The following is a 55,307-nucleotide window of genomic DNA, read 5'->3' as shown; positions in this document are numbered from 1 at the left end:
GCGCCAAGGTGTGGAGATGCCCTACAGCTGCCGCGTCGGCGGCTGCGCCAGCTGCAAGTGCAAGCTAACCAGCGGGCAGGTCAAACAACTAACCGAGACCAGCTATCTGCTCAGCGACGAAGACCTGGATGCCGGCATGATCCTGGCCTGCCAAAGCGTCCCTTTGTCCGATGTACGCATCGAGCTCGCACCCCTTGCCCAAGCGCAGCGCCAGCGTGTGGCCGGGCATGTCATCGCGCAAGAGCGCCTGACTCAGGACATCACCCGCCTGCGTATCCAACTGGCGCAGCGCTTGAGCTTCCAGGCCGGGCAGTTTGCAGAGCTCGAACTCGCCACCTTGCCGGGTGTGCAGCGCAGCTACTCTTTTGCCGCGCCCTGCAGCGCGGATGCACAGGTGGAGTTCTTTGTGCGGCAGGTGCCGGGCGGCGCCTTCTCCACCCTGGTCAATCAACAAGAGCTGCTGGGCCAGTCGGTGCAAATTGAAGGCCCGCTAGGCCAGTTCACCCTGCGGCCGGCCGATGCGCCTCTGCTGATGGTGGCTGGCGGCAGCGGCCTAGCGCCGGTGCTGGCGATCTTGCAAGAGGCCCTGGCCACCGGCGTGACGCGCCCAGTGAGCCTGCTGTTTGGCGCCCGCAAGGCCAAGGACTTGTATGCGCTGGACGAGATCGCCGAGCTCGCCGCGCTGTGGCCCGCAGCCTTCAACTTCGTGCCGGTGCTGTCCGAGCCCGAGTCCGAGGCCAATGACGCCTGGAGCGGCGCTCGGGGCTTGATCACCGAACACCTGCTCGCCGCCCTGCTGCCCGGCGCCCACGCCTATCTGTGCGGGCCGCCAGCCATGATTGATGCGGCAGCGGCCCTGCTGCAGCGACACGGCGTGGCGGCCGAACACATCCATGCCGACCGCTTCACCACCCAGCACGATGCCGCCGCTGGCCTCACTACTGCTGCGGCAGCGGCTGCGGCTGCGCCCGCATCTCAGAGCGAGGCGACGACGCAGCGCGCCAGCATCCCTGCACCTGCCGCGCCAACGCCGGCGGGTGTGCTGGATTATCTGAAGTACGCCTTGTTTCACGCCGTGGGCCTGAGTGCAGCGGCAGCGCTGCTGGCCGGCGGCAGCTGGATCACGCTCTGCCTGCTGACGGTACTCGGCTTCTACATCGTGGGCGACGCTGTTCTGGGCGAGGACAGCCGCACACCGCAGTTCAAGTATCCGGGCCTGCTGACCGCGCAGCTCTGGCTCGCCTTGCCGCTCTTGCTGCTGATCTGCTTCGCCGCCGTGTGGGGTGTATCGGAGGGCGACCCGCTGGGCTTTGGCGCCTGGCTCAGTGGCTGGAGTGGCTACGACTTACTGGCCGCGCGCGCGGCCACGGACTGGCCTCACCATGTGTCGGCCGCCATCCTCACCGGCCTGATGATTGGCATGGTGGGCACCATCACCGCCCATGAGCTGACACACCGCACCTGGGACCCGGTCTCGATGGGGGTGGGCCGCTGGTTGCTGGCCTTCAGCTTCGACACCATCTTTGCCATCGAGCATGTCTACGGCCACCACCGCTATGTCTCGACCATTGACGACCCGGCCACCGCGCCGCGTGGCCGCAATGTCTATGCGCATGTGCTGATCTCGACCGTGCGGGGCAATGTCAGCGCCTGGCAGATCGAAACCCGCAGCCTGCGCCGCCGCGGCCTGCCGCGCTTCGGGCTGCACAACGCGGTGATCCGCGGCCACCTGATGAGCTTGGGGCTGGTGGCGCTGGCCTGGGCCATGGGCGGCGCAGCGGCGGCGGGCTTCTTCGTGCTGTGCGCGCTGTGGGGCAAGGCTCTGCTGGAGATCGTGAACTATATGGAGCACTACGGCATGGTGCGCGACCCGGCCACGCCGGTGCAGCCGCGCCACTCCTGGAACACCACCAAGCGCATCAGCTCCTGGTCCATGTTCAATCTGACCCGCCACTCGCATCACCACGCGCAGGGCGAAGTGCCCTTCCACGAGTTGCAGCCCTTGCCCGACTCACCCCAGATGATCAGCGGCTACCTCACCACCATCGTCGTGGCCCTGATCCCGCCGCTGTGGCATGCGCTGATGGCGCCCAAGCTGCGGGAGTGGGACAGCCGCTTTGCCTCGGAGGACGAGCGCGACTTGGCCCGCCGCGCCAATGCGCGCATGGGCTTGGCACCGTTTGCCTGAGCAGTTAGTGCCAGGCAACGCAGTGATCTGCCGGCCATTCATGAGAAATAGTGCCGGATTAGTGATTACCCTAGGTTTTGTCATAGGGTTTTCACCAAGTTTGTCGACACTTCTTCCATCGACAAGCCATTCGCGCTGTCATTGAAGAGGCAAAGCACATCATGAGCAGCATCCCCAACTTCCTGAGCCAATCAGAGCAATACTTGATCCAGATGGGCCTGCCCCAAATCGGCGAGACCAGCGGCAAGACACGTGGCCTGGGCGAAATGACCGAAAGCCTGGGCTTGGCGGCCCTGTGCGTGGGTTTCAGCCTGACCAGCTTGGTGGCGGTGCTGAGTCTGTAACTCTCTCGGGGCGCGCATATACAAACCCGAGCCTGGAGCAGGCTCCGGGTTGAGAAATTGACTGAGCGGCAGCAAGCCCGCTTTCAGGTCCATCAGTCGGCATTACGGTCGCAGGGAGCGACACCACCAGCGGCCATTGCAGCCAAGCCAAACAGACCCCTGATGGCGGGCACGAGACAATCGCCAAACGCCTGACGAAAAAGAGTCCGGCCCGCAAGGTGGAGCACCACCTCATCGCTGCCAGCGACCCATGCTGGCGACGCTCAAGGACTGATATGCCGGACCACTTTCCCAAATTCGTCGCCATCGGCGAGGCGCTGACCGATTTGATTCGGGTGGAGGGCGAGCAATGGCTGGCCAAGACCGGCGGCTCCACCTGGAATGTCGCTCGCGCCGCAGCCGCGCTCGGCCTGCCCAGCGCCTTTGCCGGCGCGATCAGCCAATGCCATTTTGGCGATGCGCTTTGGCAAGCCAGCCAGGCCGCCGGCCTAGACCTGCGCTTTTTGCAGCGGCTTGACCGCGCGCCCCTGCTGGCCGTGGTGCCGCAGAGCGCGCCGCCCAGCTATTTCTTCATCGGCGAGAACAGCGCCGACTTGCATTTCGACCCGGCCGCGCTGCCCCCGGGCTGGCAGGCCGAGTGCCAATGGGCGCACTTCGGCGGCATCAGCCTGGCGCGCGATCCGCTGGCGCCGCGCCTGCTTGATTTGGCCGAGGCATTGCACGCGGCTCAAGTCCCCATCAGCTATGACCCCAACTTCCGCAACGCGATGGGCCCGGGCTATTTGGCGACCTTTGAGCGCATGTGTCGCTTGGCCCAAGTCATCAAGCTGTCCGATGAAGACTTAGGCGGCCTGCTGCCCGACGTAGCGCCAGAGCAGGCCTTGGCTCAGGCGCGCGCCTGGAACCCTGCCGCGTGGTGGCTCTACACCTTGGGCTCAAAAGGCGCGGAGTTGTTGACGCCTCAAGGCTGCTGGCGCGCAGTGCCCCCGCCCATTGACGTTGTGGACACCGTCGGTGCGGGTGACGCCAGCATTGCTGGCTTGGTCGCCAGCCTGCTGCGCCAGCCTTCAGACTTGCCACCCAGCCATCTGGCCTACGCCGTGGCTGCCGGTACAGCAGCGTGCACGCAAACGGGAGCCACACCACCGTCACTCGATGTCGTGCTGACGCTGAAGTCTCAGGTCAGCATTTCGGCGTGCAGCCCGCCCACAACGGTGCGATGAGCGAGGTGAAGGCTTAGACCCGAACAGCCACGGTGCGAAGCGCCTCTGCAAACCAAGGCTCACGCGACGGTTCGCATTGCGCAAGTGAGCGCCTTGGTCTGCAAGCCCTTACGCTTGAGCTGAAACCGTGGCCCCACACCAGGCCGCATCAGGCCGCCACGTGGCCACCCACGCGGGCATCTGCTCCGCGGGCATGGGCCGGGCAATGCCGTAGCCCTGCGCTAACTCACAACCCAGTTGCAGCAGCGCCGCGCCATGCGCCACGGTCTCTACGCCCTCGGCAATGACCTGGCGCCGAAAGGCCACGGCCAGCCCGATCACGCCTTGCAGAATGGCCAGGTCATCGGGGTCGTCCAACATGTCCCGCACAAAGCTCTGATCGATCTTGAGCAAGGCCACGCGCAAGCGTTTCAAGTAGGTGAGTGAGGAGTAGCCGGTGCCAAAGTCGTCCAGCGCGCACTTCACGCCGAAGGCGGCGCAATCCTCAATCACACTGGACACTAATGCGATGTCTTCCAACGCGCTGGTCTCCAGCACTTCCAGCTCCAGGTCGCTCGCACGCACCTGGGGATGCTTCGCCAGAATCGCTTTCAGCCGATCCACAAAATTCATTTGCTGCAACTGGCGTGCGCCGATATTGACGCTCACCGGCAGATGCAAACCGCTGGCCTGCCACACGCCCATTTGGTGCAAGGCGGCGTCAATCACCCACTCGCCCACGGCGACGGCCAGCGGATGGTCTTCAATCAGCGGCAGAAAGGTGGCGGGGGCCAACAAACCTTTTTCCGGGTGCTGCCAGCGAATCAAGGCCTCGGCACCCACGACCTGGCCACTGCGCATATTGACCTTGGGTTGGTAGTGCAGCACAAACTCGCCTTGCGCCAACGCCAGGCGGATGCGCTCCAGGCTTTCATGGTGGCCGCGCAGATTGCTGTCTTTTGCGGCATCGAAGACGTGGTAACGACTCTTGCCTGCCACTTTGGCCTGGTACATGGCCTGGTCGGCCTGACGCAAGAGTTGATCGGCATCGATGTCCTCGGCCTGCGGGTAGAAGGTCACGCCCAGACTGGCCGAAACCTGCAGCAGCAAGTCGCCCACCTGCACAGGCGATGCGGCGGCCGTCAGCAAGCGATTCAACAAGGGCTCACCGATGGCGGGTTCGGCCAAATCAACCAGCACCGCCACGAACTCGTCCCCACCGATGCGTGCCAGCGTATCGCCATCACGCAGCGCGTCTTTCATGCGGGTGGCCAGATCAATCAACAAGCGGTCGCCGACGTTGTGTCCGTGACGGTCGTTCACGGCCTTGAAGCCATCCAGATCCAGGTAGACCACCGCCAGCTGTTGGCCGCGCCGGTGTTCTTGCGCCATGGCCAGCTGCAGTCGATCGGCTAGCAAGGATCGGTTGGGCAGATTGGTGAGCGCATCAAAGTGGGCGATGTGCTCAAGCTGGTTTTGCTGCTCTTTGCGCTCGATGGCGATGCTGGCCAGGTTCGCGACTTGTTCAATCAGGTTGATATCGGCCTGCTCAGGCGTGTTTGGCCCGCGGTGGTAAATGGCAAAGGTACCGAGCACCTTGCCCACCGAGCTGTGGATAGGCTGCGACCAGCAAGCACCCAAGCCCGCACTGCTCGCAAGCCCCTTGTACAGAGCCCAATAGGGGTGCGTGGCAATGTCGTCCACGACAACGCGCTTGCCGGTAAAAGCCGCGGTTCCGCAAGAGCCCACGCCTAGGCCGATGGTCACACCGTCGAGTGCCGCGTTGTAGAAATCAGGCAGGCTAGGCGCCACGCCTTTGCCGAGATGGAGGCCGTCAGCGTCGAGCAGCAAGATGCTGCACAGCATGCCTGGGTGGAGTTGCTCAACCCCCCGCACAATGGTTTCAAGCAAGGTGGCCAGAGGCTTGTTTGCGGCAAGCAACTCCAGGGTTTTGCTGCGGAAGCGTTCGTAGTGCTCGGCTAATTTTCGCTCGGTGATGTCTTGCACCAGCCCGGCCAAACGAACGACCCGGCCGCTTTCATCGCGCTCCGGAAACCCCCTGACCAGGCAGGGGCGCTGCTCTCCGTTGGGCTGCACGGACATCAACTCCATCTCGTACGGTGTGCCGTCCAACAAGAGTTTGTCAACGGCGGCATACAGCAGCTGCACGGACTGCGGCGTGTACAGCTCGACCTGCTCCTCCAGGTTCGGCGTCCCCAGGGCGGGGTCGCGCCCGTAGATGCGGAACATTTCCGGCGACCAGGTCGTGATGTTGCTGCCGACCTCCCACTCAAAACTGCCGATACGCGCCAGCTTTTCGGTGCGCTCCAGCATGGCCTTGCTGCGCTGCAAGGCCTCTTCCTTGCGCTTACGCTCGGCGAGTTCTACGCACGAGTTGGCAACACCCTCAAGCGCCTTGTCTGGCGCGCGGGAGGTGGCATCGAGGGAGACAGCGTCGGCGGGCGATTTATCCATGCTGGACGAGCTATTTGGGGCCGCGCCGATAGAGCCAAAAGCGCGGTACAGGGGTGGCAAAGTGCCCTCGATTCATCTCGCGGGCACTTTGCGATGGTAGCCGCCTAGGGTTTGGACGGTTAGGAAATTCAACTGTTCCGTTGAAAGTATCTCCGCACGGGAACCGCCGCCCCGTCGAGCAATCTCCTTGGAAAGGCCGGCTGGCCACGGCTAAGCCGGCTAGCGGTGAGGCAAGAGCTAGCAACTGAAAATCAGCTTTGCCGACATGGCAGCAGCGCTCAGCCTGCTGCCCGATAACTGCAACAGCAGTTTCAGCCTCAAGCGACTATTTAATCCTTGTGAGCAGCATTTCAGCAGCCGCTTCGGCCCCAGGCCAAAAGGCGGCAGTATTTGGCAAATGAGGATCTGCACCCCTCTACTGCAGGGATAGACCGCTGACAAGGGCCCCAGACAATGGCTCTGCGTGGGACGGTAAGCAAGACCCAGCAACCCCTTGGGCTCTTGTGGCCTTGCTTGTCAACTAACCTGAATGGAATTTATCCATGTTGAAGAAATTTGCCGTGATTGGCACGGCATCCCTGCTGGCGCTCAGCCCTTTGGCCGCTCAAGCCGGCCTGACCTTGAGTAGCAGCTATGCGCTGGCGGCTGGCTTGGGCGCATCGAGTAGCAACTTCAATCCTCAAGGCATGGGCTTTGATGCCTCGGCCAATGAATTGCTCTTCGTGCAGCAATCAACGAACAGCATTGTGCGCACAGACTTGAGCGGCAACATCGTCGGCAACCGCACCATCGGAGCGATCCAGTATTCCGGCAGCGGCACGACGAATACAGCCAACCATGTGGTCTCGGTGGCGGCCGACGCGGACTACTACTATTTCAGTGACTACACCGCCAACAGCAACGGCAAGGACATCTACCGAATCGGCAAGACCACCGGGGCCGCGAGCGTCATCTCGGCCGAAACGGCGGCCTTTGGCGGCGACCCGATCGACGTTCGCGGCGGCATGCTCTATCGCACCAATTCATCCTCAACTTACGGTTTCAGCAATCTGCATCAGATTCGCACGTCATCGATCGCCGCCCCCGACACCACCCTGGCCACTTTGACCCTGGGCGGCGCTGGCATTGCCGACTTTGCGGTGGACACCCTGCACTCGTCGATCTGGGTGCTTGACTACCTTGCCAGCGCGTCCATCCGGCGCTTTGACATCAGCACCGGCGCTTTGCTTGACACTTATGCGCTGGGCGTGGATGGCCTCACTGCCGGCCTGACTTATGCCAATAACAAGCTCTATTATTACGACTGGAACCAGGGCAACGGCAGCGTTTTGAAGACCTACGCGACTGGCCTCGCAGATGCCCCTTCTGCTGTGCCTGAGCCTAGCTCGCTATTGCTGCTAGGTGCGGCCATGGGTGCGCTCTTCTTCGTCCGCCGCCGCAAACAAGCCTGAAATCCCGCCAATGCCTCGCCACTCGATGCGAAGCAACGCGACTCAGACGAGGGCTGCTGCGGCAGCCCTTTTTTCATTGAATGCCCGCCGCTGCAGTTGGGCCTTGGCGGCGGGCATTCAGGCCAAGCTCGGCTGCAATCACACAGACGCCGACAGGGAGCCAGTCGAGGAGCCTATAGAGCGGGTCAGGTCTTGAACTTGACGCCCCCTCGCGTGCCGCCAGTTGGCGGCGAGGATCAGGCGATGACCCTCGCGCTTGCAGGGGGGCTGCTACTCGCGCATGATGCCAAGGGCTAGCCGGCCCCCGGTCCGCCCTCGACCACTCGACATCGGAGACTCATGATGAGCAAGACTTCGCACCGCCCTCGCTTCACCGCCTCGCTCGCCGCACTCGTCATCACCCTCGCATCCGGGGCTGCGCTTGCAGCCGACTTGGTGCTGACCGGTGCCAATGAAGTCCCGCCGGTGACGACGACCGCGAGCGGTACGGGCAGCATCAACATCGCGGCCGATGGCACGGTCAGCGGCAGCGTCAAAACCACTGGCGTCAAAGGCACGATGGCGCACATCCACCGAGGCGCCGCCGGCAAAAACGGCCCGGTCCTCATCCCGCTGACGGCGGGCTCGGAAGGTGAATGGCTCGTGCCCGCAGGCGCCAAGCTCGACGCCGAAGGCATGAAGGCCTACCAGGCCGGCGAGCTCTACATCAACGTCCACAGCGAGGCCAACAAGGGCGGTGAGCTCCGCGTGCAGCTGAAGCCTTAAGGCTCGTCGCCCTGTCGGCGCGCGCGTCAGCTCAAACGCCGATCGCGACGCACCGTCACTCGAAAAGAAGAAAAGGCGCCGCGGCGCCTTTTCCTATTTGTCGACTACGTCGAGTCAGCACGGGTGCGCTGAGCCCTCATCCCAATGCTGCATCTCAGGGCACTGACATTTCGTCATTTGCCCTCCTGCCCAGTGGCTGTTTTGCCGCGAAGCGACTATGTTTCTTGGGAGCAGATTTGGCTCTTTTTGGCACGACTCTATTTCACAAGAACATGCCAAAAAATGCGCCCCTAACGCTTATTCCACAGTGACACTTTTTGCGAGGTTTCTGGGCTTGTCGACATCGGTACCGCGCGCGCAGGCGGTGTGATACGCCAGCAACTGCAGCGGCACGGTGTGCAGGATGGGGCTCAGGGCACCGTAGTGTTCGGGCATGCGGATCACATGCAAACCGGCTTCGCTTTCAATCTGCGTGTCGCCGTCGGCGAACACGTACAGCTGGCCGCCGCGGGCGCGGACTTCTTGCATATTGCTTTTCAGCTTTTCCAGCAAGGTGTCGTTGGGGGCCACTGTCACCACAGGCATCTCGGCCGTCACCAAGGCCAGCGGGCCGTGCTTGAGCTCACCCGCGGGGTAGGCCTCGGCGTGGATGTAGCTGATTTCCTTGAGCTTGAGCGCGCCTTCCAGGGCGATGGGGTAGTGCAGGCCACGACCCAAGAACAAGGCGTTTTCCTTGCGGGCGAATTCTTCGCTCCAGGCGATGACTTGCGGCTCCAGCGCCAGCACGGCTTGCACGGCCACGGGCAGATGGCGCAGTGCCTTCAGGTGCTCGGCTTCTTGTTCTTCGGTCAAGAAGCCGCGGGTTTGCGCCAGCGCCAGCGTCAGCATGAACAGGCCCACCAACTGGGTGGTGAAGGCCTTGGTGGAGGCCACGCCGATCTCGGCGCCGGCGCGGGTGATGTAGGCCAGTTCGCACTCGCGCACCATGGCGCTGGTGGCCACATTGCAAACCGTCAGCGTGTGCTTCATGCCCAGGCTGCGGGCATGTTTGAGGGCGGCCAGCGTGTCGGCCGTCTCGCCGCTTTGGCTGATGGTGACAACCAGGGTACGCGGGTTGGGCACGCTGTCGCGGTAGCGGTACTCGCTGGCGATCTCCACGCTGGTGGGGATTTTGGCGATCGATTCCAGCCAGTACTTGGCGGTGGAGCCGGAGTAGAAGCTGGTGCCGCAAGCCAAGATCAACACCGAGTCGATTTCTTTGAAGATGCTGTAGGCGCCGTCACCAAACAACTCAGGGCTGATGCCCACCACGCCTTCCAGGGTGTTGGCGATGGCCTCGGGCTGCTCGAAGATTTCCTTCTGCATATAGTGGCGATAGGGGCCCAGCTCGGCCGCGCCGCTGTGGGCGTGCACCGTGCGCACGGGGCGCTCGGCGGGCTCATAACGGCCTGTCTCAGCGTTCAGCGTGCTGATCCAGTAGCGGCCCAGCTGCAGGTCCACCACATCGCCCTCTTCCAGGTAGACGATCTGGTCGGTCACACCGGCCAGGGCCATGGCGTCGGAGGCAACAAAGTTCTCGGCGTGCGCGGCGTCCATGCCAAGGCCCAGCACCAGGGGCGAGCCCTCGCGGGCGGCAATCACGCGGTGCGGTTCATCGCGGCAGAACACGGCCACGGCATAAGCGCCCTTCAGGCGCGGCAAGGCTTGCTGAACGGCTTCGAGCAGGTCGCCGTTGTAGAGGTGGTCCACCAGATGGGCGATCACCTCGGTGTCGGTCTGGCTGCTGAACTGGTAGCCCTTGAGCTTGAGTTCGGCGCGCAGCTCATCATGGTTCTCGATGATGCCGTTGTGGACCAGGGCGATGCGACCGACGCTGTCGGCGCTGGCGCCCGGGCCTTGCGAGAAATGTGGGTGGGCGTTGTGCACGGCCGGCGCGCCATGAGTGGCCCAGCGGGTGTGGGCGATGCCGGTGCCGGAGACGATGCCGTCCTCGGCCGCCAAGCCCATCAACTCGGCCACGCGGGAGGTGCTGCGGGCGCGCTTCAGGCTGCCGTCTTGATGCACGGCCACACCGCAGGAGTCATAGCCGCGGTATTCCAGGCGCTTGAGGCCTTCGATCAAGATGGGGACGATATTGCGCTGGCTGACCGATCCGACGATTCCACACATGATTTGCTGCTCTCGCGTTGACTTGAATGGCTTGCATCGTAGGCAGTCAGGCGAAATCTTTGCTTTCAAAATATATGCATTTTTGAAACAATCATTCAGCAGTCAATTTTCAAGAACAATAATTTCACGAATGACAAAAATATGAATGAATTATTGAATCTCGACGCCGCGGACTTGCGCATCCTTGATCTGCTGCAGCGCGATGCGGCGCAGTCCAACCAGGACTTGGCGGCCGCCGCCCATGTGTCGCCCGCCACCTGTTTGCGGCGCGTCAAGCGCTTGGTGGATGCCGGCATCATCACCCGGCGCATTGCCTTGCTCGCGCCCGAAAAGCTGGGGCCTAGCCTGAGCGCCATCGTCGAAATCACCCTGGACCGCCAAGGCGCCGAGCATCTGGCCGCCTTCGAAGCCAAGGTGCAGCAAGACGCGGCGGTGCAGCAGTGCTACCGCGTCTCGCCGGGGCCGGACTTTGTGCTGATCTTGCAAGTGGCCGATATGCCGGCCTATCACGCCCTGGTACAGCGCCTATTCACACAAGACGCCAATGTGCGCAATGTGAAGGCGTTTTTCAGCGTGTTCCGCGCCAAGTTCGAGCCCAGCGTGGCGCTGCCTCAGGGCTGATCGGGCTGATCGGGCCAGCAGGCCAGCGCCGGCCAAAACGGCCCTGCTGCGGCCCAGCAGCCACCGAGCCAACTCAGGTTCAGGCGGCCTTCAGCACCAGCAAGCCCTTGAGGTACTCGCCCTCGGGGAAGTTGATGGTTTGCGGGTGATCGGGCGTAGCGCCAACGCGGTCGAGGATGTAGCCGTCAGCCTGCGCATCCAGGCCCGCGCCTGCAACGATCTTGTGGAACAGATCGGGACTGATGCCGCCCGAGCATGAGAAAGTAAACAGCAGGCCGCCCGGCGCCAGCAGGCGCAGACCCAGGCGGTTGATGTCTTTGTAGGCGCGCGCGGCGCGCTCGGCGTGCGCCACGGTGGGCGCGAACTTGGGCGGGTCGAGCACGATGGCGTCGAAGGTCCGCCCTTCCTTGAGGAAGTTGCGCAAGGTGGCGTTGACATCAGCATCCAGGCTGCGGTGGTGGCCGGGCTCAAAGCCGTTCAGGCGCACATGCGCATCGGCTCGCGCCAGGGCCGGCGCAGAGGAGTCCACGCTGATCACCTCGGTGGCACCGCCCGCCAAGGCCGCCACCGAGAAACCGCCGGTGTAGCTGAAGCAGTTCAGCACCGACTTGCAGCCGTACTGGCGCACGCTGTCGGCAAACTTCTTGCGGTTATCGCGCTGGTCGAGGTAGTAGCCGGTTTTGTGGCCCTCGGCCACATCCAGGCTCAGGCGCCACTGATGCTCTTGGATGATGATTTCGGTCTCGCCCTCGCCACGCAGCCAGCCGGTTTGCTGGGGCAGGCCTTCCAGTTCCCGCACCTGCGCGTCGGAGCGCTCGTACAAGCGGATCAAACCCGTCGCAGCCATCAAGGCGTCGATGATGACGGCCTTCCAGCGCTCCACCCCGGCGGACAGGAACTGCGCCACCAAGGTGTCGCCGTAGCGGTCCACGATCAAGCCCGGCAGGCCATCGGCCTCGCCGTGGATCAGGCGCACGGCGTCGGAGGCAATCGGCAAGCGGGTGCGCATGGCCAGGGCCTTGGCAATGCGTTGCTGGAAGAAGGCGGCGTCAATGCGCTGAGCCTCGTCAAAGCTCCAGGCCCGCACGCGGATATTGGACTTGGGGCTGAAAGCGCCCCAGCACAGGAACAGGCCTTCGGCCGACTCCACCCGCACCGTCTCGCCTGCATCGGCACCGCCGCGCGCGACCGAGCCTTCAAACACCCAGGGGTGGCGGCGCTGCAGTGAACGCTCTTTACCGGCGCGTATGACAACTTTTTTCATGGCAATACTTTCTAAGACTCGGCTTGAACGCCGTGGCGCTGCTCTTGAGCGTCAGCGCCTTTCAAATAATCAACGGGCCAGCGTGCCGTAGGCATAGCCCACCGAAACGCTGAACAAAGGTGAGGACTGCTCGGTATGCCGCAAGCTGCGCCATTGGCCCAGGCCGGCGCGCAGCCGCAGGCGCTCGCCTTCCCACTGCGCCCACAACTCGCCCTGCCCCACTGCGCCGCCGCCCACGGCCACACCGCCGCCGCCGGCCGCGCCCACCAGGGCTTCAGCGCCCAGGCGCCACGCACCCCAAGCCTCACTTTGCACGCCCAGCCCAAACAGGCCGATGGAATAGGCCCCAGCTCGGCCCACCGCCGCGCTGCCCGCCTGGGCAACGCCGTAGACATGGGGCGACAAGTCGCGGGTCAGAATCATGTTGTACTGGCTGATCGCCTCGCGCGTGCCGTCTTTGAACAGCACATCGGGCAAGTGCACGACGCTGGCAAAGATCTGGCTGGTGCGCACCACGCCTTGATCCACATCGCCGCGGCCCCAGGCGGGGGAACTCGAGGGTGTAATGTCCAGCGGCATGCCCAGGCCTAAGCGCACAAAGCTGCCCGAGAAATGCCCCGTCAGCGCCTGCGTCCACCCCGCCTCCAGGCGCAGGCTCGGCCCCCAGGGCGTGACCCAACGCAGGCTGGGGCCGGCGCGCAAGAGCCAGCCGTTGCCGGTGTCCACATTGCCGCCGCCGCCCAAGCCCAGACCCAGCTGCCCACCCAGGCGCAGCTTGGGCGAGCCGATGGCCCAGTCCTGGCCGGCATTGGCAAGAATTTCCATATAGCCGTCGGCGCCACCCTGGGCCGCGCCGGCCGCTTCCACACCCCACCAGCTGCCGTCGGCAATGTATTGGCGCAGGTCGGCACCGGCCTTGCCCATGCGCCCGGTGCTGGGTACGCCGCTGCGGTTTTGGGTTCGACTGCTTGGTTTATCCACGCCACCGTAAAGCATCACCTCATCAAAGCCCAAGCCGGTGCGCGCGCCGGCGCGGCCGCGGCGGCCCGAATCGCTGGGCAAGAAGCTGGCGAAGTTATTGGCCTTGCCCAGCACCACGGTGTAGCTGGTATCGCTGACCGTGCCGCTGGGGAAGCGGATCATCGCCACGCCCACGCCCGCGTACCAGTCGCCCATCTCGGTACGAATGGACAGCTCCGGGCGCAGCATCAGGCCGCCGCCAAAGCGCAGCTTTTCCGAACTCAGGCCACCACCGGCGCCGACATAAAGGCCGGCCGCGAAATGGGTGCTGCTGCCGATATTCCAGCGCCGCTGAGCCGTCAGGCCGAGGGTAAAGATGCCGCCGTAATTGCCCTTGGCCGTACCGTAGGCGCTGGGGCCAAAGCCCCAGCTATCGTCCACCGCCATCAAGTAGCTGCCGCCCAGCATGGCGGTCTTGCCGCCATCGGGCAGAGAGATCGGTGTCCAGTTCATCTCCACGGCGGCGGGGCGGCTCGCGCCCAGGCGGGCCGGCGTGCTGTCGGCCGGCTTGGCTGCGCTGCTGCCGGGCTCGATGGCATCGGGTGCCACTGGCCCTTTGGCGGCCCAGGCGCACGTCGGCACCAGCAGGGCCAGGCTCAAAGCGCTCAACTTCATGACTACTCGAACAGGCATATCAACTCGTCTACTTTTTTTTGCTCGTCAACTTCGCGCGGGGATGCGCGGCGTCGTAAATCTTGGCCAGGTGCTGGTAGTCCAGCTGGGTATAGACCTGGGTGGTGGTGATGTTGGCGTGGCCCAGCAATTCCTGCACCGCGCGCAAATCACCACTGGACTGCAGCAGATGCGAAGCAAATGAATGCCGCAGCATATGCGGATGCACATGGCTGGGGCTGCCCGCCGCCAGCGCGCGCGCCTTCAGCCGTGCGCGAATCTGCGATGCACCTAAGCGCCCGCCGCGTGCCCCCACCAGCAAGGCGGGCTCATCCGGCCGGGCCGATTGTCCACGCAGCGCCAGCCAGGCCTGCAGAGCCTGCAAGGCCGCTCGCCCCACCGGCACGCTGCGGCGCTTGCTGCCCTTGCCCAGCACATGCACTTCGCCCGCTTGCACATCCACCCAGCCGCGCGCCGTACCACTGGCAGCCACGTCCAGCCCCTCCAGCTCGGACACACGCAGGCCGCAGCCGTAAAGCAACTCAACAATGCAGCGGTCCAGCGCCTCGCCCGCAGGCTCCGCGTCGGGATCGGCATGCTCGGCCAACTGCACCGCGTCATCCACCGCCAGCGCCTTGGGCAAAGGCTTGGCAGCCTTGGGCGCACGCAGACCGTCGAAGGGGTTGAGATCCACCAAACGCAAGCCACCGAGGTAGCGGTACAAGCCCCGCCACACCGACAGTTGCAAAGCCATGCTGCGCGGCCCCAGGTCTTGCTCGCCATGCATGCGCATCAGCAAGCCCCGCGCCTGATTGGGCCGCAAACGCAGCAAATCCAGGCCCTTGCCCTCCAGACTGAAGGCATGCAGCCGACGCAGGGCCTGCGTGTAAATCACCAAGCTGCGCGGTGCCAGGCCACGCTCAACCCGGGCGTGGCGCAGATAGTCCTGCAATAAGGCGGGCAGCGCCTCAAGCTCAGGGCCAAGCTCGGCGACATGCTCAGACTTGGCCGAGTCGGCCTCAGTCCGGGCGGCCACTCTCGGGCGCCAGCAAGCGGGCCAGCGCCGCGCTGGCAATCTCGCCCACGCGTTGCAGGAACTCGGTGCCCATTTCGGCGGTGTAGCGGGTCGGGTCGGGCGAGCCCAGCACCAGCAGGCCAAAGCTCTTGCCCGGCTTGGCGGCGTCGCCACTCTCGGCCAGCGTCAAAGGGATCAGCGCCAGCGAGGTGACCGTACCCGCAGCTTGGCCGGCCTCATCGGCCTGCTGCAACCAGCGCGCCGCTTCGAAGCCGGAATTGACGCCGCAGTAAGGCTGCGACAGGCTGTTGGCAAAGCTCTTCACATCGCTGCTGACGGGCTGGGCATAGCTGGCATCGGCATACGCAGCATCCACGCCCCACAAGCGCAGGCCGGCTTGCGGAATCATGAACTGGTGGCGCAACTCCTGCACCAGCACCTCGGGCAGGCTGGCCGCATCGGCCGTCAACATCAGGCCACGGGTCCAGCGGTGCAGGCGATCGGACAAGGCCAGGTTCTCTTGGCCGTTGCGGATCATCTCGATGATCTTCTGCTCCAGGCCCTTGATCTTGTCGCGCAGCATTTCGGCTTGGCGCTCTTGAAGCGAAACCGTGCGCTGGCCCAGCGGGTGGCTCAGTTGCACGGTGGCCAGCAGTTCAGCATGACGCTGAAAAAAGCTCGGGGTGGCGAGCAGGAAATCGGCGATGTCCTGTTCGGTAATGGCTGGCGTGGTGTTGCTGTTCACAGCGAAATCTCTCCTTCAAACACGGTTTGCGCCGGCCCGGTCATGCGCACCGGCGCGTGCAGGCCGGCGCTCTGGCCGGCCCATTCAATTCTCAAATCTCCGCCGCGCGCATGCACTTCCACGGCCTCGTCCAGCAGGCCTAAGCGGATGCCTGCCACCACCGCCGCGCAAGCGCCGGTGCCACAAGCCAGGGTCTCACCGGCATCGCGCTCGAACACCCGCAGCTTCACCTCGCTGCGCGAGATGATTTGCATAAAGCCCGCATTGACCTTGCGTGCAAAGCGCGGGTGCGCCTCCACCAGCGGGCCACGCGTCAGCACCGGGGCGCTTTCAACATCGTCCACCAACTGCACCGCATGCGGGTTGCCCATCGACAGCACGGCCACTTCGCAATCGGCCTCAGTCAAGGGCCACAGCGCGAAGCCATTGCGCTCGTGCGGGCTCAGGCCTTGCGCGTCAAAAGGCACACGGCTCAAATCGAACACCGGTGCGCCCATGTCCACGGTGACGCGGCCATCTTCGCGCAGCTGCAACTCAAGCACGGCATTGACGGTCTCGACCCGCACGGTCGTTTTGTCGGTCAGGCCCTTGTCCACCACATAGCGCACAAAGCAGCGCGAGCCATTGCCGCAATGCTCCACCTCGGCGCCGGAGCTGCCGTTGAAGATGCGGTAGCGGAAATCCACGCCGGGGTTGCTGCTGCGCTCGATCACCAGGATCTGATCGCAACCCACGCCAAAGCGGCGGTCGCCCAGCACGCGGATTTGCGCGGCGCTGAGTTGCAGGGGTTCGCGGGTGGCGTCAATGACCACGAAGTCATTGCCGGCGCCCTGCATTTTGGTGAATGAAAGCTTCATTGGCAGATTATGGCCTTGGGTGTCTGGCGCTCCTGGCGCGGCAAAACTCGGCGATGCGGCACTCAATACACCGAGGGCTCGCCCTGCGGCCGCGTCTTGAAGCGCCTGTGCACCCACAGATACTGAGCCGGGTTGCGGCGGATGCGCGCTTCCAGCCAGGCGTTCATGGTGTGGGCATCGGCCAGCGGGTCCTCGCTGGGGTAGCCGGCAGGCGGCTCACAGGCCTCAACTTCATAGCCTTGGCCGCCCGGCAACATGGTCACCACCAGCGGCTGCACCGGCATCTTCATGCTGCGCGCCACCTTGGACGGCGCCAGCAAGGTGCAGGCCGAGACGCCAAAGAAAGGCACGAAGGCAGAGTCTTTGATGCCGAAGTCTTGGTCCGGCGCATTCAAAAAGGAATAGCCCTGCTTGATCAAACGCATCACCGGGCGAAAGCCTTCGCTGCGGTCAACAAACGCGGTTTTGCCGAAGCGCTGGCGGCCGATCAACAGGTATTTGTCGAACACCGGATTGCTCTGGCTTTGGTAGATGTCCACGCCCGGCGCTTTTTGATTCAGCATGATGGCCGGGCCCACCCACTCCAGGCCCACGAAGTGCGGCAGGTACCACATCACCGAGCCGCGCTCGGACAAGGTGATGTCGCCCTTCACATGCAAGATGCGGCGCAGGCGAGCAGGCGAGGCAAACCAGATCAGGCCGCGCTCCAGCAGGCTGCGCCCCATCCAGCCGAAGTGCTCACGCGCCAGGCGCTCGCGCTCGGCGGCGTCTTTTTCCGGGAAGCAGAGTTCCAGATTGCGCAGCGCGATGCGCCGCCGCCGCCCCGCCAGCGCCCACAGCAAAGCCCCCAAGCCACGGCCAAAGGCAGCCAGGATTCCCAAAGGCAAAAAGTGCAAGAGCCACAGCAGGCCGATCAGCAGATAGGCACCCAATTTCGACAACATGCGCTTAGCTTTCCTTGTTCTTATTTGAGGCTGCGGCGGGTGCGGCGGCTGCCACTGGCGCCGCAGCGATATCGAGTTCGCGCGGCTGTTTGTAGCGGTGATAGCCCCACAAGTACTGCGCGGGCGCCAGGCGAATCAATTCTTCCATGGCTTGGTTGATCGCCGTCGCGGCAGCCTCCGGAGAGGCCTCCGCCGCAATCACCGGGCCGGGCCGCACATGCACCACAAAGCCGCGGCCCTTGGGCAGGCGCTCGCCCCACATCAGCAAAGCGGCCGCGCCGGTTTGCTGCAGCAGCTTGCCGGCCATGGTCATGGTGTAAGCCGGCTCGCCGAAGAAGGGCGCCCAGACGCCGAGGCCCTGAGGCGGCACCTGGTCGGGCAGCAGGCCGATGGTGTGGCCTTGGCGCAGGGCACGCAGCATCTGCCGCACCCCGGCCAGATTGGCAGGCGCCGTATTCAAGCAGGGCCGCTCACGCGAGGCATCCACCACCTCGCGCAGCCAGGCCTGGCGGGCCGGGCGAAACAGCACAGTCAGGGGCGCCACGGCGCCAAAGCGCTCGGCCACCGCCTGCGCGCAGATTTCAAAGCAGCCCAGATGGGGCGTGAGCAGCATCAGCCCCTTGCCCTGAGCCATGGCAGCCTCGACCAGCTCCGCGCCCTGCCACTGCACCGCATCGCCCAGGGGTTGACCCGGTGGGCGCATCCACAGCCAGGGGGTCTCCACAATCATGCGCCCGGCATGGGCGATGCCGCCGCGCGCCGCCGCCCAGCTCAGGCCGGCCACGCGCACATTGGCCTGGAAGCGGCGCCGGTAAGTGGGTGAAGCCCAATAGGTCAGCCAGCCGGCAATCGCACCGACGGCATGCAACCAACGCAGGGGTAATTTGGACAGTAGACGAAACAGCTGCAACATATTTCTATAATTGTCCCATCGCCGAGTTATTGGACTACTTGCGGGGCGATGCGGTTGTTTTTTCCTGGGCTTATTCCAAGATCAGATTTCCGCCGGGCAGCGATGCTGCTCAACAAATGCTGCTAAAGCGTTCGCCGCGTCTCCCGACAGCACGGCAACGCCGATGAACTGTTGAAATATTAGGAGTGTAAAAGTGGCGAACAACGATTTTCTTTTTACGTCTGAATCGGTTTCCGAAGGTCACCCCGACAAAGTCGCGGATCAGATCTCCGACGCGATTCTCGACGCAATCTTCACCCAAGACCCGCTTTCCCGCGTCGCGGCTGAAACCCTGTGCAACACCGGCCTGGTGGTGCTGGCGGGTGAAATCACCACCAACGCCCATGTGGACTACATCCAGGTGGCGCGCGACACCATCAAGCGCATCGGTTACGACAACACCGAGTACGGCATCGACTACAAGGGCTGCGCCGTGCTGGTGGCCTATGACAAGCAGAGCAATGACATCGCCCAAGGCGTTGACCATGCCTCCGACGACCACCTCAACACCGGCGCCGGCGACCAAGGCCTGATGTTCGGCTACGCCTGCGATGAAACGCCCGAGCTGATGCCCGCGCCGATCTACTACGCCCACCGTCTGGTGGAGCGCCAGGCCCAGCTGCGCAAGGACGGCCGCCTGCCCTTCCTGCGCCCCGACGCCAAGAGCCAGGTCACGCTGCGCTACGTCAACGGCAAGCCGCACAGCATCGACACGGTGGTCTTGTCCACCCAGCATGCACCCGAGATGAGCCTGGGCGACAAGATGACGCCCGAGTTCTACGAGGCCATCCGCGAAGAGATCATCAAACCGGTGCTGCCCAAGGAATGGCTGACCGAGGACACCAAATACCTGATCAACCCCACCGGCCGCTTCGTCATCGGCGGCCCGCAGGGTGATTGCGGCCTGACCGGCCGCAAGATCATCGTCGACACCTACGGCGGCGCCTGCCCGCACGGCGGCGGCGCCTTCAGCGGCAAGGACCCAACAAAGGTGGACCGCTCGGCCGCATACGCCGCCCGCTATGTGGCCAAGAACATCGTCGCCGCCGGCCTGGCGCGCCAGTGCCAGATCCAGGTGGCCTACGCCATCGGCGTGGCCCGCCCGATGAATGTGACCGTCTACACCGAAGGCACCGGCGTCATCAGCGACGACAAGATCGCCGCCCTGGTGAACGAGCATTTCGACCTGCGCCCCAAGGGCATCATCCAGATGCTGGACCTGCTGCGCCCGATCTACAGCAAGACAGCGGCCTACGGCCACTTCGGCCGCGAAGAACCTGAGTTCACTTGGGAAAAGACTGACAAGGCTGCGGCGCTGCGCGCAGCCGCTGGCCTGTAAGGCCACCGCGAAGCGGCTTGAACGTTCGCGGGCGCCGCTCATATCCGCGTAGCGGATGTGAGCGGAGACCAAAAGACTGACATAGCGCGGTGTCACCCATAAAGCCAACAAGGCGACCCTCCAAAGGGTCGCCTTTTTTCATGGCCGAACGGCAAACACCACCCCGCCACACATCCAGGGTCACTACGTAGATCCAGCCGCGCCACGCGGCACATAATCGTCAAGCACCCTCCCCGTGCGCCAATACCAACGCCCGCCCGCTTACCGCCGGATCGTCATGCAGCTGCCCTTGATGCCCACCGCCCTGCCGCCGCTGAAGATCTTGGTCGTCGATGACCAAGCGACCACGCGCTTCGTGCTGAGCCAGCAGCTGCAAGAAGTGGGTCACATCGTCGTACAGGCAGACTCCGCGGAAACCGCCCTGGCTCGATTCCAACAACACCAGCCCGACCTGGTGCTGCTGGATGTGGAAATGCCCGGCCACGACGGCTATTGGGTCGCCAGCCAGATGCGCGCGGCCGAAGCTGGCGGCTGGACGCCGATCATCTTTTTGTCCTCGGTGACGCAAGACCACAGCATTTGGCAGGCGATTGAGTCGGGCGGCGACGACTATCTCGTCAAGCCCGTCTCCAGCACCGTGCTGCAGGCCAAGTTGAGAGCCATGCAGCGACTGCGGCGCATGCAGGGCCGCTTGATCGAACTCTCCGAAGAATTGCGCATTGCCAATGAGCAACTGACCCGCATCAGCGTGGAAGACGCCCTCACCGGCCTACCCAACCGGCGCGGCTTTGACAGCCGCTTGCAGCACGAGATCGTTGCCGCCCAGCGCGAGCAGCAGCCTCTGACCCTGGTGTTGTGCGATATCGACTTCTTCAAGGGCTATAACGACAGCCTGGGGCATGTCGAGGGCGATGCCTGCCTGCAGCGGGCCGGCGCCTTGCTGCAAGGCATGTGCCGGCGGCCACGCGACTACCCGGCGCGCTACGGCGGCGAAGAATTTGCCCTGATCCTGCCCTGCACGCCGCGCTCCGGCGCCATGACGTTTGCGCGCGCGCTGATGCGCACGCTGGAAGTGACCGCCCTGCCGCACCCGCGCTCCGCTGTCGCCTCCCACCTGACCATGTCGGGCGGCATCACCACCTGCATCCCCGACGCCAGCACCTCGGTCGAAGGCCTGGTGCGGCGCGCTGACGAGGCCTTGTATGCCGCCAAATCACGCGGGCGCAACTGTTTTTTCAGCTTCGAAATGCAGATGGACACGCGCGAACAGCGCTCTGCCGGCCGCACCGCGCCTGGCTCCGCAGCGGAATCGGGCCCACAACCGCCCACACCCCGCGATCAATGAGCCCCAAGCCAACCGGCCCCAGCCTAGAAGATTTGCGCCGCTACGCCATCGCGCGCAGCTTGTTCAAACCCACCACCTTGCCCGCCGCAATCAAGCGCCTGGGCTTTGTGCAGGCCGATCCGATCCGCGCCCCGGCGCGTGCGCAAGACCTGACCCTGAGGCTGCGCGTCAAGGACTACCGCGCCGGCGAACTGGAACAGCGCTACGCCCGCTTGGGCGTGGAGGAAGACTGCTTCGTCAACTATGGCTTTGTGCCACACGAGCATCTGGCCCTGCTGCATCCCCGTGTGGCGCGGCGCAGCTGGGATGCCAAGACCCAGGCGCAGGCGCAAGCGGTGCAGGCCTTTGTGCGCGGCCGGGGCGCCACCCACCCGCGGGAGGTGCAAGCCCAGTTCCAACTCGGCCAGACCCGCAATGCCTGGGGCGGCAGCAGCAATGCCATCACCCATTTGCTGGACGCCATGCATTACCGCGGCCTGCTGCGCGTCAAGCGGCGCGAGCAAGGCCAACGCATTTACGAGGCAGTGCAACACGCGCCCGACGAGACCAGCAGCCCGCAGCAAAAGGCCGAAGCCCTGGTGCGGCTGGTGCTACAAAAATACGCCCCACTGCCGGCACGCAGCCTGGGTCAGCTGTGCAGCATGAGCCGCTACGGCGCACCGCAGCTGCAAGCCGAAGTCAAGCGCGTACAAGCCCAGGCCAAGCACCTCTTCGCCCACACGCAGGCGGCGGGCCACACCTGGTTCTGGCCGGACGATGAAGACCCGTGCAGCCGGCGTTGGCGGCTGGATGAAGAGCTGCGCCTGCTGGCGCCCTTCGACCCCATCGTCTGGGATCGCCTGCGCTTCGAGTTGTTCTGGGGCTGGGCCTATCGCTTCGAGGCCTACACGCCCGCGCCCAAACGCAAGCTGGGCTATTACGCCCTGCCCATGCTGTGGCGCGGCGAGGTGCTGGGCTGGGCCAATGCCAGCGTGGTGGCGGGTGAATTACAGCTGCAATGCGGCTACCTGAGCGGCAGTGCACCGAGCGATCCGGCCTTTGAGGCCGCTTTGCAAAGCGAGATCGAGCGCCTGCGCTTATTTCTCGGCGTGGACCTCGCATAGCTTGCGGAAGGGCCCCAGCACGGCATCGCCGCGGAAAGGCTTGACGATCCAGCCGGTCACGCCAATGGCCTTGCCGCGCGCGCGCATGGCGGGGTTGTCTTCGGTGGTCAGCATGACGATGTGAACCACCCGGCCGGTGACGTCCTGACGGATCTTTTCTGCCATCGCCAGGCCATCCATATTGGGCATATTGACGTCGCTGATCACCAGCCGGATGGCGGGGTCGCTCTGCAGTTTGAAAAGCCCGTCGCGGCCATCGGTGGCCACGGCCACTTCAAAGCCGTTCTTGCTCAGAAAGCTGGCAACGATTTCCCGCATCGTGCTGGAGTCGTCAACCACAAGAACATTTGCCATTTCAAAAACTCCTCGCGTCACCACCACTGCGGTGACCTCATTGCTTAGATCGTAATCACGTTCTTGCTGCTCAAAACAATTCCAGCTCGCCGGTGGGCCCAACTTCTGGCGGATTGCTGTCAAATTCGGCGAATTCGTCGGGTGACCAGTGCAGATTGAAGATGAAGCGCTGCACGATCATCAAGGGCGGCAAGCCCGGTCGCGCCGGGTCCGAAAGCTGGTAGCGGATGCACAGCTGCGGGTCTTGCGAGCCAAACGAGATGTATTTGTGCTCATGGTTGATGACGATGGGCACCTGGGTCTGCTGATTGGTGAAGGCCTTGGGCGGGATGTAGCGATTCTTGAACGCGCCCCAGATCAGATTGGTGGTCTCGCCCAGCATATTGTTGAGCTCGCGGAAGTTCAGGTCACCGCCAATGCCTTCGTAGCTGAAGCCCTGGATCAGCCCTTGCCGTAAGGCGCGCTCCTCCGTCTGCAGCATCATGTAGCCGCGGCACCAGGTGCTTTCAATCGCAATCAAGGTGGACACCTCGCCGTGAATGATGCGGTCGTGCACCACATAGGGCGACTCGGCCTCCACGCGGGCAAAGGGGAACATCGCCCCCAGCGCCTGGCTGGTCAGATTGACCACGCCCTGCACCAGCCGCGTGGGGTAGCGCAGGCTGAAGATATTGTGCTCAACAGCGGCTTGCAGCTGCGCCAGGTCGCCGGTGGCCCAGCTGTGGCGGATGCGGTTTTGCTCCTCGGGCGTCAAGGGGCGGTCGCTGCAGCGGCGCAGAAAAATCGGCAGCTCGGGTCGCAGCTTGTGAATGGCGCGGGCCAGTTGCATGGCGTCGCTGCCCTCTTCACAAGGCAGGTCTTCGGCCAGCAGCACGCCGCCCAAGTCTTTGTGTTGCGCCAGCGTTGCCAGGGCATCCACGGCCGAGCGGGGCAAGGCCAGCAGGCCCACCGACAGGCAGAAGTCGCTCAAGGCTTGGTACTGGGCCGAGTCATGCTCCAGCAACAAGACCTTGGCCTCAAGTTGGGTGGTTTCAGTCATGCGCCACATCCCCCGGGCCCGACGGAGCCTCGTACACGTGCCAGAGCTATCGGCAGCCGCGCCTCAATCTGTAGGGCAATTCTGCTTTGCGCTCAAAACAGCCCTGGCCAGTTCGGCAAAGCCATCACCACGCTCGGCTTCGGTGACAAAACCCGGCAGGCTTTGCAGTTGTGGCACAAAGCGGGCGATATTGGCCACGCCCACGCTGTGGGGCATATGGGCAAACATGATCTGGTCGTTGCTGGAATCACCCACATACAACCAGTCCTCGGCCACAAAAGGCTTGCCCGTCAGTTCAGGCACGGCCCACTGGGCAGCGGTCCACTTGTTGTGCGCGCCGATCCAGCCGTTGATGTGGATGGAGCTGACCGTGGCCTGCAAGCCATGCTCACGCATCACTGCGCAGACGGCCTCAATCTGCGCCGGCGCCAAATGCGCATGCTCGCTGTGGTCGACTGCAATATCAGTCAGGCGGCCGGCGCTGTCGCTGGCCAACTGACAGCCCGGCACACGCAACAGCAAGTCGGCAGCGCAACGCTGCAGGCGCTCAAAATTTTCAGCCCGCGTCGCAGCGTCCTGGGTGAAGTCACGCTGCAAACCGCCATCTGCCCTGCGCCTGAGCATCACCGCGCCGTTTTCAGCCACGATGGCTTTCACCGGCCAAGCCAGCGCGAAGGGCTCGCTCCAGCCCGACGGGCGACCGGTGATGGCAATGACCGGTACGCCCGCAGCGTGCAGATCAAACAAGGCCTGCAGGGCCGCGGGGGCGATGGCGCCATCGGCCGTCAAGGTGTCGTCGATATCGGTGAGCAGACCCACAAGCGGGCGCAAACGGGCGGGAGGGCAAGAAGAAAGTGCGTGCATGATGGGTCGAGATTGTCTTCATTTCGGGCACTGTTCCTGCGACCGACCGCGGCAATGCGACTAGAATCACCGCATTCCGAGGAGCGTTGCAACCGCATGCCTAACATGCGGCCAGGCTCGGGATCGAATCTTGCACCGCCGTTTCCACCCGAAACAGCACTTGTGCCGATTCATTGCAACCGCGCTCACCCGCTGCTGTTTTTTTGTGGGTGATCGTGCGTCCAAGGCGGAGTTGCTTGTGCAAATTGACGAGCAAGCCAAATGCCAGCGGCTCACACCTCCCCTGCATCAAGCGACAGCGGCTTCAACCCCTGAAGGAGCTCGCTCGCCATGACTGCCACCAACACCACCCTGTCCCCCGACCAATACCTCATTGCCGACCTCTCGCTTGCCGCCTGGGGCCGCAAGGAACTCAATATCGCCGAGTGCGAAATGCCCGCGCTGATGGCCATCCGCAAGGAATACGCCGCCAGCCAGCCGCTCAAGGGCGCACGCATTGCCGGTTCGCTGCACATGACCATTCAGACCGGCGTGCTGGTCGAAACCCTGCAAGCCCTGGGCGCCGAAGTGCGCTGGGCTTCGTGCAATATCTACTCCACCCAAGACCAGGCCGCTGCCGCCCTGGTGGCCGCAGGCACGCCAGTGTTTGCCTACAAGGGTGAAACGCTGGAAGACTACTGGGATTACACCCACCGCATCTTCGACTTCGGCGCCGCCGGCACCCCCGGTGAAGGCCCGAACATGATTCTGGATGACGGCGGCGATGCCACCTTGCTGATGCATCTGGGCCAGAAGGCCGAGAAGGATCTGTCGGTGCTGGCCAACCCCGGCAGCGAAGAAGAGCGCGTGCTGTTCGCGGCCATCAAGGCCAAGGTCGCCGTTGACCCGACCTGGTACACCCGCAAGAGCCGCGAAATCATCGGCGTCACCGAAGAAACGACGACCGGCGTGCATCGCCTCAAGGAAATGTCGGCCAAGGGCAGCCTGCTGTTCCGCGCCATCAACGTCAATGACTCGGTCACCAAGAGCAAGTTCGACAACCTCTACGGCTGCCGCGAGTCCCTGGTGGACGGCATCAAGCGCGCCACCGACGTGATGATCGCCGGCAAGATCGCCGTCATCGCCGGCTACGGCGATGTGGGCAAGGGTTCCGCCCAAGCCATGCGCGCCCTGTCGGCACAAGTGTGGGTCACCGAAATCGACCCCATCTGCGCCCTGCAAGCCGCGATGGAAGGCTACCGCGTTGTCACGATGGAATACGCCGCCGACAAGGCCGACATCTTCGTCACCACCACCGGCAACAAGGGCGTGATCCGCCACGAGCACATGGCCGTGATGAAGCACAACGCCATCGTCTGCAATATCGGCCACTTCGACAACGAGATCGACATCGCCTCGATCGAGAAGTACGAGTGGGAAGAGATCAAGCCGCAAGTCGACCATGTGATCTTCCCGGACGGCAAGCGCATCATCCTGCTGGCCAAGGGCCGCCTGGTGAACCTGGGCTGCGGCACCGGCCACCCCAGCTATGTGATGAGCTCCTCGTTTGCGAACCAGACCATCGCCCAGATCGAGCTGTTCGCCCACAAGGACGCTTACGACATCGGCAAGGTCTATGTGCTGCCCAAGCACCTGGACGAGAAGGTGGCACGCCTGCAGCTGACCACGCTGAATGCGCAGTTGTCGGAGCTGACCGAAGAGCAAGCGGCTTATATCGGTGTGCCCAAGCAAGGCCCCTACAAGCCCGACGCCTACCGCTACTGATCGTCACGGGCTACTGCGCGCCTGCCATGCGGCGTTGTGGGTCCCTCCGCAGATCCTCACGTAGCGCTGCTACGTTCCGGTCTGCGGATCCCCCCACGCCTTGCCTGACAGGCGCTCGCGACGCCCGGGTCCGATGATCTCGATCAACCGGCCAAAGCGCAGCTGCGCTGCGCCCTTTCCCATCGTCTCCAAAGTTCCATGCGCGCTGATCAACTCCTGGTCTCACAAGGCCTCTGCACCACCCGCTCAATCGCCCAAAGGCTGATTGCGGCGGGCTCGGTGGAGTGGCACTCAGCCAAAGGCTGGGCGCCGGTGGCCAAAGCGGGCTTGGACTTGCTCGAAGGCGTTGAGCTGCGCATCAATGACGATGCCGAGTTGCGTTATGTCTCGCGCGGCGGGCTCAAGCTCGAAGGTGCGCTCAAGCACAGCGGGCTGTCGGTCAGCGGCCTGACGGTGTTGGACATGGGCCAAAGCACCGGCGGCTTTTCGGACTGCTTGCTCAAGAGCGGCGCAGCCCGAGTGGTCGGCGTGGACGTGGGCCATGGCCAGCTGCATGAGCAACTGAAGAACGAGCCCCGCATCGTCGCCCTGGAAGGCCTGCATGTGCGCGAGCTGGCGGCATCCGCTCTGAACGAACACAAGCCGGCGGCGGGTTTCGATCTCATCGTCGGCGACCTCAGCTTTATCTCCATGCTAGGCGCGCTGCCCGAGCTGCTGCCCTGGCTCAGGCCTGAGGGTCAGGTCTTGCTGCTGATCAAGCCGCAGTTCGAACTCGGCCCCAAAGCCGTTTCGCGCGGCGGCCTGGTCAAGGATGCGGCGCAATACCCCTTGCTGGAGACGCGCAGCCGCGAGGTTTGCGCCAGTCTGGGGCTGAGGGTCAAAGACTATTTCGACAGCGCCATCACCGGCGGTGACGGCAATAAAGAATTTTTCCTCTGGGCGCAGCGCTCGCCCGAGGGCAAGGAACAAGCATGAGCACGCCCAACAAGACCCCTGTCAGCTTCGAGTTCTTCCCGCCCAACACCCCGGTGGGCACCGAGAAGCTCAAGACCGTGGTGAAGGACCTCAGCGTTCTGAACCCGCACTACTTCAGCGTTACCTACGGCGCCGGCGGCTCCACCCGCGAGAAGACCCTGGCCACGGTGATGGACATTGCCGCCAGCGGCTATGAAGCCGCGCCGCATCTGAGCTGCGTGGGTTCCACCCGGGAAAACATCGCCGAAATTCTGGCCACCTACCGGGCGCAAAACATCCGCCGCGTCGTCGCCCTGCGCGGCGACCTGCCCAGCGGCACGGCCACTGCGGGAGAGTTCCGCTACGCCGCCGAGCTGGTGCGCTTCATCCGCGAAACGCAAGGGCCAGACTGGCAAATCGAAGTCGCCGCCTACCCCGAATACCACCCGCAGCAGCGCTATGCGGCGAAGGACTTGCAGCACTTCGCCGACAAAATGAAGGCCGGTGCTAACGCCGCCATCACCCAGTTCTTCTTCAACCCCGACGCCTACTTCAACTTCGTGGATGAAGCCCGCAAGCTGGGCGTTGACGCCCCTATCGTGCCGGGCATCATGCCCTTCCACAACTACGCCCGCATCGCCCAATTCGCAGCGCGTGACGGCATCGAAATCCCGCGCTGGATCGCGCTGAAGATGGAAGGCTTCATGGACGACGCCGCCTCCATCCGCGCCTTCGGCCTGGACGTGATGAGCCGCGTGTGCGAGCGCCTGATCGAAGGCGGCGCGCCCGGCATCCACTTCTACACTCTGAACCAATCCGGCCTGACGCTGGAGTTGTGCAAGCGGCTGAATTTGGGATGAGTTGAGTTGAGCCCTGCCTAGCCGGTGCTGTATGAACCGGCGGCAGTGGTGCTCGGCCCCTCCATCACTCACCAATTCAGTCGGTCAGTCTGTTCGGTTCTGTGGCCGACCATCGATGGACTGCCATCGCAACGCTTGTTCATGCCTTAGCCGTGCAATGCAGCAGACCTGAGCGCGGCCGACCGGCGCGGCTCATTGCCGACGCGCTCAACAGCCGCCTCAGGCTCATATCATCAGTGCAGACGCGATTCGCTGGCGGGTCTAGCACTTCCTTGCCTGCGAAGCACCGACGCGAGCAATGCAACACCAGCAAGCATCAGCAAGTATGTCCCTGGCTCTGGGACGACGGAAATCTGCGCAATTTTGAAGTTCACTCCGGCGAGCTCACCCGCGCCATCAGCGCTGGCGGAGTCCAACTTGAGCGTCAAAACATCTCCTGCACTAACAGCTAAGCTGGAAAACGCAAATGTCTGCGGGTTGATTCGTCCATGACCGCCACCGTCGACAAGAGTACCCGTTGCTAGCGTGGTTCCGTTATGCAACAAAGTCCAGACATTGGCGCGACCGATGTCTCTGATTTCCCAAAGTGCGCCAGAAACGTTGGCAGTCCCAGAGAAGGGGCTCGTCCAAGTGACGTTCGCAAACCCACTTCCGGCGCTGTTGTAGCGACCGGTCGAATGAACCAGAACATCACCGACTTGCCAGGAGTCGGCGACTGTCGCTCGGGCCTTCATCCACATTGGCAGGAAGTTTCCAAGCGAATTGGACGGTGCCCATGCAGGCTGGGCCGGGATCCCACTGGTGTCGGCGGCGGTGAAGTCAGGAATGTTCGTCAATGGCGTAGAGCCCTGATTCAACGCCCATGCGCCGTTCGGATTGATCGTGTCGCTCCAGTCGGCCGCAAGATCCCAGATCGCGCCTGCCCACGACCCGAGAGCCGCTCCGCTCAGCACACAGCCAACAACAATCTTCTTGAACATCTTTAGTCCATCCAAAAGTTATAGAACAGAAGAGCGAGGGTTCGACTTTGAACCCCTGCAAGAGTGCCTGACGCCGCCGCCTAAGCAACGGCAATATGAGTTTCTGCCGCAGGGCGTGGGTATTACTCCCTGATTCCGAGATTTACCCAACTCTCTGAAACCAATTTGAGCTGCCTCAAATGCAATCGTCGCAGTCCGGCAACAAGCCCAATGGAACCGCCGCTCCCCCAGAAATGCGAAAGGCCGAGCCCTTGAGGGGCCCGGCCTTTTTCCAAATGGGGGATGAGGACTTAGCCCCGCTCCTCCGCATCAATCTGCGAATGCTTTTGCGTGTCGCGCATGCCCAGGTAGACCAGCAAGGTGCAGGCGATGACGGCGGTGGCGTACCAGTAGAAGCCGCTTTCGTTGCCGGCCTGTTTGAACCACAGGGCGATGTATTCGGCCGTGCCGCCGAACACCGACACCGCCACCGCATAGGGCACGCCCACGCCGGTGGTGCGGATGGCAGCGGGGAACATTTCGGCTTTCACCACCGCGTTGATGGAGGTGTAGCCCGACAGAATCAACCAGGCGCAGGCGATCAGGCCGAAGGCTTCCCAAGGACCTTGCGCATGGCGAATCGCCGTCAGCAAGGGCACGGTGAACAAGGTGCCCAGCACGGCGAAGCCCAGCAGCAAAGGCCGGCGGCCGATGCGGTCCGACAGGGCGCCGTACAGCGGCTGCAAGCACATGGCAAACACCAGGGAGGCGGCCGAGACAGCCGTGGTCTGCGCGTCCGTCAGGCCCACCGAGAGGCGCAGGAACTTCTGCATATAGGTGGTGTAGACGTAGAAGGCCAAGGTGCCGCCCATGGTCAGGCCCACCACCACCATCACCTCTTTGGGGTAGCGAGCCAGCTGACGCAGTCCACCCAGGGCCTCCTTACCGCGTTGGCGCTTGGCCTTCTCAAACGAGGCGGTCTCGGGCATCTCACGGCGCATGGCCAGGGCCACCAGGGCCAGCAAGGCGCCGATGAAGAAGGGAATGCGCCAGCCCCAGGCCTTCAGCTCTTCGGGGCTCAGGAAGACGTGTTGCAGCAACAAGAGCACCAGCAAGGCCGTCAGCTGCCCGCCGATCAGGGTCACATACTGAAAGCTGGCGTAAAAGCCGCGGTGCTTGGAACTGGCCATCTCGGACAGATAGGTGGCGCTGGAGCCGTACTCACCGCCCAGGCTCAGGCCTTGCAGCAAACGGGCCAGCAGCAGCAAGGCCGGCGCCCAGGCGCCGACCATCGCATAGGTGGGCGCGCAGGCAATGATCAGCGAGCCCAAGCACATCAGCAGCACCGAGGTCATCAAGGCCTGGCGGCGGCCCAGGCGGTCGCCGATGCTGCCGAACAGCAAGCCGCCCAGCGGGCGCACGAAAAAGCCCAGCGCAAAAATGCCTGCGGTGGACATCATCTGCGCCGTGGCATCTTGAGCGGGGAAAAAGGAGTTGGCGAAGTAGAGCGAGAAGGCCGCGTAGCAGTAGAAGTCGTACCACTCGACCAGATTGCCGGCCGAGCCCACCAAAATGGCTTTGAGCCGGCCGGCGTCGATGCGCTCCGGCGCGGCAGCGGGCGCGCTGGTGCCGCTGAGATTGGGGCTTAAGGTCTTGTCCATGATGCGCGGTCTCCTGTTGTTTTAAGGTGGGCGCAGTCTCGCAAGCCGAACTCGTCCGCACATCCGTTCGAGCCACTGCGCCCGCCTGCGTAGTTCTACGCAGCGCCAGCTCGGCGGGGCGCCGCCGACAATGTGGCCGCCGCCTCCGAACCTCATGCCTCGACCCCACTTGCCTCCCGTGCTGCGCCGCAGCCTTTTGCTCCTGCTGGCCGCGCTGGCCTTGGCGGCGGCTGCCTGGGCGGCCGGCGTCTGGGCCGAACGGCGCGAGCTGCAAAGCAAGGTGCAAGGCCTGCAGCGCGCGGTGGAAGTCCACGCCCTGGGCCTGCGCGGCGCGGCCGAGAAGTTCGACTACCTGCCCTTCACCGCCGCCCAGCACCCGCTGATCCTGGCCCTGTTGCGTCAGCCCGAAAGCGCCGCCGCGCGCCTGCAGGCCAACCGCTATGTGGCGCAGGTGCAAGCGCACAGCGGCGCCGCAGCGCTCTATTTGCTGGATGCCCAGGGCAAGGCCCTGGCAGCCAGCAACTGGCAGACGGGCGACAGCTTTGTGAACCAGAACTACGCCAGCCGGCCCTATTTCGAAGAGGCCATGCGCGGGCAGCGCAGCGTGTTTTACGGCGTGGGCCTGACCACCGGCGTGCCGGGTCTCTTCATCGCCGCGCCGGTGCGCAGTTCAGCGGCTGGCCCCGTGCAGGGCGTGATGGTGGCCAAGGTCAGCCTAGATGCGCTGGAACGCACCTGGGCCAAGGCGCCAGACCCGGTGCTGCTCTACGACGCCCGCGGCATCGCATTTCTGGGCTCGGTGAAGGACTGGTACTACCGCAGCCGCCGGCCCCTCAGCCCGGCCGATCTGTCCTGGCTTGACCAGCATGGCCAGTACGGCGCCCAGCACAGCTATGCGCCCATGCCCTGGGCCGAGGCACGCGAGCTCGGCCGCGCCGAGTACCGCATCCAAACCCGCATCGCCGGCAAAGCGCGCCAGTTTCTGGCTCTGGACCAGGCCCTGCCAGAGCTGGGCTGGACGCTGACCGTGATGAGCGATCTGGCCGAGCTGCGCCAGGCCCGCCGCCAAGCGCAGGCCCTGGCCGCCTTGGCCGGTGGCATCACCTTGCTGGCGGGCCTGTATTGGCGCTTGCGCGAGCGCCGCTTTGCCGAGCAAAGGCACGCTCGCCTAGAACTGGAGCAGCGGGTGCAAGAGCGCACCCGCGAGTTGCAAGAGGCGCATGCCTTTCGCAAGGCCATGGAGGATTCGCTGCTGGTGGGCATGCGCGCGCGGGCGCCGGATGGGCGCATCATCTACGTCAACCCCGCCCTGTGCGAAATGGTGGGCTACAGCGCCGAGGAACTGCTGGGTGCCAAGCCACCCTACCCTTACTGGCATCCCGACGATCTGGACAAACACTGGCGCGACAGCGAGGCCGCACTGAGCGGCCAGGCCGCGCTACACGGCTTTGAGTCCCGCGTGCGCCACCGGGACGGCCATGAGGTCTACACCATGGTCTACACCGCGCCCTTGATTGACGCCGCCGGCCAGCACAGCGGCTGGATGAGTTCGGTGGTGGACATCACCGCGCAGAAGCAAGCCGAGGAGCGCCAGCGCCTGCAAGACGCTCAACTGCAGCGCAGCGCCCGCTTGGCCGGCCTGGGCGAAATGGCCTCCACCCTGGCGCATGAGTTGAACCAACCGCTGATGGCCTTGTCCAACTTCGCCCTGGCGGCGCGTGCTTTCGCGGAGCAAGCCTCGCCCAATAGCCAGGGCTTGCTGATCGAAAGCCTGGGCGAGATCGTAGCCCAGGCGCAGCGCGCGGCCGAGATCGTCAAGCGCTTGCGCGGCCTGGTGCGCCAGCGTGGCGGCGTGCATGAGCCGGTGGACATGCCCGCCCTGCTTGAACGCGTGCAGTCCCTGCTGGAGCCCGAGCTGCGCCTGCGCAAGGCCAGCCTGCAGTTGCAGCTGCCGAACGCCTTGCCGGCCGTGCGCGGTGACCCTTTGCTGCTGGAACAGTTGATGATCAATCTGCTGATGAACGCCCTGCAGGCCTGCCAGGATCTGCCGCCCGAACGCCGCCAGATCGAAGTCACCGCCAGCGTCGAAGGGCAGACCATGACACTGCAGGTTCTGGACCGCGGCCCCGGTATTGCGCCCGAACTGCTGGGCCAGCTCTTCGACCCCTTTTTCAGCACCAAGCCCGATGGCTTGGGCCTGGGCTTGAAGATCTGCCGCAGCATTGCCGAAGCCCATGGCGGCGCGCTCAGCGCCGCCAATCGCATAGACGCCCCCGGCGCCCGTTTCAGCCTCAGCCTGCCCATCTCCTCATGAAGAATCTCGCCAGCCACCGCCATTGCCTCTACGTGGTGGACGACGACGAAGCCGTGCGCCGCTCCCTGATGATGCTGCTGTTCGCCAGCGGCCAGCCGGTGCAGGCTTTTGCCTCGGGCGAGGCCTTTCTGGAGGCGCTGAATCCGCTGCAACCGGGCTGTGTGATTCTGGACCTGCGCATGGGCCAGGGCATCAGCGGCCTGGAGGTGTTCGATCGCCTGCTGACCTTGCGCAGCCCGCTGGTCGTCTTGTTTTTGTCCGGGCATGGTGAGATTTCCATGGCCATCGAGGCGGTCAAAAAGGGCGCTTTCGACTGGGTGGTCAAGCCCAATACCGCCGAGTTGCTGGCCAAGCTGCCGCAGGCCCTGGACGCCGCACATGCGCGCGCCGAAGCACTGGCCCGCTGGACCCTGCTGACCCCGCGTGAGCGAGAAGTGGCCCGCCATGTGGCCCTGGGCACACCGAACAAGGAAATTGCGCGGCTGCTCAATCCCCCCTGCAGCCCCCGCTCGGTGGAGAGCCACCGCGCCCATCTCTTCGCCAAGCTGGCCTTTGCCAATGACAACGAGCTGGGTCGCTGGTTGCAACAGCACGCCTGGCTGCAGGACTGAGGGCGCCGGAGCCTTCTCCCCATACGCCTGTTCCGCCCCGCTGTGGCCCACAGTTGCGCAAACGCCGCAGCTGCCCAGAGGCTTTCTTGAGCTAGCTCAAACAGGTCCGGTCAGACAGGCACCAGCGTTTTTGAGTTTGCGAAATATCAAGGGTTAACCCCTTGCAGGCCGTTTCAATAGCGTCATCGGGACTCAAACCCATCACTAGGAAACCTTGCAAACATGAACAAGCTCGCTACTTCCCTCGCCGTCATCGCCCTGGCCTGCACCACCTTCGCTGCCCAAGCCCAGCAAGAAGGCAACTGGATGGTTCGTGCCCGTGCCGTCAACCTCGACTCGGCCAACAAAGACACCACCGGCCTGGGCCTGAGCGTCAACAACAAGGTCATCCCTGAAGTTGACATCACCTACTTCATCACCCCCAATATCGCTGCCGAACTGATCCTGACCTACCCGCAAGGCCATGACCTGAAGTCCAATGGCGCCAAGATTGGTACCCTGAAGCACCTGCCCCCGACCCTGTCGCTGCAGTACCACTTCATCCCCACCGGCACCTTCCGTCCTTATGTGGGCCTGGGCGTGAACTACACCAACTTCTCTGAAGTGAAGTTCGACGCCAGCCTGGAAGGCGCCGGCAAGCTGAATCCTTCGATCGACAACAACAGCTTCGGCCTGTCGGTTCAAGTTGGCGCTGACGTGCAGATCGCCAAGAACTGGTACCTGAACGTGGACGTCAAGAAGGTCCAGATCGGAACCAAGGTTTATGCCAACGGCGTCAAGGCTGGCGACTTCAAGGTTGACCCCCTGCTGGTCGGCGTTGGCGTCGGCTACCGCTTCTAAGCAAACAATGGCTTGAGCCGAAGCCTGCGCGCACCACAGCGTGCGCTCAACTTCTGCCCCATTTGAAAACCGCAGCCTCGGCTGCGGTTTTTTCATTTCTGGCGCTGCTCTGTCCCGGCGCCGTCACCGGCAACTATGCGCCGAGCTTCCGGGTGCTGGACTCGGCCGGCCGCCAGGCCAGCGCCAATATGCCCATCACCATCACGACCAAGTAAGCCGCGGGCCGAGCGAGGCAAACCACCACCCCTCCCCCAAAGGAGGGGCCGAAATTGAGAGGCCAAAACAGGACTTGTGCCGCAGAATCACAAGCCTGTTTTTAGCCATTTTTCGCTGCCCGCCATGCCCCTGCGTTACCTGCTCTGGATTGCTATTGCTTTGCTCACCCTAGCCGCCGGCTGGCATGTCAGAAACACCGAATTTGTACGCGACTTGATCAACCCCGGCGCCGGCAAGGCCCGCCCGATTCAATTCGACAACGGCAGTCGCCGCGAGATTGCTGAACCTGTCAAGCCGCCGCCCGGTGCCGCCAAGCCGCTGCCGCAAGGCGTGATGCGCAAATGCCTGCGCGGCCGCGAGGTGGTCTACACCGATGTGGCTTGCCCAGCAGGCTATGCGCAGGGCGATGTGTCGGGCGGCACGGTCAACACCGTGGCCGAACCCGGCCGCCAAGCGGGTGCAACGGGCACGCCCGCATCAGCTGGCGGAGCCGCGTCGGCGCCGGGCAAAAAGGCGGCCTTGCGCGAGGTGCTGGATATGAACAGCAATAACGATTTACGTCAGCGCATGATGGATCGCGCCATCGACCAAAGCACGCGCTAGTCAGCGCTGCACTTCAGCTAGCCGGCTTTGCTAAGCCTGCTGGCTGAAGTCACAACACAGGTCGGCCGAAGCAGCCGAAACCAAGCCCGCTGATCAGGCCTGCGCCGCGAACGCATCCCGCGTCAGATTCTCCGGCCCGCCATCGGCACGGCAGACCACATCGTCCTCGATGCGCACGCCACCGAAGCGGCTCAGGTGCGCCACCAAACTCCAATCCACCGCGGCGGCCGCGGGCGTGGCCTTGAGCTTGTTCAGCAAGGTCGGGATGAAGTAGAGGCCAGGCTCGATGGTGACCACCATGCCAGGCGTCAGCGTGCGGGTCAGGCGCAGATAGGGATGGCCTTCGGGCTTGGGCGACAGCGTGCCGCTGTCGTCAGCCATGAAGCCGCCCACATCGTGCACCTGCAGGCCGATCAGATGGCCGATGCCATGCGGGAAGAAGGTGGAGGTCACGCCCTGCGCCAGCTGCTCAGCAACGCTCAGTTTGACCACGCCGAGGTCCTGCAGAATGCCCGCCACCTTGGCGTGAGTGCTGAGGTGGATGCTGCGATAGTCCACGCCCGCGCGCACCTCATCCACCAGCGCCAGCTGGGCCGCTTCCATGCGCGCCAGCAAGGCGTCGAACATGGCATCACCGGCGCTCCAGGTGCGGGTGATGTCGCTGGCATAACCGTTGACTTGAGCGCCAGCGTCGATCAGCAGCGCGCGGGATTCGGCCGGGGCTTGCGCCTCTTGATACTGGTAGTGCAGCACCGCGCCATGCTCGTTGAGTGCCACGATATTGGTGTACGGCAAGTCACGGTCGGTGTGGCCGCAGGCAGCCAAATAGGCGCGGTGAATGTCCAACTCGGAGGCGCCGGCCAGGAAGGCGGCCTTGGCGGCCAGATGGGCCGGCACAGCGCGGCGCGAGGCCGCGCGCATTTGCTCCAGCTCGTAGCCGGTTTTGTTGGCGCGCTGATAGTGCAGGATATTGAGCAGATCGGCCGGGTTGTTGGGCGTCACGCCGTCCAGGGCGGCGTCCGCCTCGCCAATGATGGCCAGGCGGCCGGGCACTTGCAGATGGGCGAGCGCCTCTTCGGGCTGGCCGATCACCACCAGCTCCACCAGGTCCGTCCACTCGCCGGCCGGGTCGCTGGGCGGCACATGCCAGAAATCATCCGGCTGGTAGTACACCACCCGCGGCTTGTGGCCGGGGCGGATCAGCAGCCAGCTGTGCGGGTGGTTGACCAGCGGCAGCCAATGCTTGAAGTGCGGGTTGGGCGCAAACAGATAGGGCCGGTCGTCCAGAAACGCGTACTTCTCGATGCCCGAGGCGATCACAAGCGCATCAAAGCCACAGCGCGCCAGCGCCTGTTCGGCCTGGGCTTGCAGCTGATGGAGGTGGTGGGAGTAGGTCTTAGTCATGACTGAATTGTGAGCGAAATTCCGCCCAGCTTGTATTTTGTAAATATATTAATGCATCGCGGCGAGCAGGATCTGAGGCGAACCGATGCGTCAAGCAGGTGCGGCGCAGTTGCAATGTGCAGCGCGGCGCCCTGCGCACTCAGCCATTCTTGTCCCACACCACGCCCTCCTCGGTGAGCATGGCGTCCAGCGGCACGTCGTGAGGCAAAGCTTTCAGTAGCGGCTGGAAGCCGTGGGCATAAGCCAAGCCTGCCGTGGCCGGGCGCGGTGTCAGCGAGGCCAAGGTACGGTCCATGAAGCCACCGCCATAACCCAGGCGCAGGCCAAAGGGTCCGTAGCCCAGGCAAGGTACCAGCACCAGACCGGGCTCAAACACCTCGGTGTCTTTGGGCTTCAAGATACCGTAGGCATCCTCCTCCATCGGGCAGCCCGGATACCAAACCTGAAAACTCAGCGTGCCATGGACCTTGTCCACCACCGGCAGGCCGATCTTGCGCTGCGGGTCAGATTCGCTCCAGCGGTACAGCGCCGGCAGCGGATCAAACTCACCCTTGATGGGCCAGTAAGCGCCGATGGTCAACTCATCGCGCGGAATCAGCCAGGCGCGCAAAACGCTCTGCAGCACCTCGGCGCGCTCCAGGCGGTCGGGCATGTCCAAGCGCTCACGAATCAGCTTGGGGCGCAATTTCTGGCGTTCAGCAGCACGGTCATCAGTCAAGTCCACGCGGTACTCCAGCAGCAAAGACATATCTGAGGGCATTGTGCAGTGCCGGCGCGGCAGGCGTGAGCGGGTTTCCGGTGGTCTTGGCTTGACTCATCTTGCGCCGGCGCCCGTTCGGCCATCTGCGCTTTTCAGACCTGCGTGATCCGAACATCCGCCAAAAGCCGCTGCACATCGCTGGCCTGGCACAGCGAGGTGCCCGATTTCAGCAGCGCGGCCGCACCCGCCGCCATGGCGTGGCGCAAGGCCAATTCCAATTGATCATGCTGATCATGCTGAGCAAGCGACCACACCAGCGCGGCCAGGAAGCTGTCGCCCGCGCCAATGGTGCTGGCCACCTCCACCTTGAGCGCCTGGGCGCGCCAAGCCTGCTGGGCCGAGACCAGCAGCGCCCCCTCCTCCCCCAAAGACAGGGCCACGATCTCGGCTTGGCCCTGCTCGATCAGCGCGCGCGCCGCATCGCGCCACTCAGGCTCGGCAGTCAAAGGCAGGCCGGTCAGTTCACGCAACTCACGCAAGCTGGGCTTGACCAGATAGACCCTCGCCCGCAAGGCCGCCAGCAGCGCGGCGCCCGAGGTGTCGAGCACCATCTTGCTGCCCTGCTGCCGGGCCCGGCCGGCCACCTGAGCATAAAAGTCTTCCGGCGCGCCGGGCGGCAGGCTGCCGCTGGCCACTAGAAAGCGCGGGCGGCCAAACTGGCTCAGCGCATCGAGGCAACGCTGGCATTCAAGCGCCGACAAGCGCGGGCCGGGCAGCACAAAGCGATAGTCCTGCTGGCTGCTGTGCTCGTGGGCCGTGAAGCTCTCACGCGTTTCGCCCGCAATCGGCAGCGCCTGCGCGGGCGTTTGCTCCTGCGCCAGCAACTCAGCCAGCAGGCTGCCCGTGATGCCACCAGCGGCATACAGCGCCAGCACATCGCTACCCAGCCGGTGCAAGACCCGCGCCACATTGATGCCCCCGCCACCGGGGTGCATCTGCGCCGGCTCACAACGCAGCTTGTGCCCTGGGATGACGCGGTCCACCGAGGTGAACACATCGACGGCCGGGTTCATGGTCAAAGTCAGGATGTCGCTCATGACGCACAGTTTAGGCAGGGAAAAGCCAGTTGCCGCTCGACCGTGGGTTGCTACCGGTTCCGGGACACACCCACATTTGCTATGTTGAGCGCAGAAGTGCTGGCTAGCCAGTCGCACAAACCAATCCGCACGGAATTCAAGTTACGTGCCAACAAGCAGGCCTCCTCCGAACCCAAGGTGATCCATGCAACTCGACCCAATAGCCACTTGGCACAAGCTTCTCAAACAACGCGATGTTCAAGGGCTTGATGCCCTGCTGGCAGATGACGCCGTGTTTTATTCGCCGGTCGTACACAAGCCACAAGTCGGCAAGGCCATCACGACGATGTATCTCGCTGCGGCATTCCATGTCTTTGGCAACGAGTCTTTTCGATACGTGCGGGAGCTGAAAGCTGATCGAGATGCCATCCTGGAGTTCGAACTCGAGCTCGACGGCATCAGCATCAACGGCGTGGACATGATCAAGTGGAACGATGATGGGCAAGTCACCGAATTCAAGGTGATGCTGCGGCCGCTCAAGGCCGTCAATCTGATCCACGAAAAAATGGCTGCCATGCTGCAGGCTGCGCGCTAGCAAGGCCAGCGCTGGGACGGCGAAGCGTTGAGTGGAGGATTGATGGGATTCAGGCCCTTGACGCTCGCGGGTGCTGCCGCTGAGTCGCTTAGAGTCCCGCCATGAGCCAAGAATTCGCCCGACATTGCGCCGAACTATTGCAGCCCCTGGGGCCGGTGCGCTTGCGCCGCATGTTTGGCGGACACGGCATTTATCTGGACGACCTCTTTGTCGCGCTGATTGTTGACGAGCAGCTTTACCTGAAAACCGACGCGCAAACACGCGGCCAGTTCGAGGCCGCCGGCTGCCAGCCCTTTTGCTATCAGCGCGAGGGCGAGACCATGACCCTGGGCTACTTCCGCCCGCCCGAGGAAGCGCTGGACTCGCCACCACTGCTTGCGCCCTGGGCCCGCTTGGCGATGGCGGCAGCCTTGCGCACACAGGCGCAAAAGCTCGCCAAGGCCAATCAGAAGGTGGCCAAGCGCGCGGCAGCGATCAAGCCGCCGGGCGCGCTGAGCCCCAAGACGCGGGCAGCCGCGCCAGGCCGCGCCAAGAAGAAGCCAGCAGGTGGCGCATAGCGCCCTGCTGCGCACGCCCCGCCGTGGCGCGACGGCGCTGCTGCTGTTCGGCCAATTCAGGGCATGGCGGCACCAACAATTGAAACTGTGCCGACGGCCAGCCCTCCAGCAAGACTTGCGTGCCGGAGGCCAGGCGCAGGCTCTCGCCGGCTTGCAGCCAAACGTCGGCCGGCAACTGACCTTCTTTCCCTGCGCCTTGCTTCGACGCTTGGCCTGCGGCCTCGGTCAACCAGACCCGCCCCGCCGTCACCTGCAACTCACGTGCGCCCGGCCCGATCTTGAAACTCAGCGCCTGACCCGGGTCAAGCCGCCACAATGCTTGCTGATTACTCATCACTGCTCTCCTCATCATCCGCCGCGACCGCCTTTACCTGTGAGGCATTGTTCGCATCGATTAGGTGTGAATGCTAGAGTTGGCGGGCTGCAGCGTCCAATGAGATCGGCGGCCATGATTAATTCCGTTCAAGCATGAATCAAGCCTCCAACCTGCCGCCAGCGCCTGCCACCAAGCCTGTCCCCAAAGCGCTGCCCCGCCAACGCCCGCTGGCGATTGGCCCGCTGCGCGCCTTCGAGGCGGTGGCGCGGCTCTTGAGCTTCCGCGCCGCGGCCGAAGAGCTGCACCTGACCCAATCCGCCATCAGCCGCCAGATCCGCGCGCTGGAGGAGGAAATCGGCACGGCGCTCTTTCTGCGCGGCACCCGCTTTGTGGAGCTGACCAGCGACGGCGCCGTGCTCAAGCCCACCGCCGAACAAGTCTTGCAACGCCTGGACCAAAGCGTGCGGCAGATCCGCCAGGCCCACGGGCGCCAGGTGGTCAACGTCACCACGTTCGCGTCCTTTGCATCGCTGTGGCTGATCCCGCGCTTGGCAGCGTTTCAGCAGGCGCACCCAGACATCGACATCCGCGTCTCGGCCAACGACAGCGTGCTGGAGTTGGAAGACAGCGAGGTCGATCTTGCCCTGCGCTACACCTCGCCGGACCGCGTACCCAGCGGCGCGCTGCGCCTGTTCGGCGAAGTGCTAACGCCCGTTATCAGCGGCATGCTGGCGACGCAGGCCGCGCAAGGCAGCAGCCCGCCCTTGCGCAAGGCGGCCGATCTGGCCGAGTACACCTTGGCCGAAGAGGATGATCACCGGCCCAGCGCCGAATACCTCAGCTGGCGGCGCTGGCTGGCCGGCCAAGGCCAGGCCGAGTTGCAGCCGCGCCGCTGGATGTATCTCAACTTCACCTACCAGCAGATTCAAGCGGCACTGGCCGGCCAGGCCGTGGCCCTGGCCCGCTTGGTGCTGGTGTCAGAACAATTGCAGCGCGGCGACTTGGTCGAGCCCTTCGGCGCCGGCGCCCGCATGGCCAGCCCCTTTGCCTATTGGATGCTGCAAACGGAACAGGGCCGCCAGCGGCCCGAGGTGCAGCAATTCGCCCATTGGATCGAAGCGCAAGCAGCGCTGTCGCGGGCGGAGGTGGGCGAGGTCTAGATCACTCGGCGCACAGCGCCAGCCAATGTTGATGGGTGGCATCCGTCAGGTCTGCAGGCACGCTTTGCCGCGCTTGCAGATAGCGGGTGCTGAACACATCCAGATAGGCCTCCAGGCGCTGCGCCAGCTGAGCCTCGCCGGCCAGGGCCAGGCAGAGTGCGGCCACTTCGGCGGTACAGAAATGGTTGGCGTGAATGTGGCGGCGCAGGCGATAACGCGACAACTGCTCGGGCTGCAGGCTCAGCACCGGCAGACGATCAAGATACGGGCTTTTTCGGAAGATCTTGCAGGCTTCAGCCCAGGTGCCGTCCAGCAAGACAAAGAGCGGGCGCCGGGTCGTGGCGCCGACTTCGCCTGCGGCAGAAGCAGCGACGCCTGCCACCAAAGCCTCCGGCAGCAAGTCGCTGCGCACCCGATCAGGGGACGCGAATTCGCCGGGGAAGACCAGATAGGGTTGCCACTGCGGATCATTCAAAAGTTCGGGCAAGGCCGGATCGAGCACCGTGCGCGCCCAGGCGAAGGCCGAGGTGTCGGCCAGCAAGTCGGCGATCAACCAACCGGTGTTGCTGGGCTTGAGCGCCTCGAACTCGGCCATGATCAGGCAGACCCCGGCGCGCGCCAGTTGCGGCGGCGGCCGCAGTGCGCACATGCAGTGACTGAGCAGCAAGCGGCAATTGGGGCAGCGATCTTGGCGCACGCTGCGGTCGAGATAGGGCCGGGTTTCGCGCGTCAGCGCGGCATGGCGCAGGCGGGCCACGGCATGCTGGGTGGGCGCAAGGCTTGCCACCGCAGCGGGGCGCAAAGACTCGGTCAAGGTGAGATCACTTCTTTTTCCGTCAGCAGCAGGGTCAGGGCCTGATCATGCGACTCGACCGCGAACGCGGCCTCGCTGACCGACCAAGCCAGGCCGATGCTGATGACGCCGGGGTGCGCGGCCAGCCAGCGGTCGAAATAACCGCCGCCGTAGCCCAGGCGATAGCCCTCGCGGGTGAAGCCCACGCAGGGCACCAGCACCACATCGGGCAAGACCGGCGCGCCCGTGCTGGTGGGAATGCCGCATTCGTCGTTAGCGCTGGGCGGATGGCCATCCCAACGCCGGTACTCCATGCGGCGCTCGCCGGCCTTGTAGGCATAGGGCAAGGCCCAGTCCAGGCGGTGCAATTGCAGGCAGCGCGGGGCATCATCTTCGTCCTCATCGGCCGCCTCATCGGCATCAATTGCCGGCGCAATAGCTTGTGCAAAAGCGGGTGCATCCTGCAAGGCCAGGCCCTGCAAATACGCGGCTGCGTTAAATTCACCCTCCAAGGGCCAGAAAACACCCAGGCATTGCGGTTCCAATTGGGTCAACACCTCGCGCAGATGGTGGCCCAGGGCGGCGGCGGCGGCATGGCCAGCAGGGCTCAGCAGCCAGGCCGCGCGGTCCGCAAGCAATTGGGTGCGCAGGGCTTTGCGGTCGTGCGGTGCCATCAGATGTTCAGCCATGATTTGTTTTTGAAGGACTCAGTTTTGTCAGTATATGAAGCGCAGCCCTTGGCCAAGACCTGGAAGCGCCTGGGACTCTCAACTCTGGTGACCCTGGCCTTGAGTTTGGCCGGCTCAGGCCTCTGCCATGCGCAAAGCCCGGCAACGCCCAGCAAGGCCGAACAGGCAAGACCTGACCCGCTGCTGATCGAAGCCCGCGAGGCCCTGCGGTTGAAGGACAAAAAGCGCGCCAGCGCCGCAGCGGCTACGGCCATCGAACAGCGCCACCCGCTGGCGCCCTGGATGGACTATTGGCAGCTGGGCCTGCGCCTGGCTGAAACCAGCCAGCCGGAGCTGGAGGCCTTCTACGCCCGCTGGCCCGGCAGCTATGTGGAAGACCGGCTGCGCAATGACTGGCTGCTGGAGCTGGGCCGCCGGCGTGATTGGAGCAACTTCGCCGCCGATTACCCGCGCTTTCAGATGCGTGACGACCGCGAAGTCACCTGCTACGCCCTGCTCACCGAGCATCTGGCCGGCCGCAAGGTCAAGGACGCCGCCCGCGCCGCCTGGATGGCGCAGCGCGAGGGCGATGACGGCTGCCAGCTGCTGGCCAGCAATTTGGTGGACGCCAAGCAGCTGAGCAGCGCCGAGCTGTGGATCAAGCTGCGCCTGGCGGTGGAGACCAACAAAGTGCGCCTGGCCAAGCAAACCGCGAGCCTGCTGGGCAAGCCGGTGGAGTTGGCGCTGGCGGAGATTTTTGACAACCCGACACGCTATCTGGCCCGCAAGGCCAAGACCGGCACGCGCATCCATGATGAGCTGAACACCCTGGCCTTGCTGCGCATGGCGGCCAATGATGCCGGCGTGACGGCCGAGCAGCTCAGCAGCCGCTGGCAGCGCCAGTTGCCTGCCGAGCTGGCTGCCTGGGCCTGGGCGCAGACAGGCCGCCAAGCGGCCATCAAGCTCAGCAGCGATGCGCCCGACTATTTTGAGCGCGCCCTCAAACTCAGCGAAAAGCAAAAAGGCGGCCCGGACTGGAGCGACGACACCCTGGCTTGGGCCACGCGCGCGGCGCTGCGCGATGGGCGCTGGTTCCAGGCCCTCAAAAGCATGGCCTTGCTGAGCGAGACCGAGCAGCGCGACGCTACCTGGCAGTACTGGCGCGCCCGTGCCCTGCAAGCCACGGCGGCCGATGGCGCAACCGGCGAGCCCCTGCACAAAGAGGCACGCGAGCTGCTGCAAGCCATTGCCTCGCCGATGACGTTTTACGGGCGCCTAGCCGCCGAAGAGCTGGGCACCCCGCCCACGCTGCCGGCCACGCCGACGGCGCTGGTCGCCAGTGAGCGCGCGGCGGCGCAGAGCCATCCTGGCCTGAAGCGCGCCCTGCTGCTGATCGCCAGCGACTTGCGCAACGAAGGCGTGCGCGAATGGAACTTCAGCCTGCGCGGCATGAGCGAGCGCGAGCTGCGCGCCGCCGCCCAAGAAGCCTGCGAGCGCGAGATTTGGGACCGCTGCATCAATAGCAGCGAGCGCACCCGGCGCGAGATCGACATGGCCCAGCGCTTCCCCATGCCGCACAAGCCCGAGCTCACCACCAAGGCGCGCCAGGTCGGCGTGGACCCGGCCTATGTCTACGGCCTGATCCGCCAGGAATCACGCTTTGTGATGGACGCGCGCTCGCATGTCGGTGCCTCCGGTCTGATGCAGGTAATGCCGGCCACCGCGCGCTGGACGGCCAAGAAAGTGGGCATCGCCTACAGCCCCGAACTACTCAATGACCGCGACTTCAATGTGCTGATCGGCACCAGCTACCTGAAGCTGGTGCTGGACGATTTTGGTGGCTCCATGGCCATGGCAGCGGCGGCCTACAACGCGGGGCCGGGCCGACCACGGCGCTGGCGCGAGGGCAACACAGTCGACGCCGCCATCTGGGTAGAGAACATTCCCTTCAACGAAACCCGCGACTATGTGAAGAAGGTGCTGACCAACACCACCCTTTACGCCCAAATGCTCAATGAAGGCGCCGAGGCCAGCAGCCTGCGCAAGCGCCTGGGCCAGCAGATTGGGCCCAAGCAAAGCATTCCGGCGCCATCCTTGCCGGGCGAGCAATAAAGCCATGCCGATTGCTCACCCATGGCCTGCGCAGCTGCCCTTAAGCTGAAGCTCTCTGTCATCACCCAACCCACCGCCCGCACATGAAGCTCGTCATTGGCAACAAAAACTACTCCTCTTGGTCCATGCGCCCCTGGGTGCTGCTGAAGGCTTTTGGCATCCCCTTCGAGGAAGTGAAGCTGCGCTTCGACTTCACGCCGGGCTCCAGCTTTTACCGCGCGCTGGCCGAGATCAATCCGACCGGCCAGGTGCCAGTGCTGGTGGCGGATGACGGCTTTGCTGTGTGGGACACCCTGGCCATTACCGAAGCCATTGCCGAGCGCTTCCCCGCCCATGCCATCTGGCCGGTGGACGCCAAGCAGCGCGCCTGCGCCCGCAGCCTGTGCGCCGAAATGCACGCCGGCTTTGGCAAGCTGCGCGGCCTGTGCCCGATGAATATCGAAGCCGATCTGAGCCACATCGGCCCAGACTTGCTCGCCAAGGACGAAGGCCTGCGGAAAAACCTGCAACGCCTGGACGCACTCTGGAGCGATGCGCTGGCGGCCAGCGGCGGCCCCTTCCTGTTTGGCGCCGCTTTCAGCGCGGCGGATGCCTATTTCGCGCCCATGGTGATGCGCGTCAGCCGCTACGGCCTGCCGCTGAGCCCGGCCGCTGCAGCCTACTCGCACCTCATTCAAGCCCAACCGGCCGTGGCCGCCTGGGTGGCAGATGCCATGGAAGAAAAAGACTTTCTGGACTTTGACGAGCCCTACCGCAAGTCCAGGGACTGAGCTGGTTTCACAGGCCCCGGCACTGCCAAAACGACGGACAAACAAAAAGCGCCCTCAGGCGCTTTTTTCTTGTGCGATGCAGCCTCGGACGACTGCGGTGCAACTCAGACCGACTTGCGGCGGCGGGCCACAAAGCCCAGCACACCCAGGCCAGCCATCAGCAGCGCGTAGCTCTCGGGCTCAGGCACCGGCGTGGCTGCCACCGTCGTGACGTAAGTGGTATTGCGTGCGCCAGAAATGCCGCTGAGGTTCACGGTGTAAGTGCCGGCTGCCAACAGGCCCGACCAGTTCAGATTGGCCTGTGTATTAGCCGGATTGACCGTCAGAGTCAGCGGGCCGTAACCGGCCAGAACACCGGCAAAGCTGGTGATGCCATTGCCGAATGAAAAGGACTGCTGCGCGCCGAAAGACACATTGGACGCGGTGTCCAGTGTGAAGCTCCAGGCGTCACTAATGGCCTCGCCCAGGGCGAACTTGCCAGAGAACCCCCCTGTCGAATCAAAACCCGTGCCGTCCAGCGTGCCCAAATCGACCGAGGCGGCCGAAGCGGCGACAGCGGAGAGGGACAAAACGGCGGCGACGATAAGTTTGAGCTTCATACGACTTCCAATCTTGATGTGAATCCAGCGTGTTTTTGGCAGGCTAGATTCTTGAACTCGACTGAGTTTGCTCGAATGTACCCGGCTTGCCCGCGCGGCACAGCCCCCTAGCTGCGGGTGCAAGCCGGGTTTTGGCCTCAAATCGCCCGAAACTTTGTAAAGATTGGTTCGGTACATAGCGCCCAGCGAACAAAGTGCGGCGATTCACTGGCCCGATCCGTTTTCTGGCTGCCGCACCCGGCTCATGGGCCTGCGCAAGTCGCAGCAGGCGGCGCCCTGCGTAGCCGAGACACAAGGCGACGGGCGTCATTCCCTATGATGGCGGCGCACAGGGCACCGCGAATGCCTAAGCGGCCCGGCCCAGTTTGGGCCGCATGACAAGCCATCGCCGGCCGAACAAGCTTCGCCGGCAGGAAGTTTTTTGAAGGAATGATGAGTTCGATGCAAAGCTATCTGGTGGGCGGCGCGGTGCGCGACAGCTTGTTGGGCCTACCCCAGAGTGACCGCGACTGGGTGGTCATTGGCGCCGATCCCGCGGCCATGTTGGCGGCGGGCTTTGTGGCCGTGGGCCAGGACTTCCCGGTTTTTCTGCACCCGAAGACCCATGAGGAATACGCCCTGGCCCGCACCGAGCGCAAGACCGCGCCGGGCTATCGCGGATTCGCCTTTCACGCCGCGCCCGAGGTCACGCTGGAGCAAGACCTGGGCCGCCGCGACCTGACCATCAACGCGATGGCGCAGGCGGCTGATGGCCAGATCATCGACCCCTACGGCGGCCAGCGCGACTTGGCGGACAAGGTCTTGCGCCATGTCTCGCCCGCTTTCGCGGAAGACCCGGTGCGCATCCTGCGGCTGGCCCGCTTCGCCGCCCGCTTTGCGGACTTCAGCATCGCCGAGGAAACCACCGCGTTGATGCGCGAGATGGTGGCCGCCGGCGAGGTGGACGCGCTGGTGGCCGAGCGCGTCTGGCAAGAAATCTCACGCGGGCTGATGGAGGCCAAGCCCTCGCGCATGATCGAAGTGCTGCGCGACTGCGGCGCGCTGGCCCGGCTATGCCCGGCATTGGACCGCCTGTTCGGCGTGCCGCAGCCTCCCGCCCATCACCCCGAGATCGACACTGGCCTGCATGTGCTGATGGTGCTGGACCATGCCGCGCAAGACCTGGCCCCGCTGCCGGTGCGTTACGCGGCACTGTGCCACGACCTTGGCAAAGGCCTCACCGCGCCCGAACTGCTGCCGCGCCATATCGGCCATGAAGGCCAGAGCGCCAAGCTGGCCAAGCAATTGAGCGAACGCTGGCGCGTGCCGAATGATTGCAAGGAGCTGGCCGACTTGGTGGCGCGCGAGCACACCCATGTCCACCAAAGCCAAAGCTTTGGCGCCGAGGCGCGGCTGCGCCTGCTGGAGCGCTGCGACGCCTGGCGCCGCCCGGAGCGCTTCGAGCAAATGCTGTGGGCCTGCGAATGCGATGCGCGTGGCCGCCTCGGCTTCGAGGACCGGCCCTATCCGCAGCGCGAGCGTCTGCTGGCCGATCTGAGCCAGCTGTTGGCCCTGGATTTGAGTGCGGTCAGCGCCCAGGCCCTGGCCGAGGGCAAGAGCGGCCCAGCCATCGGGCGGGCGGTGCAGCAGGCGCGATTGGCGGCCTTGCTGGCGCTCGGTTAAGCGATTGGCTGGTTTCTGCTGAGCCCGGCGCTGCTAACGCCCAGGGCCAGCAGCGCTTACAAGGTGTGGCTGCGGTCGCCGCGCACGAAGCCCAGAGCCTCGAACTCCTCGCCTGCGGCGAAGCCGATCACCTTGAACAGCTCGCCCATCTCATGCTCGGCGATCAGGCGGTGGGCCATGGCGCGCTGGGGCAAGGTGGCAGCTTCCATCAACTCGGCCAGGCCGCAGTTGATGAGGAAATTAGCCTGGTTGCAGTAGCCAAGCACGGTCAACCCGGCCTCTTGCCCAGCCAAGGCGATGCCGGTGAAGTTGACATGGCTGGTGATGTCTTTCTCACCCACCAGCTGCAGCGGGTCGGGGTCGGCGCGGTGCAGGTGGTGGCACATCAAGGTGCCGCCGTGGCGCTGGGGGTGGTAGTACTCGGCCTCGGGGAAGCCGTAGTCGAGCAAAAACACCGCGCCGCGCTTGAGCTGCTGCGCCAGGGTGCGCACAAAGGCTTCCGCTTGGGGATGAATTTCGGTCACGCTGCCGGGCACGCTATCCAGCAAGGGCGGGCGCAAGGGCGTGGGCCGGTCCTCGAAGGCAAAGCCCGCACCGTGGCTGACCACGCCACGCTCGGCCCAGGCCTGGCCATCAAAGGCCAGCAATTGCACCGGCATGGCGTCCAACACCTCGTTGCCGACCACCACGCCCTCGAACTCGGCGGGAAGCTGCTGCAGCCATTCCACCTTGCCCTGCCAGCGCGCCAGGCGCTGAGCCTGAACGGCGGCCAGGCTGCCGGACAGATCGACGATGCAGTAGCGATCAATGCGATCCCCCAGCGCCTGCAGCAACTGCTCGGCCAGGGCGCCGGTGCCGGCACCAAACTCCCACAGGGTGCGGGTGCCCGTCACTTGTAGCGCCTGCGCCAGTTGCGCAGCCAAGGCTTGGCCGAACAGGGGCGAGATTTCGGGTGCGGTGACGAAGTCAGAGCTGCCCTGCGGCCCGTCTGGCATCAAGCCGAATTTGGGCCGCGCGCCGCTGTAATAGCCCAGGCCGGGCGCATACAAGGCTTGGGCGATGAAACGATCGAAGCCAATCCAGCCACCGGCGGCGGCAATGTCTTGCTGGATCAGCTGCGCCAGATCGCTTGTTTCGCTTGTTGGATGGGCGTCGCTGGGCTTCAAGACTGCCCCTCCAAGCTGGCCAGGGCCAGGCACAAATCGGCCCAGGCGCGCGGCTTATCGGCCTGCTGGCGCAGCAGATAGGCGGGGTGGTAGCTGACCACCACCGGGATATTGCGATAGCTGTGCACGCGGCCGCGCAGGCGGCCCAGTGGCTCCGGGGTGCTCAGCAGCGCCTGGATGGACAAAGGCCCGAGAGCCAGGATCAGCTGCGGCGCCAGCAGCTCAATCTGGCGAGCCAGCAAGGGCTGGCAGCGCTGCAACTCAGCCGCTGCGGCGGACTTGCCCGCCTGCGGCCGGCATTTCAGAGGACTGGTCACAAAGGCCAGTGGGCGCGCATCAGCGGGGTCAGCCCCATCCGCAGCCTGAGCAAGGTTCAGACCCATGGCCCGCAGCAGATTGGCAAGCAAGGTGCCGGCTTCGCCACTCAGCGGTGACTGGCCATCGCCATCGCCCAACTCAGCGGCCGCATCAACCACCACCAGGCATCTCACCTTCGGCATGAGCCCAGGTGCCTGGCCTTGGCCAAACAACTTGGCGCCGCCCTCACCCAAGGCGCAGGCGCGGCAGGCTTCTGCCGCCGCCTGCAAGCCCGCCCAATCCAATGCGGCAGCATCAATGAGGGGCGCAGTGCCACTTGGCGAAGCCGTGGGCGCAGGTTCGCCGCGCAGGGCTGCGGGTAGAGCTTGAACGGCCGCGACAGCGGGTGCCGAGGGGCGTGAGGATGGCGCTGGCGCGGCACGGGTGTCGCGTTCAACGCCTCTTGCTGGCGCCGGATCGTCCACCGCTTCCGCGTGCGGCTCAGCCTGCGCGGCAACTGTTTCGTCAGCATCGGCCAGCGCTTCGGCACGTGGCCAGACCCGCAAGCCCATGGCCGCCAGCATGGCGCGTTGACGCTCGTCCCAAGTCATGGCTGTGGCTCCTGGCCGGCTTTCTCAATCGCAATCGGCAAACTCATCAGCACCGCGTCTTCACGCAGGCCAAGATGGGCCGGGTAATAGGCGCGGCGCAAGCCCACCTCGCTGAAACCGTAACGGCGGTAAACCATGCGGGCGCGCTGGTTGCTGTGGCGCACTTCCAGCCAGAGCTGGGCGCAAGCCAGCGCGCGGCAGCGCTGCACCAAGTGGGTCAGCATGGCTTGCGCCAAGCCCTGGCCTTGGTAGGCGGGGTGCACCGAGATATTGAGCAAGTGCATTTCGTCCACGCCGGGCATCGCCAAGCAATAGCCGCGCAATTCGTCCGCTTGCGCGTCACTTGCATGGGCTGCAGGCCCCCACAGGCCAAAAGCTTCGTAGCCAGAGGCCAGCGAATCCTTGAAATTGCCCTCGCTCCAGGGCTGGGCGTAGACCTGGGTCTCGATGGCCATGATGGCGGGCAAGTCGAGCGGGCTGAGGGCGCGCAAATGCAGGCCCGCTGCAGCAAGAGCTGAAGCAGCAGCGCTTTCCGGCTGGGACATTGAATTCGGCAAGGCGCTCATGGGAGAAGACGGGCTCAGAGAAAGGCTCACGGCGCTGCAGCCGCAGCGGCGCGCAAGGCCAGGCGCTCCTGCGTGGTCTGTGCCACTTTGTCGCGCACATAGACCGGCATGGCCTCGGCGGCATCAAGCAACTCGCCATTTGCCCAGGCCTGACGCGCCAGGGCCGCCAAGGCTGCGGCGCGTGAGCGGCTCTGCGGCCAGGCGCGGCCTTCGAACAAGGCTTGTGCCGGCGCCAATTCGGCAGCGAACGGGGTCAAGGCCGAGCCCGCCAACGCAAATGCCTCGCCTTGCGCCAGCCAATGCGCGGCCAGATCGGCCGGTTTGTAAAGTGCTGCGGCCTGTTCGGTTTGCCAGGCGCCGTCGGTGCTGCACTGGAAGGCGGCCGCGTAAATCTCGCCCATGCGGGCATCCATCGCCACCCAGACCCGGCCACTGAGCGGCGCGCCGGCCAAGACGGCTTGCTGGCGCGCATCTTCGGCCACCAGGGCCAGGCTATCAATCGCCAGCACCGGCTTAGCCGCACCAAAAGCCAGGCCTTGCACGACGGCGCAGGCCGCCCGCAGGCCGGTGAAGGCACCGGGGCCGCGCCCGAAGGCGATCGCATCAACATCCGCCAGGCGCAGGCCGGCGCCAGCCAGCAGCGCCAGCGCTTCGGGCACCAGGCGCGCGGAGGCGTTGGCGCCGCCTTCGGCCTCGAACAAGGCCTCACCCGCCGGGCTGCTGAGTGCCAGGGTCATGATTTCGGTGGAACTGTCGAGAGCCAGCAGAACGGTCATTGAAGCAGTGTAGCGAGGCGTAGGTGATGACAAGAAAAAGCCCGACCGCGTCGCCGCAGCCGGGCCAAGGACCAGCCAAAAAATCAGAAGGGGTTGTTGCGCGCGCGGCTCAGGGCGATGGAGCCCAAGCGCGCCTGGCCGCCAGGCGACATCAAGGTGTCCGAGGCCCACAACCAGGTTGTGGCACCACTGTCGGCGATCAATGTATTGGTATTGCAGTTCTCGATCGCCACCGTGGTCAGGCAAGCAGCATCGACCACATTGCTGAAGCCGAAGGACGAAGGGAACTTGACCACGGTTTCCAGGTTCTCGTCGGCCAGCACCAGGCCGATCTTGCGGCCATCATTGAGGATGTTGACGCGCATTTCGAGATTGAACTCGCGCGTCAGCTCGGTCAGGAAGGCGGCGCGGTCGATGTCACCCTTGCTCGAACGCTCTTTCAGGGCGAACGGGGTTTGGCCCTGGTCGAGCACGGTGGCCAGCACGATGCGGCCATTCGCATTGGCGATGCGGTTGATCTGGTCGGCCAACACGCGGGCGCGGGCCCGCACCTCGTCCAACAAGGAGGCCTGGTTCTGCGCCGGGTAGGCGGCATACAGCTCCAGAATGTCGTTGGCACCCACCATCACGGTGACCATATCCTTGGGGCCGAAGGTGCTGACGGCGAAATGCGCGTCCAGCTTGTTCTTCATATCGGCCACTTTGCCGCCCGCCATGGCGTACATCAGGCCTGTGGGCGTGGCGATCTGGTTGGGATTGCACTCACGGAACACCAGGCCGAAGGACGATGCCAGAGTCTGCACCCACAGCGGGTTCAGGCTGCAGTCCAGGGTGTTGGTGGTCGCGCTGAGGCCGTTGATGGTGTACTTTTTGCCGTCGCTGGTGATCAGGCTGCTTTCGTCGCCGAAGCTGATGATGCGAGTGGGTGCGAAGGGCTCAATTTGCGAAGTGCCACCGCCGCAGCCGCTCAGCAAGGCCAGGGACGTCAGGGCGGCGAAGGCCAGACCGGCAATACCGTGGCGACTCGAGCGGGCATCAAAGCCACGCGGGCCAGGTTTGAAACTCTTCATGAACTCTCCGTACCAAAAAACCAAGCCAGCCGGGCCGGTAGGCCCCTAAGCTGACGCTCTTAAGCTTCAAACGCCGCCGCCGCGCGGGACAAGCGGTCTCTGACCCCATCCCACGCCACATCAGCAGGTGGCGCTTCGATCCAGATTTGGCTGGCGCCGGCGCCGTCCAACTCTCGCAAAACTGCAAACAACTCATGCGCCGTGGCCTTGGCCTCGGCGGGCATCTGGCGCCAGAGGATAGCCGAGCCAGTTGACGCGGCCTCGGCAGAGGCCACGCGCGAATATACCGCCAGCCCCTGCGGGCGCTCGCCTGCCAGGGCTTGTGCCAGGGCCGGGCTGCTCATCAAGCGCACCACGGCGCGCGGCGCGTAATGGGCCACCAGGGTGCCGGAGGCACGCGGCGCGGCCGGGTCGCCCTGATGCGCAGGCGCCAGGGGCTCGCCCAACGCGGCTTCGATTTGCTGCGGCGTCAACACACCGGGGCGCAGCAAGACCGGCCGCTCGCGCGAGCAGTCGACGATGCTGGACTCGATGCCCACTTCGCAGTCGCCACCGTCGAGCACCAGCAGGCCGGGTTCGAACTCATCCGCCACATGTTGCGCCTGCGTGGGGCTGACGCGACCAAAGCGGTTGGCGCTGGGTGCCGCCACGCCGGCCACACCGCGCTCGCGCGCGGCCGCCAGCAAGGCGCGCGCCACCGGGTGCGCCGGGCAGCGCAGGCCGATGCTGTCTTGCCCGCCTGCCGCCGCTGCGGCCATGCCGGGCTGGCGTTTGACGATCACGGTCAGCGGGCCGGGCCAGAAGGCCGCCATCAGGCGCTGCGCCGTCGGCGGCAAGGCCAGAGCGAACTGCGCCGCGTCGGCGGCATCCAGCACATGCACGATCAAGGGGTGATCGGCCGGCCGGCCCTTGGCCGCAAAAATCTTGGCCACGGCCGTGTCCACATCGGCGCGCGCACCCAGGCCGTAAACCGTTTCGGTCGGGAAGGCCACCAGCTCACCGGCCGCCAGGGCAGCGGCGGCCTGGGCCAGGGCTTGCGGGTCTTGTCCGTCCAACAACATGGGCTTGGCGCTTGGCGCTGTTACCACTGCGTGGGCAGGCCGAGCAGCGCGGCGGCGGCACGCGCCGTGGCCTCGGCTTCGGCCGCCGTGGCGGCGGTGATGTTGAGGTGGCCCATCTTGCGCCCCGGCCGGGCCGAAGCCTTGCCGTAGAGATGCAAGTGTGTGCCGGGCAGCGCCAGCACTTGTGCCCAGGCGGGTGTGCGCTCCTGCCCTTGCTCTTTCCCTTGCCCATCGAACCACAAATCGCCCAGCAAATTCAGCATCACGGTGGGCGAATGCAGGCGCGGCTGATTCAGGGCCAAGCCGGCCATGGCGCGCACCTGCAAATCGAACTGCGACACATCGCAGGCGTTCATGGTGTAGTGGCCGGAGTTGTGCGGGCGCGGCGCCATTTCGTTGACCACCAGGCTGCCGTCCTGCAACACAAAGAACTCCACGCACAGCACGCCCACATAGTTCAACTCGGTGGCGATGCGCGCCGCGGCCGCCAGGGCCTGGGCTGCCAAGTCCGCGCTGACGGCGGGTGCCGGCACTTGCGTGACGGCCAGAATGCCGTCGCGGTGCAGGTTCTGCTGCACCGGGAACTGCACCATTTGGCCAGCCGCGTTGCGGGCGCTGATCACGCTCAACTCCAGCGCCAGCGGCAGCATTTGCTCCAGCACGCAAGGCACTTGCTTCAGCTCGGCCCAGCCAGCAACCAGTTCGGCGCGGTTGCGTACGCGGATCTGGCCCTTGCCGTCATAGCCCATGCGGGCGGTTTTCAGAATGCCGGGCAGCAGCGCATCGCTCACCGCCGCCAGCTCAGCCTCGTCACGGATCTGCGCATAGGGCGCGCAAGCCACGCCGCTGGCCTGGAAGTGGGCCTTTTCGTCCGCACGGTCCTGGCAGATCGCGACTGCCGCGGCAGCGGGCGCCACAAAGCGGGTCTGCGCCAATTGCTGCAAGGCTTGCGCGGGCACGTTCTCAAATTCGGTGGTGATGGCATCGCACTGCGCGGCCAACTCGGTCAGGCCGGCAGCATCCGCGTAATCAGCGCAAATATGTTGATGGGCCACCAGGCCGGCCGGGCTGTCGGCATCGGGGTCCAGCACCACGGTGCGGTAACCCAGGGCCTGCGCCGCGTGCACAAACATGCGACCCAACTGGCCGCCACCCATCACGCCCAGGGTGGCTTGACCCGGCAACTTGGCGGCGGACATCAGACCAGATCCTGCGTCATCGCCTTGGCGACTTCGGTCTGGCGCACGCGGTAGGCCTGCAGCTTGTCGCGCAGGGCTGCATCGTGGTTGGCCAGCATGGCCACAGCGAACAGCGCCGCATTGGCCGCACCGGCGGTGCCGATGGCAAAGGTGGCAACCGGGATGCCCTTGGGCATTTGCACGATGGAATGCAGCGAGTCTACGCCTTGCAGATGGCGGCTGGCCACCGGCACACCCAGCACCGGCACCACCGTCTTGGCGGCCAGCATGCCTGGCAGATGGGCGGCACCGCCGGCGCCGGCGATGATGGCTTGCAAGCCCCGGCCAGCAGCGGCCTCGGCATAGGCAAACATCTCGTCGGGCATGCGGTGCGCACTGACCACCTGGGCCTCAAAGGCGATGCCGAACTCGGCGAGAATGTCGGCGGCCTGCTTCATGGTGTCCCAGTCACTGCTGGAACCCATCACCACGCCAACCAAAGGAGATGCTGCACTCATTGGAAAATCCGCTCAATTGAACAGCCCAGGCGCTACACCTTGCAGGGGCTGGAAAACCTTGAATTGTAGGCGGGTGCCGCCACTTGCCCTGCACGCTCTGCCGCATTTACAAACCTTGACGCCAGCAAGACGCCGTCATTCGCCACCACCCGCTACCGCCCAACACTGCCCACCACTGCCAGCCATGATCGATATCACCCTC

Annotated in this window: 53 protein-coding genes and 1 riboswitch (2 of these 54 running past the window's edge); of the genes, 24 read left to right on the top strand and 29 right to left on the bottom strand. The window is 64.5% G+C overall.

What is annotated here, in order from left to right; genetic code table 11:
- From AABB87_RS18185 to AABB87_RS18175, 3 genes are all read left to right on the top strand, one after another.
- Positions 1-2,188, top strand: partial view of a fatty acid desaturase gene (locus tag AABB87_RS18185; protein ID WP_341972680.1) — the 3' portion only. Its footprint begins 119 nt before the window's first position; the window shows 2,188 of its 2,307 coding nt (coding positions 120-2,307); the start codon falls outside the window, past its left edge; its stop codon occupies positions 2,186-2,188.
- 161 nt (positions 2,189-2,349) lie between these two features.
- Positions 2,350-2,532 carry a hypothetical protein gene (locus AABB87_RS18180; protein ID WP_341972679.1) on the top strand — a complete coding sequence of 61 codons (183 nt, stop codon included), beginning with the start codon at positions 2,350-2,352 and terminating at the stop codon, positions 2,530-2,532.
- A gap of 275 nt (positions 2,533-2,807) precedes the next feature.
- Complete coding sequence (locus AABB87_RS18175; RefSeq protein ID WP_341972678.1) at positions 2,808-3,755, top strand: carbohydrate kinase family protein; 948 nt, start codon at positions 2,808-2,810, stop codon at positions 3,753-3,755.
- A gap of 108 nt (positions 3,756-3,863) precedes the next feature.
- Here the strand turns inward: AABB87_RS18175 and AABB87_RS18170 are convergent, their stop codons facing one another.
- The gene (locus AABB87_RS18170) at positions 3,864-6,209 is read right to left on the bottom strand and encodes a putative bifunctional diguanylate cyclase/phosphodiesterase (protein ID WP_341972677.1); all 2,346 of its coding nucleotides are present in this window, start codon (positions 6,207-6,209) and stop codon (positions 3,864-3,866) included.
- Positions 6,210-6,751: 542 nt separating this feature from the next.
- Here AABB87_RS18170 and AABB87_RS18165 point away from each other — a divergent pair.
- Positions 6,752-7,660: a PEP-CTERM sorting domain-containing protein gene (locus AABB87_RS18165; protein WP_341972676.1), complete on the top strand. Its 909-nt coding sequence runs from the start codon at positions 6,752-6,754 to the stop codon at positions 7,658-7,660.
- Between the two features lie 339 nt (positions 7,661-7,999).
- Positions 8,000-8,425: a CHRD domain-containing protein gene (locus AABB87_RS18160; RefSeq protein ID WP_341972675.1), complete on the top strand. Its 426-nt coding sequence runs from the start codon at positions 8,000-8,002 to the stop codon at positions 8,423-8,425.
- Positions 8,426-8,722: 297 nt separating this feature from the next.
- Here AABB87_RS18160 and glmS read toward each other — a convergent pair whose 3' ends face one another.
- On the bottom strand, positions 8,723-10,594 hold the full coding sequence (gene glmS, locus AABB87_RS18155; RefSeq protein ID WP_058718440.1) for a glutamine--fructose-6-phosphate transaminase (isomerizing): 1,872 nt from the start codon (positions 10,592-10,594) through the stop codon (positions 8,723-8,725).
- Between the two features lie 141 nt (positions 10,595-10,735).
- On the opposite strand from glmS, the gene AABB87_RS18150 reads away from it, so the two are divergent.
- On the top strand, positions 10,736-11,215 hold the full coding sequence (locus AABB87_RS18150; RefSeq protein WP_058718439.1) for an Lrp/AsnC family transcriptional regulator: 480 nt from the start codon (positions 10,736-10,738) through the stop codon (positions 11,213-11,215).
- A 79-nt stretch (positions 11,216-11,294) separates the two neighbouring features.
- Here AABB87_RS18150 and AABB87_RS18145 read toward each other — a convergent pair whose 3' ends face one another.
- The 7 genes from AABB87_RS18145 to AABB87_RS18115 form a co-directional block, all read right to left on the bottom strand.
- Entirely contained in the window at positions 11,295-12,479 is a 1,185-nt protein-coding gene (locus AABB87_RS18145) for a class I SAM-dependent rRNA methyltransferase (RefSeq protein WP_341972674.1), read from the bottom strand.
- A 69-nt stretch (positions 12,480-12,548) separates the two neighbouring features.
- Positions 12,549-14,114 (bottom strand): hypothetical protein, encoded by a 1,566-nt coding sequence (locus AABB87_RS18140; protein WP_341972673.1) that lies wholly within the window; start codon positions 14,112-14,114, stop codon positions 12,549-12,551.
- A gap of 28 nt (positions 14,115-14,142) precedes the next feature.
- The gene (locus AABB87_RS18135; RefSeq protein ID WP_341972744.1) at positions 14,143-15,075 is read right to left on the bottom strand and encodes a tyrosine recombinase XerC; all 933 of its coding nucleotides are present in this window, start codon (positions 15,073-15,075) and stop codon (positions 14,143-14,145) included.
- A 55-nt stretch (positions 15,076-15,130) separates the two neighbouring features.
- On the bottom strand, positions 15,131-15,871 hold the full coding sequence (locus tag AABB87_RS18130) for a DUF484 family protein (protein WP_341972672.1): 741 nt from the start codon (positions 15,869-15,871) through the stop codon (positions 15,131-15,133).
- Positions 15,868-16,728 (bottom strand): diaminopimelate epimerase, encoded by an 861-nt coding sequence (dapF, locus tag AABB87_RS18125; RefSeq protein ID WP_341972671.1) that lies wholly within the window; start codon positions 16,726-16,728, stop codon positions 15,868-15,870. The genes AABB87_RS18130 and dapF overlap by 4 nt, the downstream gene beginning before the upstream one ends.
- A gap of 62 nt (positions 16,729-16,790) precedes the next feature.
- Positions 16,791-17,672 (bottom strand): lysophospholipid acyltransferase family protein, encoded by an 882-nt coding sequence (locus AABB87_RS18120; RefSeq protein ID WP_341972669.1) that lies wholly within the window; start codon positions 17,670-17,672, stop codon positions 16,791-16,793.
- Positions 17,673-17,676: 4 nt separating this feature from the next.
- Positions 17,677-18,585, bottom strand: coding sequence for a lysophospholipid acyltransferase family protein (locus AABB87_RS18115; RefSeq protein WP_341972668.1), 909 nt, complete (start codon positions 18,583-18,585; stop codon positions 17,677-17,679).
- Positions 18,586-18,778: 193 nt separating this feature from the next.
- Here AABB87_RS18115 and metK point away from each other — a divergent pair, with 193 nt between their 5' ends.
- The 3 genes from metK (at position 18,779) to AABB87_RS18100 (ending at position 22,411) form a co-directional block, all read left to right on the top strand.
- Positions 18,779-19,963 carry a methionine adenosyltransferase gene (gene metK / locus AABB87_RS18110; RefSeq protein ID WP_341972667.1) on the top strand — a complete coding sequence of 395 codons (1,185 nt, stop codon included), beginning with the start codon at positions 18,779-18,781 and terminating at the stop codon, positions 19,961-19,963.
- A gap of 277 nt (positions 19,964-20,240) precedes the next feature.
- Entirely contained in the window at positions 20,241-21,308 is a 1,068-nt protein-coding gene (locus AABB87_RS18105) for a GGDEF domain-containing response regulator (protein ID WP_341972743.1), read from the top strand.
- A complete protein-coding gene (locus AABB87_RS18100; protein ID WP_341972666.1) occupies positions 21,305-22,411 on the top strand; it encodes a DNA glycosylase AlkZ-like family protein in 1,107 nt (368 codons plus the stop codon). Before AABB87_RS18105 ends, AABB87_RS18100 begins: the two co-directional genes overlap by 4 nt.
- Here AABB87_RS18100 and AABB87_RS18095 read toward each other — a convergent pair.
- The 3 genes from AABB87_RS18095 to AABB87_RS18085 form a co-directional block, all read right to left on the bottom strand.
- Positions 22,385-22,765 (bottom strand): response regulator, encoded by a 381-nt coding sequence (locus tag AABB87_RS18095; RefSeq protein ID WP_341972665.1) that lies wholly within the window; start codon positions 22,763-22,765, stop codon positions 22,385-22,387. The two genes, AABB87_RS18100 and AABB87_RS18095, sit on opposite strands and share 27 nt — an antisense overlap.
- Positions 22,766-22,835: 70 nt before the next feature.
- Positions 22,836-23,804: a chemotaxis protein CheX gene (locus tag AABB87_RS18090; RefSeq protein ID WP_341972664.1), complete on the bottom strand. Its 969-nt coding sequence runs from the start codon at positions 23,802-23,804 to the stop codon at positions 22,836-22,838.
- Between the two features lie 63 nt (positions 23,805-23,867).
- Entirely contained in the window at positions 23,868-24,668 is an 801-nt protein-coding gene (locus AABB87_RS18085) for an HAD-IIB family hydrolase (protein ID WP_341972663.1), read from the bottom strand.
- 72 nt (positions 24,669-24,740) lie between these two features.
- A riboswitch (S-adenosyl-L-homocysteine riboswitch) is annotated at positions 24,741-24,862 on the top strand.
- 136 nt (positions 24,863-24,998) lie between these two features.
- Between AABB87_RS18085 and ahcY the strand changes: the two genes are divergently transcribed.
- The 3 genes from ahcY to metF all read left to right on the top strand — a co-directional run bounded on the left by ahcY (position 24,999) and on the right by metF (position 28,246).
- The gene (gene ahcY / locus AABB87_RS18080) at positions 24,999-26,432 is read left to right on the top strand and encodes an adenosylhomocysteinase (protein ID WP_341972662.1); all 1,434 of its coding nucleotides are present in this window, start codon (positions 24,999-25,001) and stop codon (positions 26,430-26,432) included.
- 198 nt (positions 26,433-26,630) lie between these two features.
- Positions 26,631-27,407, top strand: coding sequence for a TlyA family RNA methyltransferase (locus AABB87_RS18075; RefSeq protein ID WP_341972661.1), 777 nt, complete (start codon positions 26,631-26,633; stop codon positions 27,405-27,407).
- Complete coding sequence (metF, locus tag AABB87_RS18070; protein WP_341972660.1) at positions 27,404-28,246, top strand: methylenetetrahydrofolate reductase [NAD(P)H]; 843 nt, start codon at positions 27,404-27,406, stop codon at positions 28,244-28,246. The genes AABB87_RS18075 and metF overlap by 4 nt, the downstream gene beginning before the upstream one ends.
- 233 nt (positions 28,247-28,479) lie before the next feature.
- Here metF and AABB87_RS18065 read toward each other — a convergent pair whose 3' ends face one another.
- Together AABB87_RS18065 and AABB87_RS18060 are read right to left on the bottom strand one after the other, a co-directional pair.
- A complete protein-coding gene (locus tag AABB87_RS18065) occupies positions 28,480-29,226 on the bottom strand; it encodes a PEP-CTERM sorting domain-containing protein (protein WP_341972659.1) in 747 nt (248 codons plus the stop codon).
- 290 nt (positions 29,227-29,516) lie between these two features.
- Positions 29,517-30,866 carry an MFS transporter gene (locus AABB87_RS18060; RefSeq protein WP_341972658.1) on the bottom strand — a complete coding sequence of 450 codons (1,350 nt, stop codon included), beginning with the start codon at positions 30,864-30,866 and terminating at the stop codon, positions 29,517-29,519.
- A gap of 154 nt (positions 30,867-31,020) precedes the next feature.
- Here AABB87_RS18060 and AABB87_RS18055 point away from each other — a divergent pair, with 154 nt between their 5' ends.
- The 5 genes from AABB87_RS18055 (at position 31,021) to AABB87_RS18035 (ending at position 35,450) form a co-directional block, all read left to right on the top strand.
- Entirely contained in the window at positions 31,021-33,180 is a 2,160-nt protein-coding gene (locus AABB87_RS18055; protein ID WP_341972657.1) for a sensor histidine kinase, read from the top strand.
- Complete coding sequence (locus tag AABB87_RS18050; RefSeq protein ID WP_341972656.1) at positions 33,177-33,791, top strand: response regulator transcription factor; 615 nt, start codon at positions 33,177-33,179, stop codon at positions 33,789-33,791. Before AABB87_RS18055 ends, AABB87_RS18050 begins: the two co-directional genes overlap by 4 nt.
- A gap of 222 nt (positions 33,792-34,013) precedes the next feature.
- Positions 34,014-34,631: an OmpW/AlkL family protein gene (locus tag AABB87_RS18045; protein ID WP_341972655.1), complete on the top strand. Its 618-nt coding sequence runs from the start codon at positions 34,014-34,016 to the stop codon at positions 34,629-34,631.
- 62 nt (positions 34,632-34,693) lie between these two features.
- Positions 34,694-34,846, top strand: coding sequence for a hypothetical protein (locus AABB87_RS18040; RefSeq protein ID WP_341972654.1), 153 nt, complete (start codon positions 34,694-34,696; stop codon positions 34,844-34,846).
- Between the two features lie 124 nt (positions 34,847-34,970).
- Positions 34,971-35,450, top strand: a complete 480-nt coding sequence (locus AABB87_RS18035; protein WP_341972653.1) for a hypothetical protein — start codon at positions 34,971-34,973, stop codon at positions 35,448-35,450.
- 93 nt (positions 35,451-35,543) lie between these two features.
- On the opposite strand, the gene pepQ is transcribed toward AABB87_RS18035, so the two are convergent.
- From pepQ to AABB87_RS18020, 3 genes are all read right to left on the bottom strand, one after another.
- The gene (gene pepQ / locus AABB87_RS18030) at positions 35,544-36,854 is read right to left on the bottom strand and encodes a Xaa-Pro dipeptidase (RefSeq protein WP_341972652.1); all 1,311 of its coding nucleotides are present in this window, start codon (positions 36,852-36,854) and stop codon (positions 35,544-35,546) included.
- Between the two features lie 139 nt (positions 36,855-36,993).
- A complete protein-coding gene (locus tag AABB87_RS18025) occupies positions 36,994-37,602 on the bottom strand; it encodes a 5-formyltetrahydrofolate cyclo-ligase (RefSeq protein ID WP_341972651.1) in 609 nt (202 codons plus the stop codon).
- Positions 37,603-37,706: 104 nt separating this feature from the next.
- Positions 37,707-38,651 carry a 1-phosphofructokinase family hexose kinase gene (locus AABB87_RS18020; RefSeq protein ID WP_341972650.1) on the bottom strand — a complete coding sequence of 315 codons (945 nt, stop codon included), beginning with the start codon at positions 38,649-38,651 and terminating at the stop codon, positions 37,707-37,709.
- A gap of 184 nt (positions 38,652-38,835) precedes the next feature.
- On the opposite strand from AABB87_RS18020, the gene AABB87_RS18015 reads away from it, so the two are divergent.
- Positions 38,836-39,225 carry a nuclear transport factor 2 family protein gene (locus AABB87_RS18015; RefSeq protein ID WP_341972649.1) on the top strand — a complete coding sequence of 130 codons (390 nt, stop codon included), beginning with the start codon at positions 38,836-38,838 and terminating at the stop codon, positions 39,223-39,225.
- A 101-nt stretch (positions 39,226-39,326) separates the two neighbouring features.
- Positions 39,327-39,782, top strand: a complete 456-nt coding sequence (locus AABB87_RS18010) for a TfoX/Sxy family protein (RefSeq protein ID WP_341972648.1) — start codon at positions 39,327-39,329, stop codon at positions 39,780-39,782.
- Here the strand turns inward: AABB87_RS18010 and AABB87_RS18005 are convergent.
- Entirely contained in the window at positions 39,700-40,116 is a 417-nt protein-coding gene (locus AABB87_RS18005; RefSeq protein WP_341972647.1) for a DUF2917 domain-containing protein, read from the bottom strand. The two genes, AABB87_RS18010 and AABB87_RS18005, sit on opposite strands and share 83 nt — an antisense overlap.
- A 134-nt stretch (positions 40,117-40,250) precedes the next feature.
- On the opposite strand from AABB87_RS18005, the gene AABB87_RS18000 reads away from it, so the two are divergent.
- Positions 40,251-41,258 carry a LysR substrate-binding domain-containing protein gene (locus tag AABB87_RS18000; RefSeq protein ID WP_341972646.1) on the top strand — a complete coding sequence of 336 codons (1,008 nt, stop codon included), beginning with the start codon at positions 40,251-40,253 and terminating at the stop codon, positions 41,256-41,258.
- 1 nt (position 41,259) lies between these two features.
- Here AABB87_RS18000 and AABB87_RS17995 read toward each other — a convergent pair whose 3' ends face one another.
- The gene (locus tag AABB87_RS17995; protein ID WP_341972645.1) at positions 41,260-42,072 is read right to left on the bottom strand and encodes a tRNA-uridine aminocarboxypropyltransferase; all 813 of its coding nucleotides are present in this window, start codon (positions 42,070-42,072) and stop codon (positions 41,260-41,262) included.
- A complete protein-coding gene (locus AABB87_RS17990; RefSeq protein WP_341972644.1) occupies positions 42,069-42,740 on the bottom strand; it encodes a 5-formyltetrahydrofolate cyclo-ligase in 672 nt (223 codons plus the stop codon). Before AABB87_RS17990 ends, AABB87_RS17995 begins: the two co-directional genes overlap by 4 nt.
- A 24-nt stretch (positions 42,741-42,764) precedes the next feature.
- Between AABB87_RS17990 and AABB87_RS17985 the strand changes: the two genes are divergently transcribed.
- Together AABB87_RS17985 and AABB87_RS17980 are read left to right on the top strand one after the other, a co-directional pair.
- Entirely contained in the window at positions 42,765-44,831 is a 2,067-nt protein-coding gene (locus AABB87_RS17985; RefSeq protein ID WP_341972643.1) for a lytic transglycosylase domain-containing protein, read from the top strand.
- Positions 44,832-44,914: 83 nt separating this feature from the next.
- Entirely contained in the window at positions 44,915-45,601 is a 687-nt protein-coding gene (locus AABB87_RS17980) for a glutathione S-transferase family protein (RefSeq protein WP_341972642.1), read from the top strand.
- A gap of 104 nt (positions 45,602-45,705) precedes the next feature.
- Here AABB87_RS17980 and AABB87_RS17975 read toward each other — a convergent pair whose 3' ends face one another.
- Entirely contained in the window at positions 45,706-46,200 is a 495-nt protein-coding gene (locus tag AABB87_RS17975; RefSeq protein ID WP_341972641.1) for an FxDxF family PEP-CTERM protein, read from the bottom strand.
- Positions 46,201-46,632: 432 nt separating this feature from the next.
- Here AABB87_RS17975 and AABB87_RS17970 point away from each other — a divergent pair, with 432 nt between their 5' ends.
- The gene (locus tag AABB87_RS17970) at positions 46,633-47,862 is read left to right on the top strand and encodes a multifunctional CCA addition/repair protein (RefSeq protein ID WP_341972640.1); all 1,230 of its coding nucleotides are present in this window, start codon (positions 46,633-46,635) and stop codon (positions 47,860-47,862) included.
- A 56-nt stretch (positions 47,863-47,918) separates the two neighbouring features.
- Here AABB87_RS17970 and AABB87_RS17965 read toward each other — a convergent pair whose 3' ends face one another.
- The 8 genes from AABB87_RS17965 to purE all read right to left on the bottom strand — a co-directional run bounded on the left by AABB87_RS17965 (position 47,919) and on the right by purE (position 55,105).
- Positions 47,919-49,028: a class I SAM-dependent methyltransferase gene (locus AABB87_RS17965; protein ID WP_341972639.1), complete on the bottom strand. Its 1,110-nt coding sequence runs from the start codon at positions 49,026-49,028 to the stop codon at positions 47,919-47,921.
- On the bottom strand, positions 49,025-49,936 hold the full coding sequence (locus AABB87_RS17960; RefSeq protein ID WP_341972638.1) for a uracil-DNA glycosylase: 912 nt from the start codon (positions 49,934-49,936) through the stop codon (positions 49,025-49,027). The genes AABB87_RS17965 and AABB87_RS17960 overlap by 4 nt, the downstream gene beginning before the upstream one ends.
- Positions 49,933-50,481 carry a ribosomal protein S18-alanine N-acetyltransferase gene (gene rimI, locus AABB87_RS17955; RefSeq protein ID WP_341972637.1) on the bottom strand — a complete coding sequence of 183 codons (549 nt, stop codon included), beginning with the start codon at positions 50,479-50,481 and terminating at the stop codon, positions 49,933-49,935. The genes AABB87_RS17960 and rimI overlap by 4 nt, the downstream gene beginning before the upstream one ends.
- Positions 50,482-50,528: 47 nt before the next feature.
- Positions 50,529-51,278 carry a tRNA (adenosine(37)-N6)-threonylcarbamoyltransferase complex dimerization subunit type 1 TsaB gene (gene tsaB, locus AABB87_RS17950; RefSeq protein ID WP_341972636.1) on the bottom strand — a complete coding sequence of 250 codons (750 nt, stop codon included), beginning with the start codon at positions 51,276-51,278 and terminating at the stop codon, positions 50,529-50,531.
- An 83-nt stretch (positions 51,279-51,361) separates the two neighbouring features.
- Positions 51,362-52,348 carry an SGNH/GDSL hydrolase family protein gene (locus tag AABB87_RS17945; protein ID WP_341972635.1) on the bottom strand — a complete coding sequence of 329 codons (987 nt, stop codon included), beginning with the start codon at positions 52,346-52,348 and terminating at the stop codon, positions 51,362-51,364.
- A 59-nt stretch (positions 52,349-52,407) separates the two neighbouring features.
- Positions 52,408-53,409, bottom strand: a complete 1,002-nt coding sequence (locus AABB87_RS17940; protein WP_341972634.1) for an L-threonylcarbamoyladenylate synthase — start codon at positions 53,407-53,409, stop codon at positions 52,408-52,410.
- Positions 53,410-53,429: 20 nt separating this feature from the next.
- On the bottom strand, positions 53,430-54,608 hold the full coding sequence (locus tag AABB87_RS17935) for a 5-(carboxyamino)imidazole ribonucleotide synthase (RefSeq protein WP_341972633.1): 1,179 nt from the start codon (positions 54,606-54,608) through the stop codon (positions 53,430-53,432).
- Complete coding sequence (gene purE, locus AABB87_RS17930) at positions 54,608-55,105, bottom strand: 5-(carboxyamino)imidazole ribonucleotide mutase (RefSeq protein ID WP_341972632.1); 498 nt, start codon at positions 55,103-55,105, stop codon at positions 54,608-54,610. The genes AABB87_RS17935 and purE overlap by 1 nt, the downstream gene beginning before the upstream one ends.
- 184 nt (positions 55,106-55,289) lie before the next feature.
- Here purE and AABB87_RS17925 point away from each other — a divergent pair, with 184 nt between their 5' ends.
- Positions 55,290-55,307, top strand: the 5' portion of a protein-coding gene (locus AABB87_RS17925) for a tetratricopeptide repeat protein (RefSeq protein WP_341972631.1). 948 nt of this gene lie beyond the right edge of the window; 18 of the gene's 966 nt are visible here — the first part of the coding sequence; the start codon lies at positions 55,290-55,292; its stop codon lies off the right edge, out of view.

It is taken from the genome of Roseateles sp. PN1 (assembly GCF_038419725.1).
Lineage (GTDB): Bacteria > Pseudomonadota > Gammaproteobacteria > Burkholderiales > Burkholderiaceae_C > Paucibacter_A.
Note: the sequence above shows the minus strand (reverse complement) of the source record. Positions and strands in the feature narration are given on the sequence as shown.

Coding starts and splice junctions, on each gene's coding strand:
- glmS (WP_058718440.1), bottom strand. CDS start 10,594: ATGTGTGGAATCGTCGGATCGGTCAGCCAGCGCAATATCGTCCCCATC.
- AABB87_RS18000 (WP_341972646.1), top strand. CDS start 40,251: ATGAATCAAGCCTCCAACCTGCCGCCAGCGCCTGCCACCAAGCCTGTC.
- AABB87_RS18020 (WP_341972650.1), bottom strand. CDS start 38,651: ATGAGCGACATCCTGACTTTGACCATGAACCCGGCCGTCGATGTGTTC.
- dapF (WP_341972671.1), bottom strand. CDS start 16,728: ATGAAGCTTTCATTCACCAAAATGCAGGGCGCCGGCAATGACTTCGTG.
- AABB87_RS18150 (WP_058718439.1), top strand. CDS start 10,736: ATGAATGAATTATTGAATCTCGACGCCGCGGACTTGCGCATCCTTGAT.
- AABB87_RS18055 (WP_341972657.1), top strand. CDS start 31,021: ATGCCTCGACCCCACTTGCCTCCCGTGCTGCGCCGCAGCCTTTTGCTC.
- AABB87_RS18050 (WP_341972656.1), top strand. CDS start 33,177: ATGAAGAATCTCGCCAGCCACCGCCATTGCCTCTACGTGGTGGACGAC.
- AABB87_RS18160 (WP_341972675.1), top strand. CDS start 8,000: ATGATGAGCAAGACTTCGCACCGCCCTCGCTTCACCGCCTCGCTCGCC.
- tsaB (WP_341972636.1), bottom strand. CDS start 51,278: ATGACCGTTCTGCTGGCTCTCGACAGTTCCACCGAAATCATGACCCTG.
- AABB87_RS18065 (WP_341972659.1), bottom strand. CDS start 29,226: ATGTTCAAGAAGATTGTTGTTGGCTGTGTGCTGAGCGGAGCGGCTCTC.
- AABB87_RS18095 (WP_341972665.1), bottom strand. CDS start 22,765: ATGGCAAATGTTCTTGTGGTTGACGACTCCAGCACGATGCGGGAAATC.
- AABB87_RS18100 (WP_341972666.1), top strand. CDS start 21,305: ATGAGCCCCAAGCCAACCGGCCCCAGCCTAGAAGATTTGCGCCGCTAC.
- AABB87_RS18090 (WP_341972664.1), bottom strand. CDS start 23,804: ATGACTGAAACCACCCAACTTGAGGCCAAGGTCTTGTTGCTGGAGCAT.
- AABB87_RS18175 (WP_341972678.1), top strand. CDS start 2,808: ATGCCGGACCACTTTCCCAAATTCGTCGCCATCGGCGAGGCGCTGACC.
- metF (WP_341972660.1), top strand. CDS start 27,404: ATGAGCACGCCCAACAAGACCCCTGTCAGCTTCGAGTTCTTCCCGCCC.
- AABB87_RS18180 (WP_341972679.1), top strand. CDS start 2,350: ATGAGCAGCATCCCCAACTTCCTGAGCCAATCAGAGCAATACTTGATC.
- AABB87_RS18115 (WP_341972668.1), bottom strand. CDS start 18,585: ATGTTGCAGCTGTTTCGTCTACTGTCCAAATTACCCCTGCGTTGGTTG.
- AABB87_RS18060 (WP_341972658.1), bottom strand. CDS start 30,866: ATGGACAAGACCTTAAGCCCCAATCTCAGCGGCACCAGCGCGCCCGCT.
- AABB87_RS17970 (WP_341972640.1), top strand. CDS start 46,633: ATGAGTTCGATGCAAAGCTATCTGGTGGGCGGCGCGGTGCGCGACAGC.
- AABB87_RS17980 (WP_341972642.1), top strand. CDS start 44,915: ATGAAGCTCGTCATTGGCAACAAAAACTACTCCTCTTGGTCCATGCGC.
- AABB87_RS17940 (WP_341972634.1), bottom strand. CDS start 53,409: ATGTTGTTGGACGGACAAGACCCGCAAGCCCTGGCCCAGGCCGCCGCT.
- AABB87_RS18170 (WP_341972677.1), bottom strand. CDS start 6,209: ATGGATAAATCGCCCGCCGACGCTGTCTCCCTCGATGCCACCTCCCGC.
- rimI (WP_341972637.1), bottom strand. CDS start 50,481: ATGTCCCAGCCGGAAAGCGCTGCTGCTTCAGCTCTTGCTGCAGCGGGC.
- AABB87_RS18025 (WP_341972651.1), bottom strand. CDS start 37,602: ATGTCTTTGCTGCTGGAGTACCGCGTGGACTTGACTGATGACCGTGCT.
- AABB87_RS18035 (WP_341972653.1), top strand. CDS start 34,971: ATGCCCCTGCGTTACCTGCTCTGGATTGCTATTGCTTTGCTCACCCTA.
- AABB87_RS18165 (WP_341972676.1), top strand. CDS start 6,752: ATGTTGAAGAAATTTGCCGTGATTGGCACGGCATCCCTGCTGGCGCTC.
- AABB87_RS18105 (WP_341972743.1), top strand. CDS start 20,241: ATGCAGCTGCCCTTGATGCCCACCGCCCTGCCGCCGCTGAAGATCTTG.
- AABB87_RS17990 (WP_341972644.1), bottom strand. CDS start 42,740: ATGGCTGAACATCTGATGGCACCGCACGACCGCAAAGCCCTGCGCACC.
- AABB87_RS17935 (WP_341972633.1), bottom strand. CDS start 54,608: ATGTCCGCCGCCAAGTTGCCGGGTCAAGCCACCCTGGGCGTGATGGGT.
- AABB87_RS17960 (WP_341972638.1), bottom strand. CDS start 49,936: ATGACTTGGGACGAGCGTCAACGCGCCATGCTGGCGGCCATGGGCTTG.
- AABB87_RS18005 (WP_341972647.1), bottom strand. CDS start 40,116: ATGAGTAATCAGCAAGCATTGTGGCGGCTTGACCCGGGTCAGGCGCTG.
- AABB87_RS18045 (WP_341972655.1), top strand. CDS start 34,014: ATGAACAAGCTCGCTACTTCCCTCGCCGTCATCGCCCTGGCCTGCACC.
- AABB87_RS17975 (WP_341972641.1), bottom strand. CDS start 46,200: ATGAAGCTCAAACTTATCGTCGCCGCCGTTTTGTCCCTCTCCGCTGTC.
- AABB87_RS18075 (WP_341972661.1), top strand. CDS start 26,631: ATGCGCGCTGATCAACTCCTGGTCTCACAAGGCCTCTGCACCACCCGC.
- AABB87_RS18120 (WP_341972669.1), bottom strand. CDS start 17,672: ATGTTGTCGAAATTGGGTGCCTATCTGCTGATCGGCCTGCTGTGGCTC.
- pepQ (WP_341972652.1), bottom strand. CDS start 36,854: ATGACTAAGACCTACTCCCACCACCTCCATCAGCTGCAAGCCCAGGCC.
- AABB87_RS18145 (WP_341972674.1), bottom strand. CDS start 12,479: ATGAAAAAAGTTGTCATACGCGCCGGTAAAGAGCGTTCACTGCAGCGC.
- AABB87_RS18140 (WP_341972673.1), bottom strand. CDS start 14,114: ATGAAGTTGAGCGCTTTGAGCCTGGCCCTGCTGGTGCCGACGTGCGCC.
- AABB87_RS18085 (WP_341972663.1), bottom strand. CDS start 24,668: ATGCACGCACTTTCTTCTTGCCCTCCCGCCCGTTTGCGCCCGCTTGTG.
- AABB87_RS18010 (WP_341972648.1), top strand. CDS start 39,327: ATGAGCCAAGAATTCGCCCGACATTGCGCCGAACTATTGCAGCCCCTG.
- AABB87_RS17945 (WP_341972635.1), bottom strand. CDS start 52,348: ATGAAGAGTTTCAAACCTGGCCCGCGTGGCTTTGATGCCCGCTCGAGT.
- purE (WP_341972632.1), bottom strand. CDS start 55,105: ATGAGTGCAGCATCTCCTTTGGTTGGCGTGGTGATGGGTTCCAGCAGT.
- AABB87_RS18015 (WP_341972649.1), top strand. CDS start 38,836: ATGCAACTCGACCCAATAGCCACTTGGCACAAGCTTCTCAAACAACGC.
- ahcY (WP_341972662.1), top strand. CDS start 24,999: ATGACTGCCACCAACACCACCCTGTCCCCCGACCAATACCTCATTGCC.